Annotated in this window: 50 protein-coding genes (1 of these 50 running past the window's edge); 29 read left to right on the top strand and 21 right to left on the bottom strand. The window is 56.9% G+C overall.

Annotated features, from left to right (window positions below):
• The 5 genes from rplK to gloA all read right to left on the bottom strand — a co-directional run.
• On the bottom strand, nt 1-32 hold the start of the coding sequence (gene rplK / locus DXY38_RS05780; protein ID WP_006854086.1) for a 50S ribosomal protein L11. Its footprint begins 394 nt before the window's first position; 32 of the gene's 426 nt are visible here — the first part of the coding sequence; the start codon lies at nt 30-32; its stop codon lies beyond the left edge, outside the window.
• Nucleotides 33-140: 108 nt separating this feature from the next.
• Nucleotides 141-809 (bottom strand): transcription termination/antitermination protein NusG, encoded by a 669-nt coding sequence (gene nusG, locus DXY38_RS05775; RefSeq protein WP_115070923.1) that lies wholly within the window; start codon nt 807-809, stop codon nt 141-143.
• A 51-nt stretch (nt 810-860) separates the two neighbouring features.
• Entirely contained in the window at nt 861-1,100 is a 240-nt protein-coding gene (secE, locus tag DXY38_RS05770) for a preprotein translocase subunit SecE (RefSeq protein ID WP_115070922.1), read from the bottom strand.
• Between the two features lie 82 nt (nt 1,101-1,182).
• Nucleotides 1,183-3,990: an ATP-dependent Clp protease ATP-binding subunit gene (locus tag DXY38_RS05765; protein WP_115070827.1), complete on the bottom strand. Its 2,808-nt coding sequence runs from the start codon at nt 3,988-3,990 to the stop codon at nt 1,183-1,185.
• 15 nt (nt 3,991-4,005) lie between these two features.
• On the bottom strand, nt 4,006-4,407 hold the full coding sequence (gloA, locus tag DXY38_RS05760; protein WP_115070921.1) for a lactoylglutathione lyase: 402 nt from the start codon (nt 4,405-4,407) through the stop codon (nt 4,006-4,008).
• A 99-nt stretch (nt 4,408-4,506) separates the two neighbouring features.
• On the opposite strand from gloA, the gene eno reads away from it, so the two are divergent.
• Nucleotides 4,507-5,799, top strand: coding sequence for a phosphopyruvate hydratase (gene eno, locus DXY38_RS05755; protein WP_115070826.1), 1,293 nt, complete (start codon nt 4,507-4,509; stop codon nt 5,797-5,799).
• Nucleotides 5,800-6,124: 325 nt separating this feature from the next.
• Here the strand turns inward: eno and DXY38_RS05750 are convergent, their stop codons facing one another.
• The 4 genes from DXY38_RS05750 to argJ are packed head-to-tail and all read right to left on the bottom strand — an operon-like array spanning nt 6,125 to nt 10,039.
• Nucleotides 6,125-7,816: an AarF/ABC1/UbiB kinase family protein gene (locus tag DXY38_RS05750; RefSeq protein ID WP_170952867.1), complete on the bottom strand. Its 1,692-nt coding sequence runs from the start codon at nt 7,814-7,816 to the stop codon at nt 6,125-6,127.
• Nucleotides 7,813-8,130 carry a hypothetical protein gene (locus DXY38_RS05745; RefSeq protein WP_115070825.1) on the bottom strand — a complete coding sequence of 106 codons (318 nt, stop codon included), beginning with the start codon at nt 8,128-8,130 and terminating at the stop codon, nt 7,813-7,815. Before DXY38_RS05745 ends, DXY38_RS05750 begins: the two co-directional genes overlap by 4 nt.
• 59 nt (nt 8,131-8,189) lie before the next feature.
• The gene (locus DXY38_RS05740) at nt 8,190-8,756 is read right to left on the bottom strand and encodes a hypothetical protein (protein ID WP_115070824.1); all 567 of its coding nucleotides are present in this window, start codon (nt 8,754-8,756) and stop codon (nt 8,190-8,192) included.
• A gap of 47 nt (nt 8,757-8,803) precedes the next feature.
• Nucleotides 8,804-10,039 (bottom strand): bifunctional glutamate N-acetyltransferase/amino-acid acetyltransferase ArgJ, encoded by a 1,236-nt coding sequence (argJ, locus tag DXY38_RS05735; protein ID WP_244279024.1) that lies wholly within the window; start codon nt 10,037-10,039, stop codon nt 8,804-8,806.
• 112 nt (nt 10,040-10,151) lie between these two features.
• Here argJ and coaE point away from each other — a divergent pair, with 112 nt between their 5' ends.
• From coaE to DXY38_RS05720, 3 genes are all read left to right on the top strand, one after another.
• Nucleotides 10,152-10,787 (top strand): dephospho-CoA kinase, encoded by a 636-nt coding sequence (gene coaE / locus DXY38_RS13980; RefSeq protein WP_244279023.1) that lies wholly within the window; start codon nt 10,152-10,154, stop codon nt 10,785-10,787.
• A 177-nt stretch (nt 10,788-10,964) separates the two neighbouring features.
• Complete coding sequence (locus DXY38_RS05725; RefSeq protein WP_115070821.1) at nt 10,965-11,549, top strand: hypothetical protein; 585 nt, start codon at nt 10,965-10,967, stop codon at nt 11,547-11,549.
• Nucleotides 11,550-11,687: 138 nt separating this feature from the next.
• On the top strand, nt 11,688-12,242 hold the full coding sequence (locus DXY38_RS05720; RefSeq protein ID WP_115070820.1) for a hypothetical protein: 555 nt from the start codon (nt 11,688-11,690) through the stop codon (nt 12,240-12,242).
• A gap of 253 nt (nt 12,243-12,495) precedes the next feature.
• Here the strand turns inward: DXY38_RS05720 and DXY38_RS05715 are convergent, their stop codons facing one another.
• Entirely contained in the window at nt 12,496-12,978 is a 483-nt protein-coding gene (locus tag DXY38_RS05715; protein WP_115070819.1) for an adenylate/guanylate cyclase domain-containing protein, read from the bottom strand.
• 627 nt (nt 12,979-13,605) lie between these two features.
• Entirely contained in the window at nt 13,606-15,090 is a 1,485-nt protein-coding gene (gene gatB, locus DXY38_RS05710; protein WP_115070818.1) for an Asp-tRNA(Asn)/Glu-tRNA(Gln) amidotransferase subunit GatB, read from the bottom strand.
• A 98-nt stretch (nt 15,091-15,188) separates the two neighbouring features.
• Here gatB and thiO point away from each other — a divergent pair, with 98 nt between their 5' ends.
• Nucleotides 15,189-16,388: a glycine oxidase ThiO gene (thiO, locus tag DXY38_RS05705; RefSeq protein ID WP_115070919.1), complete on the top strand. Its 1,200-nt coding sequence runs from the start codon at nt 15,189-15,191 to the stop codon at nt 16,386-16,388.
• Here thiO and ndk read toward each other — a convergent pair.
• On the bottom strand, nt 16,364-16,822 hold the full coding sequence (ndk, locus tag DXY38_RS05700) for a nucleoside-diphosphate kinase (protein ID WP_115070817.1): 459 nt from the start codon (nt 16,820-16,822) through the stop codon (nt 16,364-16,366). The two genes, thiO and ndk, sit on opposite strands and share 25 nt — an antisense overlap.
• 103 nt (nt 16,823-16,925) lie before the next feature.
• Between ndk and speA the strand changes: the two genes are divergently transcribed.
• Nucleotides 16,926-18,872: a biosynthetic arginine decarboxylase gene (gene speA, locus DXY38_RS05695; RefSeq protein WP_371410994.1), complete on the top strand. Its 1,947-nt coding sequence runs from the start codon at nt 16,926-16,928 to the stop codon at nt 18,870-18,872.
• Nucleotides 18,873-18,895: 23 nt separating this feature from the next.
• Here the strand turns inward: speA and DXY38_RS05690 are convergent, their stop codons facing one another.
• Together DXY38_RS05690 and DXY38_RS05685 are read right to left on the bottom strand one after the other, a co-directional pair.
• Nucleotides 18,896-19,591, bottom strand: a complete 696-nt coding sequence (locus tag DXY38_RS05690; protein WP_115070816.1) for a Crp/Fnr family transcriptional regulator — start codon at nt 19,589-19,591, stop codon at nt 18,896-18,898.
• Between the two features lies 1 nt (nt 19,592).
• A complete protein-coding gene (locus tag DXY38_RS05685) occupies nt 19,593-19,916 on the bottom strand; it encodes a DUF3307 domain-containing protein (protein WP_115070815.1) in 324 nt (107 codons plus the stop codon).
• Nucleotides 19,917-19,976: 60 nt separating this feature from the next.
• Between DXY38_RS05685 and DXY38_RS05680 the strand changes: the two genes are divergently transcribed.
• The 3 genes from DXY38_RS05680 (at nt 19,977) to DXY38_RS05670 (ending at nt 24,374) form a co-directional block, all read left to right on the top strand.
• Nucleotides 19,977-20,528, top strand: a complete 552-nt coding sequence (locus DXY38_RS05680) for a cyclic nucleotide-binding domain-containing protein (RefSeq protein WP_115070814.1) — start codon at nt 19,977-19,979, stop codon at nt 20,526-20,528.
• Nucleotides 20,528-22,390: a CHASE2 domain-containing protein gene (locus tag DXY38_RS05675; protein ID WP_115070813.1), complete on the top strand. Its 1,863-nt coding sequence runs from the start codon at nt 20,528-20,530 to the stop codon at nt 22,388-22,390. Before DXY38_RS05680 ends, DXY38_RS05675 begins: the two co-directional genes overlap by 1 nt.
• A gap of 133 nt (nt 22,391-22,523) precedes the next feature.
• Nucleotides 22,524-24,374, top strand: coding sequence for a hypothetical protein (locus DXY38_RS05670; RefSeq protein ID WP_244279022.1), 1,851 nt, complete (start codon nt 22,524-22,526; stop codon nt 24,372-24,374).
• Between the two features lie 131 nt (nt 24,375-24,505).
• Here the strand turns inward: DXY38_RS05670 and alaS are convergent, their stop codons facing one another.
• Nucleotides 24,506-27,190: an alanine--tRNA ligase gene (gene alaS, locus DXY38_RS05660; protein WP_115070917.1), complete on the bottom strand. Its 2,685-nt coding sequence runs from the start codon at nt 27,188-27,190 to the stop codon at nt 24,506-24,508.
• Nucleotides 27,191-27,224: 34 nt separating this feature from the next.
• On the opposite strand from alaS, the gene DXY38_RS05655 reads away from it, so the two are divergent.
• From DXY38_RS05655 to DXY38_RS05640, 4 genes are read left to right on the top strand one after another with little or no spacing between them, the layout of a single operon-like run.
• Nucleotides 27,225-27,641, top strand: coding sequence for a hypothetical protein (locus DXY38_RS05655; RefSeq protein WP_115070812.1), 417 nt, complete (start codon nt 27,225-27,227; stop codon nt 27,639-27,641).
• A complete protein-coding gene (locus DXY38_RS05650) occupies nt 27,638-30,832 on the top strand; it encodes a DEAD/DEAH box helicase (RefSeq protein ID WP_115070811.1) in 3,195 nt (1,064 codons plus the stop codon). Before DXY38_RS05655 ends, DXY38_RS05650 begins: the two co-directional genes overlap by 4 nt.
• Nucleotides 30,829-31,722 carry an SWIM zinc finger family protein gene (locus DXY38_RS05645; RefSeq protein WP_115070810.1) on the top strand — a complete coding sequence of 298 codons (894 nt, stop codon included), beginning with the start codon at nt 30,829-30,831 and terminating at the stop codon, nt 31,720-31,722. Before DXY38_RS05650 ends, DXY38_RS05645 begins: the two co-directional genes overlap by 4 nt.
• A gap of 3 nt (nt 31,723-31,725) precedes the next feature.
• Nucleotides 31,726-32,220: an MEKHLA domain-containing protein gene (locus DXY38_RS05640; RefSeq protein ID WP_115070809.1), complete on the top strand. Its 495-nt coding sequence runs from the start codon at nt 31,726-31,728 to the stop codon at nt 32,218-32,220.
• Nucleotides 32,221-32,277: 57 nt separating this feature from the next.
• Here DXY38_RS05640 and DXY38_RS05635 read toward each other — a convergent pair whose 3' ends face one another.
• Nucleotides 32,278-33,591, bottom strand: coding sequence for an NRAMP family divalent metal transporter (locus DXY38_RS05635; RefSeq protein ID WP_115070808.1), 1,314 nt, complete (start codon nt 33,589-33,591; stop codon nt 32,278-32,280).
• A gap of 370 nt (nt 33,592-33,961) precedes the next feature.
• On the opposite strand from DXY38_RS05635, the gene DXY38_RS05630 reads away from it, so the two are divergent.
• The 10 genes from DXY38_RS05630 (at nt 33,962) to DXY38_RS13975 (ending at nt 43,968) form a co-directional block, all read left to right on the top strand.
• Nucleotides 33,962-34,426: an Hsp20/alpha crystallin family protein gene (locus DXY38_RS05630; protein ID WP_115070807.1), complete on the top strand. Its 465-nt coding sequence runs from the start codon at nt 33,962-33,964 to the stop codon at nt 34,424-34,426.
• A 206-nt stretch (nt 34,427-34,632) separates the two neighbouring features.
• Entirely contained in the window at nt 34,633-35,769 is a 1,137-nt protein-coding gene (locus DXY38_RS05625; protein WP_115070916.1) for a TRAP transporter substrate-binding protein, read from the top strand.
• Nucleotides 35,766-36,335 (top strand): TRAP transporter small permease subunit, encoded by a 570-nt coding sequence (locus DXY38_RS05620; RefSeq protein ID WP_115070806.1) that lies wholly within the window; start codon nt 35,766-35,768, stop codon nt 36,333-36,335. The genes DXY38_RS05625 and DXY38_RS05620 overlap by 4 nt, the downstream gene beginning before the upstream one ends.
• Nucleotides 36,336-36,349: 14 nt before the next feature.
• A complete protein-coding gene (locus DXY38_RS05615) occupies nt 36,350-37,723 on the top strand; it encodes a TRAP transporter large permease subunit (protein WP_170952865.1) in 1,374 nt (457 codons plus the stop codon).
• Nucleotides 37,724-37,759: 36 nt separating this feature from the next.
• Nucleotides 37,760-39,535, top strand: coding sequence for a diflavin flavoprotein (locus DXY38_RS05610; protein WP_115070804.1), 1,776 nt, complete (start codon nt 37,760-37,762; stop codon nt 39,533-39,535).
• Nucleotides 39,535-41,364 carry a diflavin flavoprotein gene (locus tag DXY38_RS05605; RefSeq protein ID WP_115070803.1) on the top strand — a complete coding sequence of 610 codons (1,830 nt, stop codon included), beginning with the start codon at nt 39,535-39,537 and terminating at the stop codon, nt 41,362-41,364. The genes DXY38_RS05610 and DXY38_RS05605 overlap by 1 nt, the downstream gene beginning before the upstream one ends.
• A gap of 65 nt (nt 41,365-41,429) precedes the next feature.
• Nucleotides 41,430-42,143 carry a rubrerythrin family protein gene (locus tag DXY38_RS14140; protein WP_115070802.1) on the top strand — a complete coding sequence of 238 codons (714 nt, stop codon included), beginning with the start codon at nt 41,430-41,432 and terminating at the stop codon, nt 42,141-42,143.
• A gap of 131 nt (nt 42,144-42,274) precedes the next feature.
• On the top strand, nt 42,275-42,799 hold the full coding sequence (locus DXY38_RS05595) for an NADPH-dependent FMN reductase (RefSeq protein ID WP_115070915.1): 525 nt from the start codon (nt 42,275-42,277) through the stop codon (nt 42,797-42,799).
• On the top strand, nt 42,796-43,542 hold the full coding sequence (locus tag DXY38_RS05590) for a pirin-like bicupin family protein (RefSeq protein ID WP_115070801.1): 747 nt from the start codon (nt 42,796-42,798) through the stop codon (nt 43,540-43,542). Before DXY38_RS05595 ends, DXY38_RS05590 begins: the two co-directional genes overlap by 4 nt.
• A 219-nt stretch (nt 43,543-43,761) precedes the next feature.
• On the top strand, nt 43,762-43,968 hold the full coding sequence (locus DXY38_RS13975; RefSeq protein WP_115070800.1) for a hypothetical protein: 207 nt from the start codon (nt 43,762-43,764) through the stop codon (nt 43,966-43,968).
• Between the two features lie 24 nt (nt 43,969-43,992).
• On the opposite strand, the gene DXY38_RS05580 is transcribed toward DXY38_RS13975, so the two are convergent.
• The 4 genes from DXY38_RS05580 to DXY38_RS05565 form a co-directional block, all read right to left on the bottom strand.
• Nucleotides 43,993-44,262, bottom strand: a complete 270-nt coding sequence (locus DXY38_RS05580) for a hypothetical protein (protein WP_006854152.1) — start codon at nt 44,260-44,262, stop codon at nt 43,993-43,995.
• 94 nt (nt 44,263-44,356) lie between these two features.
• Nucleotides 44,357-47,293, bottom strand: a complete 2,937-nt coding sequence (gene gcvP / locus DXY38_RS05575; protein ID WP_115070799.1) for an aminomethyl-transferring glycine dehydrogenase — start codon at nt 47,291-47,293, stop codon at nt 44,357-44,359.
• Between the two features lie 68 nt (nt 47,294-47,361).
• Nucleotides 47,362-47,751 (bottom strand): glycine cleavage system protein GcvH, encoded by a 390-nt coding sequence (gcvH, locus tag DXY38_RS05570; protein ID WP_115070798.1) that lies wholly within the window; start codon nt 47,749-47,751, stop codon nt 47,362-47,364.
• Nucleotides 47,752-47,771: 20 nt separating this feature from the next.
• Entirely contained in the window at nt 47,772-49,076 is a 1,305-nt protein-coding gene (locus tag DXY38_RS05565) for a methionine gamma-lyase family protein (RefSeq protein WP_244279021.1), read from the bottom strand.
• 164 nt (nt 49,077-49,240) lie between these two features.
• On the opposite strand from DXY38_RS05565, the gene DXY38_RS05560 reads away from it, so the two are divergent.
• Nucleotides 49,241-50,104, top strand: a complete 864-nt coding sequence (locus DXY38_RS05560) for a fatty acid desaturase (RefSeq protein WP_006854156.1) — start codon at nt 49,241-49,243, stop codon at nt 50,102-50,104.
• On the opposite strand, the gene DXY38_RS05555 is transcribed toward DXY38_RS05560, so the two are convergent.
• Nucleotides 50,092-50,844, bottom strand: a complete 753-nt coding sequence (locus DXY38_RS05555; RefSeq protein WP_115070797.1) for a hypothetical protein — start codon at nt 50,842-50,844, stop codon at nt 50,092-50,094. The genes DXY38_RS05560 and DXY38_RS05555 overlap by 13 nt on opposite strands.
• Nucleotides 50,845-50,895: 51 nt before the next feature.
• Between DXY38_RS05555 and DXY38_RS05550 the strand changes: the two genes are divergently transcribed.
• From DXY38_RS05550 to DXY38_RS05530, 5 genes are all read left to right on the top strand, one after another.
• Nucleotides 50,896-51,828 carry a fatty acid desaturase gene (locus tag DXY38_RS05550; RefSeq protein ID WP_115070796.1) on the top strand — a complete coding sequence of 311 codons (933 nt, stop codon included), beginning with the start codon at nt 50,896-50,898 and terminating at the stop codon, nt 51,826-51,828.
• A 42-nt stretch (nt 51,829-51,870) separates the two neighbouring features.
• The gene (gene rplI, locus DXY38_RS05545; protein ID WP_006854159.1) at nt 51,871-52,329 is read left to right on the top strand and encodes a 50S ribosomal protein L9; all 459 of its coding nucleotides are present in this window, start codon (nt 51,871-51,873) and stop codon (nt 52,327-52,329) included.
• A 62-nt stretch (nt 52,330-52,391) separates the two neighbouring features.
• Nucleotides 52,392-53,807, top strand: coding sequence for a replicative DNA helicase (gene dnaB, locus DXY38_RS05540; protein WP_115070795.1), 1,416 nt, complete (start codon nt 52,392-52,394; stop codon nt 53,805-53,807).
• Nucleotides 53,808-53,950: 143 nt separating this feature from the next.
• Nucleotides 53,951-57,520, top strand: a complete 3,570-nt coding sequence (locus tag DXY38_RS05535; protein WP_115070794.1) for an Ig-like domain-containing protein — start codon at nt 53,951-53,953, stop codon at nt 57,518-57,520.
• Between the two features lie 39 nt (nt 57,521-57,559).
• On the top strand, nt 57,560-57,671 hold a 112-nt coding region (locus tag DXY38_RS05530; protein ID WP_115070793.1), incomplete at its 3' end, for an FAD-dependent oxidoreductase.

Genomic DNA, 57,671 nt, shown 5'->3' with positions numbered 1-57,671 from the left:
AGCTTGATCACAGCTACGACTTTCTTGGCCATCGGCAAGCGGAGTTAAACATCTGCGGATCACCGACCTCGGGGGGCGGTGCGGCGAAATGGCGAACCATTTCTAAGGCCGTCCTCCGCAGGAGACGGCCGCCGAATCAATCAGTTTTGTTTGCTGATTTGAGAGAACTCAAGCTCAACGGGAGTTTCCCGACCAAAGATCGACAACAAAGCTTTGAGCTTGCTGCGTTCCCCAGACACTTCGATGACCTCGCCTTGGAAGTCTTTGAAGGGGCCCGCGGTCACAAGGATTTGATCGCCCTCTGCGAGATCGACTTTGACGACGGTCTTCTTCTCGGCTGCGCGCTTGAAAATACGATCCACCTCCTGACGACTCAGGGGACGGGGCTTGATGTGACCACGGGCTTTACCCGTGGCACGACGATCTTCAGCACCCACAAAGTTGATGACATTTGGCGTGCTTCTCACCGCCATCATCGTGTCTTCATCCAGAACCATCCGGACGAGCACATAACCGGGGAAAACCTTCTCCTCGGTGGATTGACGACTGCCGTCCTTTTTGACTTTCACCGCTGGTGTCTCGGGAATTTCGATCTCGAGGATGCGATTGCTCACCCCAAGCGTGACGGCACGCTGCTCGAGGGTGGCCTTGACCTTTTTCTCACAGCTGGAAGCCACCTGAACCGCATACCAACGGGCAACCGATGTGCGTGCAGGCATCGACTCAAGCGTGCCTTCCTCTCCCTCATTGGGTGCTGGCAGATCAAGCACCTCGGTGCTCTCCTGCTGGGTGGTATCGAGGTCAGACACGGATGCGGACAAAAAGTTGGGACAAAGGCGATCTGCTGTGAAAGCAACAGATCAAAGGAACACCTGAGAGGCAGCCCAAGCGTAGAAACGGCTGAGGGCTGAAATGGCCGCGGCCGAGAGGCTCACCATCAAGATCACAGCCACTGATTCGCTGAACAGCTGCTGACGGCTGGGCCAGACCACCAGCTTGAGCTCTTCGAAGGTGGCAGCTAAAAAACCACCCCTTCGGCCTGTTTCAGCCGGTGTTTGCGGGGAGGCTGTTTCGGTGTCCTCGGAGGTAGGGCTGGTCACGAATCTTGCGATGCCGGAACTGACGCCGGTGCCTTGGGCACGTGACGGCAAACAAGCATCCTACTGGACGCTTATCAACAGATCATTCCGCTTCGAATCGAAACGACTCTGTTGAGGTATCACTGGAATACACCCGAACCGCCTGAGCCCCGTTAAACCGCTCTTCCAGCAATTCGGTCGCCAGCGGATTTTCGATGCGACGACGCAACACCCGACGCAACGGTCTCGCGCCATATTCCGGCTCATACCCCAGGGTCGCCAATTCATGCGCCACCGCATCATCAACGCGCAGTTCGAGTCCTTGTTCCGAAAGCAAGTGGGCTAGATCGGCAAGCTGCAAGCGCACAATCCGTTCCAGATCTTCCACCCCAAGCGGACGGAAGCGAATGACTTCATCGATCCGATTCAAAAATTCTGGTCTGAAATGGTGGGCCAAGGCATCGTCCACGGCGGTCTGGAGCGCCTGAGCGGCTCCGGCCTCATCCCCCGATTGCGCTTGTCGGGCCGAATCGAGAATCGCCCGACTGGCCAGATTGCTGGTCATCACCACCACGGTGTGGCGAAAGTCAACGGTCCGGCCCTGTGAGTCGGTGAGCCGTCCATCGTCCAGCACCTGGAGCAGCACATTGAACACATCCGGATGGGCTTTCTCCACTTCATCCAGCAGCAACAGCGCATAGGGACGACGCCGAACAGCCTCGGTGAGTTGGCCACCCTCCTCGTAGCCCACATACCCCGGAGGAGCCCCAAGCAAGCGCGCTACAGCGTTGCGCTCCATGAACTCACTCATGTCGAGGCGAACAAGCGCCTCCTCCTCGTCGAACAAGAGCGCGCCAAGCGCTTTCGCGAGCTCCGTCTTGCCCACGCCTGTCGGTCCTAAAAACAAGAATGAACCCACCGGACGGCGTGGGTCTTTCATGCCAGCACGGGCACGACGAATCGCCGCCGCTACGGCCTGCACCGCCTCCGGCTGACCAATCACCCGCTCGGCCAGACGCTGTTCCAGTTCCAACAACTTTTGACGCTCACCAGCGAGAAGGCGCTGGATCGGGATCCCCGTCCAACGCGCCACCACATCAGCGATATCAGCCGCTTCCACCTGTTCTCGCAACAGCGCAGACCCCTCCTCCTGGGCCTGACTCAGCAACTGTTCAAGATCGGCGCGGCGTTGCTGGACGCGATGCAATTGGTCGTACTGAAGACGGGCAGCCTCCTCCAAATTCCCGTCCCGTTCTGCTTCGGCAATGGCATGGCGAAGGTCTTCATCTTCCTGAAGCAACTGACGCAACTCCTCGAGCTGCTCGCGTTCGGCCTGCCAACGCTCCCGGAGCTGACCAAGTCGGTCAGACGCCTCAAGACGATTGCGCTGGAGCTGAACCCGTTCCCCTTCCGGCGCGTGCTCCGCAGCGAGAACCGCCAACTCCACTCGGCGGAGATCAGCCTCGGCATCCTCCACCACCTGGGGCTTGGAGGTCACATCCATCTTCAGCTGAGCAGCGGCTTCATCGATCAAATCGATCGCCTTGTCCGGTAAACAGCGGTCACTGATGTAGCGATCCGCCAACTGTGCAGCCGCCATCACCGCTTCATCGGTGATGGTCACCCCGTGATGCAGCTCATAGCGCTCCTTCAATCCACGGAGGATCTCCACACTGAGTTCGATCGATGGCTCCTGAATCGGCACCTTCTGAAAGCGCCTGTTCAAAGCCGGATCTTTCTCCACCGTGCGGCGATAGTCCTCTGGAGTGGTGGCGGCGATACAACGCAACTCCCCGCGTGCCAGGGCTGGTTTCAACAAACTGGCCGCATCCGCACTGGATCGGTCACTGTTCACCACCGTGTGGAGCTCATCAATGAACAACACAACGGCCGCTTCCGGATCGCTCACCTCATCGAGCACGGCCCGAAGACGTTCCTCGAATTGACCACGGAATTTGGCTCCAGCGATGAGGGCACCGCCATCAAGGGCAACAAGCCGCAAGCCCTGCAGGGATTCCGGCACCTCACCAGCAACGATCCGTTGCGCCAGGAGCTCTGCAACAGCGGTCTTGCCCACTCCAGGCGCACCAATCAAGACCGGGTTGTTTTTGCCACGTCGCGACAGCACCTTGATCAAGCTGCGAATCTCGCCGTCCCTGCCGATCACTGGATCGAGCAGTCCAGCGGCCGCAGCAGCGGTGAGATCGCGGCCGTAGCTCTCCAGCGCTGTCGGCTCGCTGACCACCTCATCAGAGCGATCCATGCCATCGCCCTGGGGCGGAGGCGATGCAACCCTTTGCCCTTGTTGTGGCGGAGCTGAAGCCGGCTGCACGGGAGGCATCTGCACAGGAGGCATCTGCGCTGGAGGCATGGGTGCAGGAGAGGCTGCAGGGGGGCGCGACCTCGGGGGAGGAGGCGCAACAGCGCTTGAAGCCGTCCGATCGGGCGCTCGTGTCAGCTCTGCTTCAAGCCGATCGGCGGGCAGACCAAATTGAGCAAACAACTCCGCACCCACACGAGGGTCGCGGCCCATCGCAATCAAGAGGTGGGAGACGTCGATTAAACGGGAGCCCCAAAGGGAGCGCACCCGATCCGCCTCCTCCAGCAAGGATTCGAGATCCTCTCCAACGAACAGATCCTCGCCCCGCGCCATCGGCTGCTCAGCCAAAAAGCCCTCGAGTCGATCGAGCAGGCGATCCATCGGCAGAGGTAAAGCCCCAGCGACACGTCGATAACGCTCATCGCTGAAGAGCACTTGCAGAAGATGCTCAACATCGAGGTCCTCATGACGCCAACGACGGGCCACATCCTGCCCAGACAGCAACAGTTCCCATGCGTCATCACTGAAGCGATCAGGCTCTGAAGTAAGGCTGATCGGAGGCTCAAGGCTGGTGCGGGAGCTGGATGTCATTGGGTTGGGGCGTGATTAAGCCGCGTCTGATCGGGAGGACAGCTGAATGAGCTCCACCTTGTAACCATCTGGATCCTCCACAAACGCAATCACAGTGTTGCCATGTTTCATCGGACCTGGCTCACGGACAATCCGCCCACCTTTTTCTGCAATCGCAGTGCAAGCGGCATGTATGTCATCGAGACCAAGGGCGATGTGGCCATAGCCATCCCCAAGGGCGTATTCCTGCGTATCCCAGTTATGGGTGAGCTCAAGAACGGTGTTGTCACGCTCATCCCCATATCCCACAAACGCAAGCGTGAAACGACCGGAGGGATAGTCCTTCCGACGCAGAAGTTGCATCCCCAACACCTCGGTGTAGAAACGGATTGATTTCTCCAAATCGCCCACCCTGAGCATGGTGTGAAGCATGCGCATGCTGCTGAGTCCGCCTGTTATGCCTCCATGCTGCCAAAGCACATAGAGACGCGGCAGGGGGCGTTCCATAAGATCTGTTCAGTCTTATCACCACCGCCCGTGCTCGATTCTCTCGATCTCGTCATCGACACCATCGTGGCCAGGGAGGTCTTGGATTCCCGTGGGAACCCCACGGTGGAAGCAGAGGTCTTGCTGGAAGGCGGTGCCAGTGGCCGAGCCATTGTCCCCAGCGGAGCCAGCACCGGCGCCCATGAAGCCCATGAACTCAGGGACGGAGGCGACCGGTACATGGGGAAGGGCGTCACCAAGGCCGTCGATCACATCGAAGATCGGATTGCTCCAGCGCTCTGTGGCCTGTCGGCTCTGGATCAGGCCAGCGTGGATGCAGCCATGCTTGAACTCGACGGCAGCGACAACAAATCTGGGCTGGGTGCCAATGCGATCCTCGCGGTGAGCATGGCCACGGCTCGCGCCGCCGCCAATGGCCTCGGCCTGCCTCTGTATCGCTATCTGGGAGGCCCCATGGCAACGCTGCTGCCGGTGCCTTTGATGAATGTGATCAATGGAGGCGCCCACGCCGCCAACAACTTGGATTTCCAAGAGTTCATGCTCGTTCCGCACGGTGCTCCCAACTTCAGAGAGGCGCTGCGGATGGGTACGGAGGTGTTCCACACCCTGAAGAATCTGCTCAACGAACGAGGCATGAGCACCTCGGTGGGAGATGAGGGCGGCTTCGCTCCAGATCTGGGCAATGAGGAAGCCGGAGAAGTGCTGGTCCAGGCCATCGAAAAAGCCGGTTACAAGCCAGGCGAGCAAATTTCGCTCGCATTGGATGTAGCGAGCACCGAGTTCTACAGCGACGGGCGCTATGCCTTTAGCGGCGGCAGTTATTCCAGCGCCGAGATGGTGGACCAGCTGGAGCAACTCGTGAATCGTTTCCCGATCATTTCGATCGAGGACGGCTTAGCAGAAGACGACTGGGACGGCTGGGCCCTGCTCACCGAACGCCTCGGCAAACGCGTTCAACTCGTTGGAGATGACCTGTTTGTCACCAACACCAAACGCCTGCAGCAGGGGATCGATGCCAATACCGCCAATTCAATCCTGATCAAAGTGAATCAAATTGGCTCTTTGACCGAAACGCTTCAAGCCATCGACCTGGCCGGTCGGTCTGGTTACACCAGCGTGATCAGCCACCGCAGCGGTGAAACAGAAGACACCACCATTGCTGATTTAGCCGTAGCCACGCGCGCCGGGCAGATCAAAACTGGCTCGCTAAGCCGCAGCGAGCGGGTCGCTAAATACAACCAACTGCTGCGGATTGAGGACGAGCTGGGCAATCAAGCGGTGTATGCCGGAGCAACAGGCCAAGGGCCACGGGGTCGCGAGTAAGGATCCAGATCCCTCGTCCCCACACTGGGGACACCAGCAAAGGAGCAAAGGGTCACTGCTCATGCAGCTGACCCTAGGAACTCCACGCATCTCAACGGTGGGCCTGTCGCCAGATCAGGAATACGTGATGTAGAGGGCAAGAGCTACCACTCCAAGTACCAACGCAAACAACATATAGCGGTTTCAATTTCGCAAGGATTGAGAACTTTATTTGAAGCAATAGTGCTCAATAATTGCCACCTAGCAATCAATCAGCTCGAACAATGAGCCAATAGTTCAATCAACCCAACGCAAGGCATTCACCCTTAAAAGGAAACAGTGCCGATCAGGAAGAACGTTGTTCCGTGCCTGACAAATTCTCAATCCGTCCATCCCGGCGCAGTTTCATTTGCAGCTTTAGCCAACCCATCCCAACAGGAAGGGCCGCGCCCAATGGGAGCAATGCCCAGAGGGGACGAGAGCTGGCACCCATCAAAGCGGCTGCAACAGCAAGGCCACCAAGCAAGACCGATTGTCCGATCGAATGCTGAGCCGCCACCATTCGTCGGAACTGACGGTCTGACTCACCCATGCGGATCTGGAGTTGCAGATCCCCTTGTTCCAGGCGCTCCAGGCTTTCATCCAGACGACGGGGAAGACCCACCGCTCTTGAACTCAGAGCGCCGACCTGACGGCCAAATTCGTTCAAAAGATCGTTGGAGCCAGATCCACTGGAAGTCATGAGCGGCAGCAGATAGGGCTTGGCAATCGCTACAAGGCTAAAGCCGGGATCAAGACTTTTGCCGACCCCTTCAAAGGTGGAAAGGGCACGCATCACAAAAATAAGCTCCACTGGCAAGCGGAACGGCTGCCCGTACACCAGTTCGTAAAGGTCGCCCGATAGTTTTTCAATCACGGAGCTACTGAATGGCGGCGTGAGCGCCTCCTTCAACATCAAACGCACCAAGCGCCGAACAGGACCCACATCAACACCCGTAGCGATGACGCCAGCCGCTTGCATCTCATCCACAAGGGACGCCGCATCCCTTGCCGCAGCCGCTCTCACCATCCCCCCCAACCGCCTGCGTAGGCGTTCGGAAAGTTGCCCCATCATCCCGAAGTCGTAGTAGATCAGCGCTCCATCGGTCGCTACCGCCAAATTCCCGGGATGGGGATCGGCATGAAAAAACCCATAGAGCACCAGCTGCTGCAGGTAGCTCGCTGAGCCGATTTCCGCCACCTTGGAGGGATCAATGCCAGCGTCTAAAAGCGCCGCACGATCGTTGATTTTGATCCCTGGTAAATAGTCGAGACACAGCACGCGCCTGGTGCTGAGCTCCCAAACCACCCCAGGCACTCGGATGTTTGGATCATCGAGAAACTGCTGACGAAACCGGGCGGCGTGCTGAGCTTCAAGACGGAAATCAAGCTCTCGGAGCAACACACGCCGACATTCCTGCGCCATCGCCACCCAGTCGCGCCCTCGTCCCCATTGGGGATGACGCTGAAGCACAGCAGCCACCTGCTGCATCACCTCGAGATCCAGGCGAAACAGCCGTTCCAATCCGGGGCGCTGAATCTTCAGCACCACCTGGCGACCACTGCGAAGACTCGCCCGATGCACCTGGGCTAAGGAAGCCGCCGCGATCGGCTGCTCATCTAAATCAATGATTTCTGCGCAACGGGCACCAAGCTCCTCCTCAAGAACGGTCTGGGCACGGTCAAAGGAAAAGGAGGGAACACGGTCCTGCAGTGCCGCTAATTCAGAGACCCAACCGGCTGGCAACACATCCGGCCGAGCTGACAACAACTGACCGAGCTTGATAAACGCCGATCCAAGATGAAGAAGCTCCTGCGTCAGCCACCTTGCACGCAATTGCTGGCGGGCTGCGCGACGCTCCGGTGTGGGACCACCCGGGTAGCTAAAAGCCCTGGCGTCCCACCAGAGGAACAACAGGAGAGTAAGAACAGCTCGCCAAATACGCAGTCCGCGGAACGCTCTACGCAGCAGGGCCTTCAAGCGACTGATCAGGATCACGACCGCTCCTCCATGCGAATCCCCAGTTCAGCGACCCGAGCTCGCAGCTGGTCAATCTTGGTCTGCAAGCTCTCCTCTCCCACGGATGCAGCCGGCGAGGACTCCGCCTCGACGCCCCGTCCATCTCCTTCTCGCTCAAGCCTCTCGGCTTCCGCCTTCACTTCTTCCTGAAACAAGTCCCATTCCTGGCGAACGCGATCGGGTGCGTCTTGCACCAAAACCGCGAATCCAGCCGCGGCATCGGCCACGCCGTGACCCATCCGAGCGAGCACACGATGCATCGCCGCTCTAAGCAGAGCATCTCGGGAGGTCATGGCCTTTCGTCTCAACCTTCGAACTGTGGCAGATTCAGGCCTCGATCAGCGATGTTCGCTCAAGGAGCGGGAGGCGCCTCCACTGGCGTCACGAAAAGCTCAGGCTCAGCGCGTTCGGGTTCGACCACGACCGACTCAACCATCACTGGGACTTCCGGCTCTGCAGCGGGAGCCGGTTCGTTCAGGGTTGGGATGTCCTCAACGGGACGGGGCGTGTTCACCAAAGCTTGCTGACTGCGCTCACGCTCAATCGCTGCCGCAGCGATGCGCTCAGCCTCCTTTTTGACTTTGCGCTGCTCCAATTCCTTTGCGAGCTTGACCTTTTTCAGCTCATCGGCCTGTTTGGAGGCTTTCGCATCGATCTTGTCTTTGGCTGCAACATCAGCCTGAAGAGTCCCGTTCTCTCCATGGCGCAGCCGAAGCGCCTCCAGGCTTTCCCCTGGAAATGCCCGTGCTTTAAAAGACTGCGGTTCAGATGTCTGCAATCCAGATCGGATCAAGACAAAGCGCTGGGTGATGCCATAACCAAGCGCGAAGCACGCCCCTGCAACCAGAGGGCCGACCCAGAAGCGCGGACGGGCCTGACGCTTGGACTTCGCCGTGGGAGCTTTGGTCTCAGCGGGCATCTGTAGGTCCTCCTCAGCTCCACCATCCTCGCAGCGATGTCCAGACCTCAGGTGGTGTAGTCGGCATTAATGCGAACGTACTGATCGGAAAGGTCGCATCCCCAAGCGATTCCCTGACCAGTGCCATCACCAAGAGACAGGCGAATCTGCACCGTGTCATCGACGAGATAATGGCCACAAGCGCGTTCACTGAGATAGGCAGACGCTGCCGCCCGGTCGAATGGCAAAGGTTGTCCCTCTGACATCAATTGATGCGGTCCTATCCAAAGGGCCACGGCATCGGCTGAAAACGCCACGCCCGCACGACCCGCTGCCGCCACGATCCGTCCCCAGTTGGGATCCCTTCCGTGAACCGCCGTTTTGACCAACGACGAGCCACAAATGGTGCGCGCAATCTGTCGCGCCTCCGTCTCTAAATCGGTGCCCTCCACCTGCACTTCCATCAAACAGGTGGCGCCCTCACCATCCCGAGCAATCGAGCGAGCCAGATGCTGGGCCACCAAGGTCAGCCCCTCCTCCAAAGCCTCGAGTTGATCCTCTGGCAGTGGCTCTCCTGCCGCGAAGGCCAAGAAGGTGTCATTGGTGCTGGTGTCACCATCCACGGTGATGGAGTTAAACGAACGATTCACCGCCCGGCGCACCATGTCCTGCCACAGGTCAGAGGGCACAGCGACATCACAGCTGAGATATCCGAGCATCGTGGCCATGTTGGGGTGAATCATCCCTGACCCTTTCGCCATCCCGCCAATCCGCACCCGGCGCCCGCCCAACACAGCCTCCAAGGCGATCTCCTTCTCCACCAGATCCGTCGTGAGGATCGCCTGAGCCGCTGCACCTCCACCATCCGGAGCTAAGGCGTCCACCAAAGGATCGACAGCAGCAAGAAGGGGCTCCATCGCGATTGGCACACCGATGACACCGGTGGAGCAAATCAAGACCTGGTCATGGGAGAAGCCCAAACGATCGGCCACTGCTTGCGTAATACGAAGGCTGTCGACCAGACCCCGGTCACCCGTACAGGCATTGGCCTGTCCGGAATTGATCACCACGGCACGCACCCGACCGGACGTCACCTGCAGACGATCGGCACAAAGATCCACGCAAGCCGCGCGGACGACGGATGTGGTGAAGGTGCCAGCACAGACAGCAGACTCTGGTGCCAGCAAAAGGGAGAGGTCAGGTTTCCTGGATGGCTTGAGACCCGCGCTTAAGCCCGCCGCCTTGAAGCCAGTGGGCGCAGTGATTCCTCCAGAAACTGGAGCCCAGGTCACAGATGGCGTCATTGATCAGGGTGCAAGGCCAACCGATGCGCTCTTTCTACGCTTTTTAAGCAGGCATCGCTCAGCTCTGAAAAAGACTGCAAGGTCATACTTTCAAGGGACGAAGCCCTTTCCCTTGAGTGAAAGACAACGCTGGAAAGGACGGCAACGGCGCATCGGCCTAACCGGTGGCATCGCCAGTGGCAAAAGCAGCGTTGGCGAGTACCTCACAACTCTTGGTCTGCCGGTCCTGGATGCCGACGTCTATTCCCGCAGGGCTCTCGCCCACGGGAGCAAAGCTGCTGAAGCAGTGCTGAAAAGGTATGGAAGCCGGGTCAGCCAACCCTTCGATTCCATTGATCACGAAACTTCTGCGTCTCCAACCATCAACCGCACTGCCTTAGGGCAAATCGTGTTCAACGACCCCAAAGAACGGCTGTGGTTAGAGCAGCTCGTCCATCCCATCGTTTTACACAGCTTCGAAAAGGAGATCGCACTCCAACCACAGACCACAGCCTTAGTGCTGATGATCCCTCTGCTTTTTGAAGCAAGTCTGCAAGCGATGTGTTCAGAGATTTGGGTTGTGCACTGTGACCCAGCACAACAATTGGAGCGCTTATGCCAGCGCGATGGGCTGGAAGAGGCGACCGCTTTGGCACGGATCAGGTCGCAATGGCCCCTTAGCGAGAAATGTCAACGCGCCGATCTCGTGCTCGACAACAGCAGGGACCAAGAGGCTTGGAAGAGGCAGATCACGTCACATCTGGATTAATTCGGCTGAGAGGCTCCGTTCCAGACCCATTGCCAGAACAAGCGTTTTACGGAAACAAGTCCACCTTGTGATCAACATCACAGCTGAAAGAGATCCAAATCATCTTCGGTTGCAGCCGGCGCAGAGATGGTGAGTCCATGCCCGAAACAAAGGGCTCTCCTCACACCTCTTTCACCGATGGCTTCCCTCAAAATCATCTCCACCTCCGCTGCTTCCCTCGCCGCTGGACTCTGCCTTCTCTCCTTCTCCGGTAACGCTGCCCAAGCCAACCCTTTCAACACCTTCGGAGACGCTGGTGGATGTGATTCCATATCAGCCGGCGGATTCGATCCAGGCTTTGGTGGTGGTTTCGTATCAGGTCGCGATTGCGGAGATCACCGCGAGTGGGCCTCAAAAGAGGCACGCCGAGACCGCAGGCACTCCACACAATCCCAACTCATCGGACTCGGCGGTGGACTCATCGGTCACATCATCAACAGCAGCCAACAAAGACAGCAACAGCAACCTGTACGTCCTTCCGCTGATCTGACCCTCATCCAGCAGCAGCAAGAAATCGAGCTCCTCAAAATGAAGCTCCAGTTGCAGCAACAACAACAGAGCCCCTATCGCTCTCAAACCATCAGCAATCCCTATCCACACGCTGTTCAGCCCGTCTATCACCAAGCCGGCTACAGCCACCTCCAAACCACTACCTATCCACAGCCACACCCCGCTTATCAGCAGCCTGCTTATCAGCAGCCACTGCCTCGCTATCACTACTGATCTGCGCAGGACACTCGGAGGTTCTTGCTTAATTGCTACGGATGACCATGCTGACAAAACAAAGGCTTCGCCGTCAGGGCGGGAACTGACAATTTGGGCAATCTTGCCAACATTCCAAACACAACAAACTTTGATCTCATGACGTCAACAAAAGGCCTTCCCTACATCACGTCGAGCCTTCTCTTGGGCATCAGCCTCACTGGACTTGTTAGCCATGCGCAAGTTCCATACGAGCTTCAACAACAGCAGAATCAGCTAGAGATCGATCGCCTGAGGCAACAGCTAGACGCACAGAACAATGGAATCCCGCAAAGCGGGATGTCTCCCACCACCACACCGCGGAGCGTTAACTCAATCGATGCACGCTCTATTCAGCGAAGTGTCAATCTCGCCCGAGGTACGGCCATCAGAATCAATGGAGGGCTAAGTCAATATCGGCCTGCCAAATGCATGTACGGAGGAAGCGATCGGAACCCCTGCATCGTCCAAAGCGGGGCCCAGGGCATCGTTTTCCAAATTCCCGGAGGGACACCAGGCTGGGAGGAAGCAGGGACACTGCCAAGCCTGATGACCGTTTTACTCGTATCACCAGACGGAAGAGCTGTACTCCAAATAATCTCAAATGGAGCCCTCCAAACACAACAACCAAACGCCTATCCACCGCAACAAGGGGGCTATAGGCAAGGAATCTAAACATCGTTTTCGTCGCTGACACTCAGAACAAGAGGAAAAGAAGAAACACCGCCAGACCAAGCCTACTAATGCCATCAAAAACATATTTAACACTAAAAAAGGCGCGCAAATTGAGCCTCATTGCACCACCTTCAATCGTGATAAGACATTGCAGTACAAAGGCCAAGTAAACAAATCAACCACTTAACCCAAGAACATAATTTGACAAAATCAACCACTGGACAAGAGCAAACCGTGAAACGAGAAAACCGAGTCAGGCATCAGGCCAGCCTTTTAAAGCGTGAAAACCCAAAGCAGTTCCTTCGAAGGCATCACCGAGCAGCTCCCGAACAGGCCTGCTGATCAAAATTGGATATTCAGGGAAGATCCTCGTTAGAGACTCGATTCGAGATGCAAGGTTGACGCTAGAGCCAATGACAGTGAATTCAAGACGATTCTTCGAACCAAGATTACCGGCAAAAACCTCTCCTAAGTGAATTCCAATTCCTTGCATCAATGGAGCCTGCCCTTCAGAAATCAAACGCTTATTGAGGAGCTGGAGATTAGCCTGCATCGCTAACGCAGCTCTTGCTGCGGCAAAAACTTCTTCGCAATCCCCTCGATTCTGTGGCACACCAAATTCCGCCATCAAAGAATCACCAATAAATTTGTCCAGCAAGCCTCGTTCATCCAAAACAGGCTTCGCAATAGCCTCGAAGTAGAGGTTCAACAATCGAAATAGGGCTTCTGGAGACATCTCGCCACATCGAGAGTGGTCAAAAAAGCAGTTTTACCTGGCTTTTTCTTAGAAAAATATAAATTCCTGCAACCCAGATCGGCCTCATGCTCACAAATGCGAATGCATCACCAGGCCGAATAACCTGCAAAGAGTAATAAAGGAATGCAAGAAAAGAAACTGCCAACGCACTTCTCATCATGAGATATTTATCAAAAGCCTATTCTTTCGTGATAGAAAGAGCTTTCGCCCCAAACAAAGTGAAGGGAAGGCCAAATAATGCTCTCGCGAGGAGAGCCAAAGACCAAGAGTTCTCTCCTAAAGCATGAACAGACAACCCCACAACTGAGTAGGACAAAGCAGCTATTAGCATGCTACGAACGACAGCAAAGCGTTCACCAGCCCTGCCCACTAAAGGCAAATAAATAGACATCGACTATCCCTTACTCCGTAGGACTGAAGCAAAGACAGAGCTCAGGTTAAAGGATAATTTCAAGTAGCAAAGGCTCACAAGGCTAAAGATTCAATCAACCGAAAAACATACAACTATACTCTTAACAAATTCAAAAGACAGATCTATAAACCACAGGTCCAACCTCAAAGGTCCAACGAATCTTTCAATTATCAAGCCGTTATAAATAATAGCGATCAACCTTTGAGCTTTTGACTCAAAATCTGGTTAGCCAATTTGGGATCAGCTTTACCGCCGGTTTTCTTCATCAGCTGCCCCACAAAGAAGCCCTGCAGTTTGTTTTTTCCGCCACGGAAAGCCTCTACCTCATCAGGGTGAGCAGCCAGCAGCTCTTCCACAATCGCGGTGATGGCCGCAGGATCGCTGATCATCCCCAGTCCCCGTTCATCCACAATCGCTTTGGGGGAACCACCCTTCTCAAGAAGCTCGGGGAGAATCTCCTTCGCGATCTTGCCGCTGATCTTGCCGCCATCAATCAGCTTAACCATCTCGGCCAGCTGTTCAGGGCGGAAGGCCAAGGCATCGAAGTTCAGGCGATTGCTGTTGACGTAAGCGGCAATATCACCCGTAATCCAATTTGCTGAAAGCTTGGCGTCTGCTCCGGCAGCCACAACGGTTTCGAAATACTGTGCCATCGAACGTTCGTCGGTCAGCACGCGCGCGTCGTACTGAGACAGCCCAAGGGCATCGGCGTAACGATGGCGCTTAGCCGATGGCAGCTCAGGCAGTTCACTCCTCCAGGCTTCGCGCTGATCAATGCTCACCTCAATCGGACCAAGATCCGGATCGGGGAAATAGCGGTAATCGCTTGCTCCCTCCTTGCTTCGCATGCTCTTGGTGAGCTGTTTGCTCTCATCCCAAAGACGCGTTTCCTGAACGATCGGCTCGCCAGTCTCATAGGCCTTGATCTGCCGCTGAATCTCGTATTCGCAAGCCTTCTGAATGGCAGAAAACGAGTTCATGTTCTTGATCTCCACCTTCGTGCCAAAGGGAGCATCGGGCCCCCGACGCACGGAGATATTCACGTCACAGCGCAGGGAGCCCTCCTGCATGTTTCCATCGCTCACACCCAAATAGCGCATGATCCGGCGGATCTCAGAGGCGTATTCCGCCGCTTCCCGACCGTTGCGCAAATCGGGCTTGCTCACAATCTCCGCGAGGGCTACACCCGCTCGGTTGTAGTCCACAAGCGAATGGGTCGAGCCCGCCAGGCGATCGCTTCCTGCATGCACCAACTTGCCAGCATCCTCCTCCATATGCAGGCGCTCGATCCCGATCTTTTTCAAGTAGGTGTCTTTGCCTTTCTCAGCAACTTCCACCTCGATCCAACCCTCTTCTGCAATCGGCTCATCGAATTGGGAGATCTGGTAGTTCTTCGGCAGATCTGGATAAAAATATTGCTTGCGATCGAATTTGCTGTGTTCGGCAATGTTGAGATTCAGCGCCATCGCCGCCTTAACGGCGTACTCGAGCACCTTTTGATTCAAAACCGGAAGCGTGCCTGGCAAGCCACACACCACGGGATCGATATGGGTGTTGGGGTCATCCCCATAAGCCGTGGAAGCAGACGTGAAAATCTTGCTGTTGGTGCCCAGCTGCACGTGGGTCTCAAGACCGATCACGGCCTCCCAAGCCAGTTCCGTTGCTGCAGGTGCCGCCATCAGCTTTGAGCATCATCAAACCACCCCAATCCTATGGAAGAGGAGGAGACGCCATCCTGTTGAAAGAACTTCAGCGTGGTGAAGCTGCCGAATCAACCATGAGCAATGAGCAAGTGCTGATCCTCGGCGGCGGACTGATGGGCCTCGCCATCGCCCATCAGCTGGCCCGGCGCGGCCGTTGCGTGACCGTGCTGAGCCGACGGCGGAACGAAGCCGCCGGTTTTGTCGCCGCTGGGATGCTGGCCCCCCATGCCGAAGGATTGAGTGGCAATCTCCTGCGCCTCGGCCAACTCAGCCTGGAACGGGTTCCCCGCTGGGTGGCGCAGATTGAAGCCGACAGTGGACTTCCCTGCGGACTGCGCGCCACGGGGATTGTGGTGCCCTTTCTTGATGCAAAAGAACGAGATTGTTATCCGACGGCCGCCTTTGGCGAAGCCTTGAATCGAGAACGGCTTGAACAACTGCTACCAGGCATCGCACCGACCTGGCAGGCCGGCCTGCTTTTTGACCAAGACGGGCAAATTGACAATCGCCGTCAACTTATGCGCGCCTTAGAGAGTGCATGCGTGGACCGGGGGGTGAACTTTCAGGAAGGAGTGGAGGTTCTCGACGTCCTGCAACGAGATGGTCGCCTCCATGGTGTGCAAACCCGTGATTCCGAAGGTCAGCTGGCAACTCTGGAATGCACGACAGCCGTTCTGTGCAGCGGGGCCTGGAGTGCCCAACTTCTTCCTGAATTGCCGGTTTTTCCAGTGAAGGGGCAGATGGTGTCACTGCAAACCCCTCGCGGCGCCCTTAAACACGTCATTTTTGGCCCGGGCACCTATCTCGTCCCTCGAGAGGATGGTCTGGTGGTTGTAGGAGCCACCTCAGAGCCAGAAGCCGGCTTCAAGGAAGGGTTAACGCCTCAAGGGCAGCAACATCTCAACCAGGGGATCGCCGCGCTGCTTCCAGAAGCGGTGAACTGGCCGCCCATGGAGCGTTGGTGGGGCTTTCGTCCCTGCACACCAGACGAAGGGCCTTTACTGGGAGAAGGTCCCATCCAGGGGCTATGGCTGGCCTGCGGCCATCACCGCAATGGCGTGTTGCTCGCAGCAATCACGACCGAGTTATTGGCTGACGCCATCACTGCTCATGCCACAACTTGTGAAGCCAAGGAGCTGCTCAACGCGTTCCGCTGGGACCGGTTCAGGGACGACATGACCCAAAACAAAGCCCCCGAGAGGGCATCTCGAGGGCAAGGAGGGTTGAAACCTATGAAAAGAGAAAGCGATCAGCCTTCGGTGCGCCAGCCTTGATCGGATGGAGTCCAATCGCTCAATTCAGAGGGTTGGAACCAAAGCCCGATTTCAAACGCAGCCGTTTCTGCTGCATCAGAGCCGTGAATCACATTGCGGCCGATGTTGATGGCCAAATCGCCACGGATGGTGCCGGGCTCAGCCTCTAAAGGCTTCGTGGCACCGATCATTTTGCGCGCGCTGGTGATCACACCATCGCCCTCCCAGACCATGGCCACCACAGGGCCTGAGGTGATGAAGTCCACCAAACCAGCAAAGAAGGGGCGCTCTTTGTGCACGCCGTAGTGCTGTTCAGCCAGCTCACGGCTTGGGGTGAGCTGCTTGAGGCCCACCAACTTGAAGCCCTTGCGCTCAAAGCGACCCAGGATCTCGCCCACAAGACCGCGTTGAACGCCGTCGGGCTTGATGGCAATAAAAGAGCGTTCGGCAGCCATAAAATTGAAAAAACCGTCGTCATCGTCAACGCCAGATGCCCTAATTGGCAAGCACAAAACTGGCAATGGGGTTGAAGCTCCTTAGATTCCCCCCATCTGATCAATGTCCGTTCCCATGGTGCTCGCCGACTCCATCACCTGGACGGGGAGCGATAGCGCCCAGCTTTATGGGCTGGAACGCTGGGGTGATCCTTACTTCTCGATCAACCCACGCGGGCATGTGAGCGTGCAACCACGGGGAGACCGTGGCGGAAGTTTGGATCTGATGGAACTGGTGGCTGGTCTGCAGGACCGCAGCCTGGGCCTGCCCCTCCTGATTCGCTTCGACGACATCCTGGAAGACAGGCTGGAACGCCTGCACGCTGCATTTGAACGGGCGATTACCCGCTACGACTACGAGGGCCGCTACCAAGGCGTCTTCCCGGTGAAGTGCAACCAACAGCGTCACGTGGTGGAAGAGCTGGTGACCTGCGGGAAGCGCTGGCATTTTGGCCTAGAGGCAGGCAGCAAAGCCGAACTCCTGATCGCCCTCTCTTTGATGGATGATCCTGAGGCCCTTCTGATCTGCAACGGCTACAAAGATCAGCGCTACATCGAAACCGCAATCTTGGCCAGACGGCTTGGCCGAAGGCCCGTTGTGGTGATCGAACAACCGGACGAAGTGCAGCGCATCATCGATGCCAGCCAGGAGCTTGGAGCGGCACCGCTCATCGGCATTCGTGCGCGTCTCTCCAGCCGAAGCACAGGACGTTGGGGTAGCTCCGTGGGGGACAAGGCGAAATTTGGGCTACCCGCTCCCGAAATCATCGGCGCCGTTGAGGCCCTGCGAGACGCCAACCTGCTCAGCGAGCTGCGCCTTCTGCATTTCCATGTCGGCAGTCAAATCAACGACATCGCCGTCGTGAAAGATGCCTTGCAGGAGGCCTCTCGTCTGTACGTCGAGCTTCATGCCCTTGGCGCCCCGATGGGCTACCTGGATGTGGGCGGTGGTCTTGGGATCGACTACGACGGCAGTCGCACCGCCACGGCAGCCTCAACCAACTACTCCCTGCAGAACTACGCCAACGACGTTGTCGCAACGGTGAAAGAGGGGTGCGAACCCAAAAACGTTCCCGTGCCAACGCTCGTTAGCGAAAGCGGTCGAGCAATTGCGAGCCATTTCTCAGTGCTGGTGTTCAACGTTCTCGGTAGCGGTGGCCTGCAGCAACCGGTACCGCCGGTTGAACAGGATGAACCGCTGATCGTTCGCAACCTGCGCGAAACCTTTCAAGGCATCGAAGCCTTGCCGATCGACACCGCTGCAGACCCATCTCGCCTGCAGGAAGCCTGGAACGATGCTCTCAAATTCAAAGAGGATGCCTTGGCCGCCTTCCGGCTCGGCTACTTGAGTTTGAAAGAGCGGAGCATGGCGGAACAACTCACCTGGGCATGCGCCAGGGCCTTGCTCGACCGCCTGTCCGATCAAACAAAACTGCCCGACGACCTCAAAACCCTTCCGGCGGTCTTAGCGGAAACCTATTACGCCAATCTTTCGATCTTCCGCTCCGCACCAGACACCTGGGCCATCCAGCAACTTTTCCCACTGATGCCGCTGCATCGTCTCAACGAACAACCCACGCGGCTCGGGCATTTCGCCGATTTAACCTGCGATTCCGATGGCAAGCTGAACCGTTTCATCAACGACGGCCAGAGCAAGCCCCTGCTCGAGCTTCATCCCCTCAAGCCAAGTGAGCCCTATCTGATCGGGATGTTTCTCGGAGGCGCCTATCAAGAAGTGATGGGCAATCTGCACAACTTGTTCGGAAGCACCGATTCCGCTCATATCCGCCTAGCTCCTGGCGGCGACTACCAAGTGGACCATGTCGTTCGTGGCGACACGAACGCCGACGTGCTGGAAATGATGGAACATGACCCAGATCAGCTGCTGGAACGGTTGCGCATGGCCAGTGAGAAAGCAATCAGTAGCGGGACCTTACGTATTCATGAATCACGACGGTTGATGGATCACCTTGAAATCAGTCTGCGCCAGAGCACCTACTTACAAAATTAAATCCAAACAAATCCATCAACGCTTCAAGATGCCGGTAATAAGCCTCGGCGGACCAGCGGATCGAGATCAGCGATAGCCAGTGATCCATCCTCCGCAACAGCAACAGTTCCGCGAGTGCGCAATTTACTGAGCGTGCGAGAGGCCGTTTCTCGAGCGAGGCCAGCAATCAAGGCAATCTCCCGTTGAGCCAGGACAGGAATCGAAGCCTGCGGATCACTCGCAGTTGAACTTTTTCTTGCTAGGTAAGCCAGTGCATCTAATAACCGCGTGGTGGCATCAGCGCTCTGTAAGGCAAAACGCTGATTGAGGTCTCTAAGCCTTGATGCTTCCAACCGGGCCAGAGCAAGTGCAAACCCTGGTTGCTTTTCTAATAACGCTGAAAAAGGTGCCGCACGTAATTTCACCAATCTGAGAGACGTGAGAGCAACGACATCCGCCGAACGGGAGGCTCCATCGAGGGCCGCCATTTCTCCAAAAACATCTCCTTCTCCTAGGACTGACATCACCACTTCATCACCATCGGCGGTGTAACTGCGAACCTTGGCTAACCCAGAACGAAGCAAGAATAATGACTCACCCCAGTCTTGTTCCATCACAATCAGCTGATCCGTCTGATGAGATGACTCACGATGGCGATCAAGGAGTTGCACCAGTTGCTCCTCACCTAAAGACTTAAACAGCTGCATCTCAGACAATGAACTGACAGATAATGACGGCATCTCAAATCCTGATCAAAAACAAAACCCACGCCAATTTGCAGAGCACGTGAAGGCTCTGGTCCAAGGCGAGTGTGAAGCCAAAACGACTTTTTAACCCATCAATCATGGCGTGGAGCAGCGTCTCCATCATTCCCAGCAAGGGGACATCCGTTAGGAGAGCAACCGCAAGCCCATGGGTCGCAGCATGAGAACCCAGCCACCAACTCCAGTGGAGAGTGGAATCACGACCTGGCATTTTCTCCACTGCCATGCGGTCGCTCTGCAACACAAAATCACAGACGAAATGGCCCAGCACCAAAAGAATCAGCAAATTGAGTGAATCCATTACCGATGCGGACAACGGCCAACGCCGCTATAGCAGGAGAGGCCATTTGGTTACACCACCATGCTGGGCGTCCATCAGCGACTGAGCCAGTTGCTGGTCACTCATCTCAAAGAACTGGATGCCGAATCTCTGGTTTACGACAGCGGAGATGTCGTGATTGAAGAGCACGAGAATGCAAACGAAATCCTGCTTGTGCTCAGCGGAGAGCTAAGCGTTGAGATCAGCTCTCAACGCGAATTAGCCCGGATCAAGCCAGGTGAAATTGTCGGAGAGATGGGTCTATTCGGCAACAATCGATATTGCGCAACGGTGCGAGTGCACAGCGGCCCCGCAGAAATCATCCGTGTCAATTCCGATGCCTTGCTTCGCTTGGCCCTATTCGATGCAGACCTTGCCTTGGAGATCCTCGCGCTAAGCAGCACTCGCTGCAAACAAGGGAATCAACTGAACATGCTGCTACTGGACTCAATCCAGGCTCTCAACGAAGGCAACGAATCTCAACTCCAGAAATGCCTCACCCAACTAGAAACTCAAGCCGGTGGCTTTCAGGCCGCTGCTCAGCAGTTGGCAAGCATCAATAGGCGCCTGATCGATCCCAGCGCGACGAAGTAATGAACAAGTTTGGTTGGCTTAAAAGTCATAGCGCCATCCTGCTCTTTAGCGGATTCATTGCGCTTGCAGGCTCATTCGGACAACAAGAGCTGCGCCAGGGAGAACTGTGGTTTGCCGACTGGGCCCAAGAAATCACCGGTCCAAGAACTGTGCCCAAAAAGCTGATCATCGTGGCAATTGATGATTTCAGCCTGCAACAGGCTGCCAACGCCGACCTCAGTGATCTCAACGAACTTCAACAATTGCGTCAATGGCCATGGCCGCGTAGCACCCATGCACTGGTGCTGAGTCGCCTGATCGCAGCCGGAGCAAAGGTCATTGGTTTCGACTTGCTCTTTGATACCCCCAGCAGCCATGGCAAAGAAGACGATGCCACCTTCGCTGCCAGCCTTCGACGCCACGCAAATCAAGTGGTGTTAGGTGTGCAAGCACTGAGCAGTCAAGGGCCTGTTGCCGGGTTGTCCTTGCTGGATCTCACCCCTTCCCTAAGGAATGCGCACCCATCGATCAAACGCGGGCTTCTCAACGGCCGTCCAGATCGCGATGGCGTCCTTAGGAGAACGCCTGGAACCACGAGCATGGATTTGCGACAAAAGCTTGGTCCAGCAGTCCCACTTGGTATGGCATCAGCCCTTCTCAATACACCCCCAGAAACCCAAAACAAAGGGATTTCACTGCTAGCCCCCTATGGACCACCACGCACCATCCCTACCTTTTCAATCTGGGAACTGCTGGAACCCAAGGCATACGCCGCACTCAAGCAATCAGGAACGTTCCAAGACGCAATCGTTTTAATAGGCCCCACTGCAGCTGTGTTCCAAGACCTACATCGAAGCGTCTTCTCTGGCGCCATGGGAATGCCGGGGGTCGAGATTCATGCCACTGAAGTAGCCAATCGACTTGAAGGTCGCATCCTCCAATTCTTTCCACCCATCCCCGGTTGGAACTTGATCTTGGCCGCCCTCGCTTGTGGCCTGGGACTTGCCCTTAGTGGCATGGAACGCCCGTTACAAAGACTGGGCGTTGCAGCTATTGCAGCAGTTGGAACCTTGTTCGTGGGGGTAGTACTCGTCACCAAAGCCTGGTTGGTCCTCCCTATCGCAAGCATCGCTGTGGCCATTCTCGCCACAGGCATCATCTCCAGCGCCGATGCCACTGTGAAGCTGCAATGGCAGCGCCGACGTCTACGCAACACCTTGGGGCGCTACCTGTCTCCCGCAGTTGCAGCAGAAATCGCAGACAAGCCCAACAACGCCGAAGGTTTATTGCAAAGTCGGCTTGTGGATGTTGTCGTGCTGATGAGCGACATCCGTGGCTTCACAGCATTTACGCAATCCATGACCGCGAAAGGCGAAGTGCACAAACTCGTGGACAGACTCAATGCCTATTTCAGTGAGGTTGTTGAAGCAGTCCACACGCAGCAAGGCACTGTCGACAAATTCATCGGCGATGCCACGCTCGCCGTTTTTGGAGCTCCCGTACAACGCAGTGGAGCCATAAATGCAGAAGCAGGAATCAAAACCGCCATTGCTATTCAAGAACGTCTCGAAGCTTTAAATCAGGCCTGGATTTCGGAGGGTCAAGAGCCCTGGGCCCAGGTGATCGTTCTTAGCTATGGATGGGTCGTCAGTGGCAACATCGGAAGCAACAGCCGAATGGATTACACGGTCATCGGTGATGCAGTGAATACAGCAAGCCGACTCGAACAAATCGCGAAGCAATGCAAACGCACGATCGTGATGAGCGAAGCAGTAGCAGAACTGATCGGTGATCAATGGCCTCTTGATGATCTCGGTGAATTTCCGATCAGAGGGCAGAAACCACAAAGGGTGTTCGCCCTACAAACCGCCACTCCGCAGTAACAGTTCAGCCTTTATCACTCCTATGTGATGTCCAGTGAAATAGGCGTAGATGAAATTGAGACAAAGCCTGCTGGGTGTGCTGGCAATCTCTTCATTGACGGTGCCCGCTATTGCTGCACCATTTCAATCCGCCATGATCAGGCGAATCGTTGACGGGAAGGAGGTATTCATTGATAAGAAGCAAGCGAGTATTAAGCAAACAGCTGATAGCGGTCAAGAACTAAGTACTGGCAACAGCCGTGCTGAGCTTTTGTTTGATCGCCGTGCCCTGGGATTTCTAGGAAACAACAGCTTGATCAAGCTTGGCGAGGAGTGTTTCCGCCTCGACCAAGGCCAAGTTCTGATTAATGGACCGCAAAGTGCTTGCCTTGGCAGCAAGGTGCTGGGTATCCGTGGAACGACATACGTATTAAACGCTCTCAATGAAGGGGGATACCGCCTTTCAGTCTTAAGCGGCGCAGCCAGCATCTCCGAAGAAGGAAACACAGCGTCAGATCAAATAGAGCCCAATATTCTCGAGCAATATCCACGCCTCAACCCTGTTATCGGCTTTGGCTCGAGCGCATGGGGAAGCAATGCAGGCGGCAACACGCTCGGACAAGCCGCGGGGCTCATCCTGGGTGATGCATCATTTTTCATCCCGCTCAGCCAGAGAGAGGGCAGCAAACTTTTCTACAATTACTCAACAGCCAGTAGCAATTTCGACAGCTCATGGGGAGCAAGTACTGAGTTTGGCTACAAGTGGTTTGATCCCAATAACCGCAGCATCAGCTCATTACTAGTTGGTTATGACGGCTGGGAAACTCCAGGGTGTTTCCACTCACAATTAGCCGTTGGCGGCCAATGGCAAAAAGGCCGATGGCAATTTGGAGCCACGGGTGGAATTCCCGTAGACAGCTGCGATAACAATCTTGGATTTGCCATCGGCCAGATCGGAATCCCTGTGATGGATCTCGGTCAACAGTCAGTGCTGCTGTCCTTATCTCCCTACGTGATGCATGGCATCGGCAACACCTACGGCGGGGGAAGGGTCGGACTCAACGTCCCGGTAGGAGAAAACGTAAGCCTCTCGGCCTATGGGCAGTACGACGAACTACTCGACACCGTGATTGGCGGACAGGTCAGCTACCGATTCGGTACCAACGGAGGGTTCATCAACGATCCAAATCTCCAGAGACAGGCACATGCCACCCCTGTCCCATGGCAGACGAGTGAATTCAACAGCGGACGTCCTGTGCAATTGGCCGTAGGGGGTGATATGTCCGTGCTCGGTCAATCCATTTCTGCACCCGCCAATGCACCATCAAATCAGCTGACACAAGCCAAATCAGGCATCGAGATCCAAGCAGGAGAAGAAGCTGTATTGGATGCTAATGGGGGTCTCATCAGCCGCAATGTGATGTCACAAGAGCGATTTTCACAACTCGTTCAGGACACTATGGGAGGACAGATCCTTCTCCCAGAAAGCCACGTCATCAGCCTCGTTTATCAACAACTTTATGGATTACCCAATCAAGAACTTCTTTCCATTCTCGGATCTGATTGGCTCATTGCATCACGGCAACCCTACCCTCGCCTGAGGGGGGCTAACAACCTAGTTGTTCCTGACAACAAGTTACCCAAAAAAGAAGAGGAAGAAGTTGTTGTAGAGGAAGAGGAAGAAGAGGAAGAAGAAGAGAAAACGGAAGAGAAAGATGAACAAACAGAACCTGAACCTGAGCCAGAACCTGAGCCAGAACCTGAACCTGAGCCTGAACCTGAACCTGAACCTGAGCCTGAGCCTGAGCCTGAGCCCATCGTTCTGAATTACGTGTGCAGATCCTTCAGTGGAAACCCAGCCATGGCTTATTACACCGGAGGTTTTATGGGCGGATCTCTGTCACAAGCAGTACGCTTCCAAACGACATCAAGAGCTTCGGCAACATGTAGTGGGCGAGGAGCCGGATCAGACGGAATGGAGGCCACAACTCCCGATTTCATTTGATCAATTAAGAGCTAAAACCACAAACTTAAGGCCATCTATTAGGCAACATTTGGCTTGACATTCCATTATCCTGACTCTGAAGAAATACTTATCGGTATCGGCCTGAAACTCATAATATTTTTAACCCTATTTCAATCATCAAGGCAAGAAATGAGCTTCTCATTGGCCGCCTCAAGCGCCGCATTGAGAGCAGAACCATCGCGTCCACCGGCCTGAGCAAGATTCGGGCGACCTCCGCCGCCGCCACCACAAATTTTGGCAATCGAGCCAATGAATTTCCCCGCCTGCTGACCACTCGCGATGACGGCTTTGCCAAAAGCTGCCACCAAAATCACTTTTCCTTGGTCGCTCGGGTCAGGCAAACCTCCCAGCACAACAGCAGAGGCATCGCCCAACTGGTCGAGCAATCCCAAAGCGGCACCTTGCAATCCATCACCATCCACACCATCAAGGCGAGCCACCAACAGCTGATAGTCACCAACCGCTACAGCTTGGGTAGCCATGGCCGCTGACTTCGCGACAGCTAATTCAGCCCGGGCCGCAGTCAACGCCTTTTGGCTGCTCTTCAGCTCCTCCTGCAATGCCGACACGCGCTCAACGATCTCGCCGGGTTGTGCCTTAAAGCGATCACCAAGCTGCTTCACCACGGCCTCACGCTCATTGAGATAGGCCAGCACGGAAGCACCCGCCAACGCTTCAATTCTGCGGATCCCAGCCGCAACACCACTCTCACTCACGATCTTGAACAAACCAATCTCGGCCGTGTTGCTCACGTGTGTGCCACCACAAAGCTCCATCGACACGCCCGGAACATCAACCACGCGAACCACATCGGCATACTTCTCGCCGAACATCGCCACGGCACCAGCCGCCTTCGCTTGATCAATGGCCATCTCATTGACTTCAAGACCGTGAGCATCGCTGATCCAGCCATTGATCAAGGTCTCGATCTGCTCAAGTTCGCCAGGTTTCACGGCCCTTGAGCAGTGGAAATCAAAGCGCAGTCGCTCAAAATCAACGAGCGATCCTGCCTGCCCTATTCCCGGATCCACCACCTGCTTCAAGGCTGCTTGCAGCAGATGTGTCGCCGTGTGATTCGCCTGGGCGCGACGGCGACAGGCGCGATCCACTTGACCATGCACCAGATCACCCACTTCGAGGCGGCCACGCTGAACCCTGCCGCTGTGGACGAACACCCCACGGTTACGGCTAACGCCCTCAATCACGACAATCAAGCCGTTGCCATCCCGGCCATCACTCACCAAAAGGCCGCGATCACCCACCTGACCACCGCCTTCTCCATAAAAAGGGGTGCGGTCCAACACCACCTGCACCGCATCACCATCCGAGGCGGCTGTAGCGGCTTCGCCATTAACCAATAAGGCCTGCACGCTGCTGTTGGTCGGCGTTAGCAGTTCATATCCCTCAAATGCTGTGGCATTGAGATCAGCTGCCACTTGATCGATCGCATCCTGGAGCGTGAGATCGATACTGACCGCCGCGGCCTTCGCCCGCTGACGCTGTTGCTCCATCGCCTGCTCGAATCCAGCCAGGTCAACATCGAGGCCTTGCTCTTCAGCAATTTCCTGGGTGAGCTCCAGAGGGAAGCCATAGGTGTCGTAGAGCTCAAATGCTTGGGCACCACTGATCTGTTTGGGCTTGCTCTCCAGAACATCTGCCAACAACTTCTCCCCACGCTCCAGGGTTTCCAAAAAGCGCGACTCCTCCCTCTGAAGCTCGGCCAAGATCACCCCCTGGCGCTCAAGCACCGAGGGGTGGGCGTCCTGGAGAAGGGCGATCGAAGCTTCTCCCATCGTGACAAGAAAAGGCTTGTGAATGCCCAGCAAACGGCCGTGCCGCACCACCCGGCGCAAGAGACGGCGCAAGATATAGCCGCGGCCGAGGTTGCTCGCCGTAACGCCATCACAAATCAGCTGCGTGATCGCCCGGCTGTGATCTCCGATCACCTTGAGCGACGTTTTTCCCTTGTCGTCGATCTGGTGGTAGTCGACCCCAGCCAGATCGGCCGCAGCCTGGATCAACGGAAAGATCAGATCGGTTTCGTAGTTATTGGGCACCTTCTGCAGAATCTGAGCCATCCGCTCCAGGCCCAGACCGGTGTCGATGTTCCTGTTCGCAAGCGGCGTGAGGGTGCCCTCAGCGTCGCGGTTGTATTGCATGAACACCAAGTTGTAGAACTCGATGAAGCGGTCGTCGTCCTCGAGATCGATTCCTTCGTCACCAAGTTCGGGCTTGAAGTCGTAATAGATCTCCGAGCAAGGGCCACAGGGCCCGGTCGGGCCAGAGGCCCAAAAGTTGTCGGCTTCATCCATGCGGATGATCCGCTTGGGGTTCACCCCCACCACATCGCGCCAAATCTGTTCCGCCTCATCGTCTTCACGGAAGACACTCACCACCAAATGCTTCGGATCGATACCAAAGACATCCGTACTCAGCTCCCAGGCCCACTCAATCGCCTGCTGCTTGAAGTAATCGCCAAACGAAAAGTTGCCGAGCATCTCAAAAAACGTGTGATGCCGCGCCGTACGGCCCACGTTCTCAATGTCGTTGGTGCGAATGCACTTTTGGCTACTGGTGGCTCGCGGAGCTGGTCGCTTCTGCTGCCCAAGGAAGACCGGCTTAAACGGCAACATCCCCGCAATGGTGAGCAACACCGTTGGATCCTCAGGAATCAAGGAGGCACTTGCCATCACCTTGTGGCCCCGCGCCTCGTAGAAGCTCAGGAATGCCGCCCGAATCTCAGCACCAGTGCGGGGGGTGGCAGCAGCGGATCGCGACGAACGTGCAACAGCCATGGCGGATTCCGCGTAAACAGCAGATAGAACGGTCATGATCGCCCCTGAGCCGCCGCGCCCCGTCGTCGCACCGTCTCCTTCCACCGACAGCCGCGATCGACTGCGCCGCCTCTCCCTGGGCTGGGCCTGCCTTGCTGGGCTAACGGCCGGGCTTTTTAGCCTTCCATTTGGACTTGAAATGGCCGTGCGATCCGGTGGCTGCGGATTGTTTTATGGCCTTCTGGCCTTCCACCTAGAACGCGTTGACTCCAACGACTCCCACTTACGGGCCGGGCTCGTTGGAGCCGTCTGTGGGTTACGAAGCCTGGGAATGTCGTTACCTTCCCCCTTGGCAGGGGCCGATGCCCTGGCAATATTGGCATTGGATCTCCTCATTGGGTGGTTGCCGTTGGTCGGCAGCGCACTCGTGCTTTACGGAACCCAACGCATGTTTTCTGCGTCGCGGCCATGAGCCTGCTGCACGCCACCTGGCTTCCGGCCATTCGTACTCCTAGCAGCTCTGGACGAGCTGCCCTTTTGGTGTGGGCTGACACCTGGCGCGTTGCCGAGCCTGCTGGCCCAACGACGACCCCTGCGCTTCATCCCTTCACCCTCAGCCCAGACGATCTCCGTGCCTTGCTGACGGAACGGGATCTCTTGCCCGACGGCATCATTGATGCCACGGCATGCCTCACCCTGCCGAGCCGCAGCGTGAAGCCCCGAAAGAAGCGCGGAACAGAGACCAGCAGCACTGAAGAACCGGGCTGGACAGGCCTCCCCTTGCAAGCTGGAGAACCCATCCCCAAACAAACAGAGTGGTGGCCTTGGCAGGTGCAGGGCCTGGCGATTGAGCCGATGGCCGCCACCGCCTGGCTCTCCAGTCTTCCTCTTTCCGGACGACATCCGGATCTGGCTGATGAGTTGCGCTGGTGGAGTCACATGCAGCGTTGGTCCCTCAGCCTCGTCGCCCGCAGCCGCTGGCTGCCGCAGGTGGAGCTGAGCAAGGGCGAGGGCTATCCCCATCGCGCCCGCTGGGTGCCACTCCTGAACCGGGAAGAAGACCGGCGCCGTCTTGAGGACCTGGCCTCAGGACTCCCTCTCGTTGCCACCTGTGCCTTGCCTTGGCGAGAACCAACCGGCAAACGCAGCAACCGAATCACCAGGCTCAGACCAGAAGCCATGCGCGCCGCGAATCCAGTGGCTTGCTGCCGGCCGCGCAGCGGACGACTCCGGGTTGCCACGCTGTTGGCCGACCTGATGGACGCGCAACTGCGCAAGGGCTTCACCCCTGACCATGACGGATTGGATCCCCTGCTCCGCGCCTGGGAGGAGGCCTTGAGCTCAGAGACGGGGGTGATTCAACTCAATGATGAGGAGACTGAACGCTTAGCCACCGCCAGCAATCATTGGCGTGAAGGGGTGGCTGGAAATGTGGCAGCAGCCCGTGCCTGCTTGGAACTGGCAACACCAGCGGACGATGAGGAGCTCTGGCCACTGCGCTTCTTTCTGCAAGCGGAAGCTGACCCAACCCTCAAGCTGCCCGCGGGGGCGGCCTGGGCGGCAGGCCCCAGCGGTCTCCAGCTTGGGGAAGTCAAGGTGGATCACCCCAGCGAAGTCTTGCTCGAGGGCATGGGCCGAGCGCTGACCGTGTTCCAGCCCATTGAGCGCGGATTGGATAGCGCCACACCAGAGAGCATGCAGCTCACACCCGCTGAAGCGTTTGTTTTGGTGCGCACAGCAGCCAGGCAACTGCGGGATGTGGGTGTTGGCGTTGACCTACCACCAAGCCTCTCGGGAGGGTTGGCCAGCCGGCTTGGCCTCGCCATCCAGGCAGAGCTCTCGGAGCGCTCGCGAGGCTTCACGCTCGGTGAAAATCTCGACTGGAGTTGGGAGCTGATGATCGGCGGGGTGACGCTGACCTTGCGCGAGCTTGAGCGACTGGCGGGAAAGCGCAGCCCTCTGGTGCGTCACAAAGGGGCTTGGATCGAACTACGCCCCAATGACCTCAAAAATGCTGAGCGCTTCTGCGCCGCCAATCCAGACCTAAGCCTCGACGACGCGCTTCGGCTCACAGCCACCGAAGGCGACACGATGATGCGCCTGCCGGTGCATCAATTTGATGCCGGTCCGCGGCTACAAGCCGTGCTGGAGCAATACCACCAGCAAAAAGCGCCAGACCCCCTCCCCGCCCCCGAAGGATTTTCAGGTCAACTCAGGCCCTACCAAGAGCGAGGGCTCGGCTGGCTTGCCTTCCTGCATCGTTTCGACCAAGGCGCCTGCTTGGCCGATGACATGGGCCTCGGCAAAACCATCCAACTGCTGGCCTTTCTGCAACACCTCAAGGCAGAAAACGAACTCAAGCGATCGGTGCTTTTGATTGCACCCACATCCGTGCTCACCAACTGGAAGCGGGAGGCAACAGCGTTCACACCTGAGCTCAAGGTGCATGAGCACTACGGTCCAAAACGCCCCAGCACCCCAGCAGCCCTGAAGAAGGCACTGAAGGATGTCGATCTCGTGCTCACCAGCTACGGCCTGTTGCAACGCGACAGCGAACTGCTGGAAAGCCACGATTGGCAGGGTCTAGTGATCGATGAAGCGCAGGCGATTAAGAACCCTTCCGCGAAACAAAGCCAAGCCGCCCGTGACCTGGCCCGTCCGAAAAAGAACAGCCGCTTCCGGATCGCTCTCACCGGTACACCTGTCGAAAACCGGGTCAGTGAGCTCTGGGCCCTGATGGACTTTCTCAACCCACGGGTGCTGGGAGAAGAGGAATTCTTCCGACATCGCTACCGCATGCCGATTGAGCGTTATGGAGACCTGTCATCGCTGCGCGACCTCAAAGCCCGGGTGGGACCGTTCATCCTCAGACGCCTGAAAACCGACAAAGCGATCATCTCGGATCTGCCCGAGAAGGTGGAATTGAGCGAATGGGTGGGTCTGAGCAAAGAGCAGAAGTCGCTGTATGCGAAAACCGTTGAAGACACCTTGGATGCCATTGCCCGCGCCCCTCGCGGCAAACGTCATGGTCAGGTGTTGGGGCTGCTCACCAAGCTCAAGCAGATCTGTAACCACCCGGCCCTTGCCCTCAAGGAACAGGGCGCCAGCGAGGATTTCCTCAAGCGGTCGGTGAAGCTCCAGCGCCTCGAAGAAATTCTTGACGAGGTGGTTGAAGCAGGGGATCGAGCCTTGCTGTTTACCCAGTTCGCGGAATGGGGCAAGTTGCTCCAGGATTATTTGCAGCGACGCTGGCGCAGTGAAGTGCCCTTCCTCAGCGGCAGCACCAGCAAAACGGAACGGCAAGCCATGGTTGATCGCTTCCAAGAGGATCCGCGCGGGCCGCAGCTTTTCCTGCTGTCACTCAAAGCTGGCGGCGTCGGCCTCAACCTCACGCGCGCCAGCCACGTCTTTCACATCGACCGCTGGTGGAACCCCGCCGTTGAAAATCAAGCCACAGACCGGGCGTATCGCATCGGACAAACGAACCGGGTGATGGTGCATAAGTTCATTACCAGCGGCTCCGTCGAAGAGAAAATTGACCGAATGATCCGCGAGAAATCAAGGCTGGCTGAAGACATCATTGGCTCCGGCGAAGACTGGCTTGGAGGCCTTGAGATGGGACAACTCAAAGAGCTCGTGAGCCTGGAGGACACCTCAACATGAGCATCACCCCACCAGGCGGCATCAACACATCGATGAGTGACGACGGTCTCTCCCAGCAACCCTGGTGGGTTGAGCAATGGATGGAGCTGATCAATTCCTACCGCTTCAAGAAGCGCTTGGAACGGGCTTGGGCCTACGCCCGTGAAGGGCATGTGACCTCCATTCGTTTTGAAGGCAGGCGGGTGCATGCCCGCGTTCAGGGCACCGACGAAGATCCCTACAAGGTGAAGCTCTGGCTCGACGTTCTCAAAGATGAGGATTGGCGCTATGTGCTCGAAGCGCTCACGATGAAAGCCCGCTGGTCCGCTCAACTCTTGGCCGGGATCATGCCAGCCGACATCGAACGGGCCTTTGCTGCCAGTGGTCGGCGTCTGTTCCCCTTCAAGCTTCAGGAAGTGCGGAGCGAATGCAGCTGCCCTGATAAAGCCAACCCTTGTAAACACATCAGCGCCGTTTATTTCTTGATGGGTGAACGGTTCAGCGAAGATCCGTTTGTGTTGTTTCAGCTGCGTGGTCGCACGCGAGCCAAGCTGCTGGAAGACCTGGCCGCCCATCGCCTTCAGGCACTCCAAACGATTGCTGAGAGCACCAACAACGCAGAAGAAGAACCGCTTGCGCTCGACGCGAGCAGCAGCGAACTCAATCCTCCCCATCCTGCGGTTCTGGATCCAACGCTCTGGTGGCGCTACGACGCTGGCCTCGACGGAGACCTGGTGGTGATCACCCCGGCCATGGAAGGGGACACGGGACTGGACGCGGCGGGAGAACTGCCTCTGGCAGAAGAGCCCCGCTTCCCGGAGGCCCGCCCCCGTTTCTTGCAGCACCTGCGCGACCAGGGCCAAGCCATGGCGCAACAGGCCATGTTGGAGGCGATGGCAGCGGGGAAATAGGCCATGACGGGCATGATTCCAAGCACCAGCGCTCCCTGGTTGAGACCCGAGACCCAGGCGTTAAGCCAGCGCTTGCTGATCTCCTATCAACGGGCTTTTGCGCAACATCTCCTGGTGTGTGATCAGGACGTCCAGTTCCAGCGCACAGCAGCGCAAGAGCTGTTCGCGAGTCCCATGGCCGTCCTAGCCCATGACCACAGGGCTGACCCGTTGCTGACCTATGCCAACAGCACAGCTCTGCGGCTCTGGGGGCACCGTTGGCAGACCATGGTGGGCATGCCCTCCCGGCTGACGGCTGAAGAGAGTGCGCGACGCGAGCGTGCAAGCGCCCTTCAGCAAGCCCATCAACGCGCTGGCTTCAGAGGCTATTGCGGGATCCGAATCAATTATGAGGGCCGGCGTTTCATGATTCAAAACGCTCAGATTTGGCCCCTATGGGATGACAACAATGACGTCTGCGGTCAGGCCGCTGCTTTTTCCAGCTGGTGGTGGCTTTAACCACTGAAATGCTCAGACTGAAATGAGCAGGCTGAAGTGAGCAGGGTGACTACTTGTTCAGGCACCCCAACCAAACGCCGACCAACCGATAAACAGCAAGCTGAAGCCTGTCAAAAAGGCCAATCCAAACCAAGTGAGCCCTTTCATGGCGGGACCATCGCGGTGCTCCACAGCCACCAAGTCACTGTTCATCGTGTCCATCGCCATCCAGGCAAACAAGGGAGCTGTCAAAAAGCTTCCGGTCATCGCACCGAAGACGAAATCTTTCACTCCAATCCCCCCACTGAAGGCAAACAGCAAGGCCACCAAAGCAGCGAAGAGATGCAGCACCAGCCACACAGACAGCCGACGCTGCTGAGGAGCCGAGGCCAAATCGCCGCGATCGGACCCCTGCAGCAACCCTTGGATCGCTGAAATACTGCGCGGGTACGCATCCAAACAGGTGAGCGTGGTACTAAACATCGCTGCAAAGGCTGCCGGCACAATCACCCAAGCAGCCCAGCCACCCATCGCTTCGGTGTAGAGACGAATGAGGTTCTGAGCAAAAGACACCCCACTACCGGCGAACATTCCCTCACCGGTGCCATACATCGTGTAGGCCCCCAAAATCACAAAGAAGACGGCCGTCACCACCGTGACCGCATAGCCAAGGTTGAAATCAAATTCAGCCTCCTTCAAAGACGCCGAATGCTGGCTGTCTTGAGCGCGGGAGAACATCCACAACGACGGCCAAACACACATCTCCACCGGACCAGGCATCCAACCCATCAAGGGGATCAGAAAGGCCAGGTTTGCGGCTGTCCAGGGAGACGGAATCGTGCCCACCCAGGTGGCTGCCACATCCCCAACAGAACCGCGCAACAACAGGGTTGCCGCGGCCACGCCGGAAAGAATGGTCAACAGAACAACCAGAACTTTCGAAAGACGATCCAGCGCCCGGTAATGCCCCAGCAAAAGGATCAAGCCACTTACAGCCAGCACGGCGATGGCCAAGCCGAACGTATTGAAATTCGCCAAAAGCGGCACATTGGTCAGCAAGAGCCCAGCCACAAAGCTGACTGCCGCAATCGTGAGCGTTCCTGTCACCAAACTGACCAGGAGATACAGCGGAAGATAGAAGCGATTACGGCGCTGAAACCCCTCCAACAACGTCAATCCAGTCACCGCGGTAAAGCGCGTGCCCACGCGCAGGAATGGATACTTCACCAAATTGGTGAGCAGGATCAGGCCCAACAACGCGAAGCCAAACCGAGCTCCAGCCGTCGTCGACGACATCAAGTGAGACCCGCCAATACAAGCCCCCGCCATCAAAATCCCCGGCCCCAAACTCCGCCTAAGACCGGCTGCCGAACGGGAGGCGGAGGTAGCCATACAAAGACGCGTGGTTGGTGGCCATCCTCCTACCAAGCCCCACGCCATCGACCGTCCTGTTGATCGCTCGATGATCAAGCAAGCCGGAAAGCCTCCCTTGTTTCATCAACAAGGCCTCAATGTTCTTTTTTGGCGATAGGAATTCAGGAGTTCACACGCAAGATCCTTCCTTGTTCAGAAAGAGGCGGTTGGATCCAGGTCCATCAGAGTTCGGCTCTCACGACTTCTCAGTAGCAGCAACCGAACCTGGTGGTCTAGGCCGTACCAAAACGGACGGTTCTTACGCTCCCAGCTGAGATCAATTCAGCGCAGATTGGCGTTGCGGGAAACACAAACTTCCTGAAATTCACAGCCAATTTGAGATTTACCCATGATCACCCTTCGCACATCACCCTTCGATTTACTGGATCGCCTTGAGCAGCAAGTTTCACAAGCTGAGCGCGTTCCTGCCGCCGAAGTCATCGAAACCAACGCCAGTTACACCGTGCGGCTGGAACTACCAGGCGTCGACCGTGAGTCCATTGATGTCAAAGCCACGGATCGTTCGCTGGTGATCAGCGCTGAACGACCACCAACCATTCCGGCGGCAGCCAACCCAACCCCTGCAGAAGCAAACGCTGAAGCAAATGCAGACGCAAACGCAAACGCAGATGCAGAAGCAGACGCGCAGCAATTGCTGAGTGAGTTCCGAACCGGAACATGGAGTCGCAGTTTTCGTTTCGCCAAGCCGCTCGATCGCGACCAATTAGAAGCCTCCTATCGCGACGGCATTCTTGAGATCAGGGCCGCAAAAAGCGACAACCGCACCACCGTGTCGGTGAAGGTGGAAAGCTGAAACACCCTGGTAACCACCAGGTGAAGACCACGCGTTCAACGGAAAAGAGGTACAGGGCTCCTCGCCAAGGCGGGGGGCCTTTTTTGCAGACCACTGGCAGACCACTGACAGACAAAAAATCAGACGAAACAGAGGGAAAAGAACTGCTCGATAAGATCCATGGCTGTGCCGTCGCTGAATCGACGGGCTCCCTGAGGATGCAAGCCATGCAACGACGGCAGCTGCTTCGCAGCAGTGGTCAGGCGGCAACGGCAGCTGCAGCGGCTGCAGCTTTGAGTGCCTGCACCATCCGCCGAGCGGAAGAGACGCGCGCAAGCGGCCTTCCTCAAGTGCGCTGGCGCATGGCCACCAGCTGGCCTGTCTCCCTCGACACCATCTATGGGGGGGCCGTCACCATCTGCCAACGCGTCGAGGCGATGAGTGGTGGAGCCTTCCGAATTGAACCTTTTGCAGCGGGCGAAATCGTCCCCGGCCTGGAAGTGCTGGATGCCGTTCAAGCCCGTTCGGTGGAATGCGGCCACACCGCCAGTTACTACTACATCGGCAAAAACCCAGCCTTTGCCTTTGGAACGGCCGTACCGTTTGGCTTGTCTGCCCAACAGCAAAACACCTGGCTTTATTACGGCGGCGGCAACGAGGACATGAATGCCCTATTTGCGGATTTCGGAGCGATCAGTTTCCCGGCCGGGAACACGGGCGGACAACTGGGAGGGTGGTTTAAAAAACCGGTCCAAAATCTTGCATCTCTCCAGGGCTTGAAGATGCGTATCCCCGGGCTAGGGGGAAAGGTGATGGCCAAATTGGGCGTGAATGTCCAGGTGCTTCCTGGTGGAGAGATTTACCTGGCTCTCGAGCGGGGCACGATCGATGCCGCCGAATTCACCGGCCCCTATGACGATGAAAAGCTTGGCTTGGCAAAAGCCGCAAAGCACTATTACTACCCTGGTTGGTGGGAGCCGGGTCCAACGCTGATGGCGCTGGTTAACCGCAAAGCCTGGTCCGACCTCCCCAAGGAGTATCAAGCCATGTTCAGCACGGCCTGCTACGAAGCCAACTTGGGGATGTTGAGCGATTACGAATGGCGAAACAGCGAAGCCTTGCAACGCATCACCCGCCAAGGCATCAAGCTCGAGCGCTACAGCGACGACATTCTCAAAGCCGCCCGCAGCGCTAGCTCGGAGATCTTCCAGGAGCTCGCCGATGCCGATGCAGGGTTTAAAGCGCTGCTCGAGCGCTGGCGCCTGTTCCGCCGAGACACCAGAAGCTGGAACACCATCAATGAATTGCCGCTCGCTGAATTTGATGACAGCAGCGAGGGCGATCAACCAGGAGAGCAGCGATGAACGGTCGCTTGGCAGGTCTGGCGCGCATGCTCGACGGAATCAATGCTGCTGCCGCCTGGGTTGCGCGCTGGTCGGTCTTGCTGATGCTCGCGATCGGCTTCTGGAATGTGGTGGGCCGCTATGTGGGATCAGCGATCGGGATCAACCTGAGCAGCAACGGGCTGATCGAAGCCCAGTGGTACTTATTCGATCTCATTTTCTTGCTCGGACTGGGCTGGACGCTGCAAAAAAACGGCCACGTTCGCGTTGATGTGCTGCAAAGCCGCTGGAGCGCCCGCCGCCGAGATCGTCAAGAACTCCGTTCTTTGCTCCTGTTATTGCTGCCATTTGCCTTTGGGGTGATGGCCCTCTCGATGGCACCAGCGCTGCGCGCTTGGAGCATTGGAGAGATGTCTCCCGATCCTGGTGGGTTACCTCGCACCTGGCTGAAGTCGCTGATCCCAGTGGGGTTTCTATTGCTGGGTCTCCAGGGAGTGGCGGAATCCTTGCGGCTGCGCTGGAAGCTGATGCACGGGGATGAGCCATCTGATAACCAGCACCCCGCTCAGGGAGAAAAGGACCTGTGATTGAAATTGAATCCATGGGTTGGGTGCTGAGTTTCGACCCCTCAGCGGTCCTCGCACCCGGCATGTTTCTGGCCCTGATCGTGGCCCTGCTCAGTGGATTCCCTGTGGCCTTCTGCCTGGGGGGCATCGGTGTGATCTTCGCGTTGCTCGGGATGCTCAGCGGCGAAATCGAACCTCAATTCGTCACGGCGCTCCCCCAACGAATTCTGGGAATCATGGGCAACTTCACGTTGCTGGCAATCCCGGCCTTCGTGTTTATGGGATCGATGCTGGAAAGTTCAGGCATCGCTGAACGCTTGCTCGAGAGCATGGGTCGCCTGCTGGGACGCGTCCGCGGCGGACTGGCCCTCGCCGTCGTGCTCGTTGGCTCACTGCTTGCCGCCACCACCGGGGTGGTCGCTGCAACGGTCACCACCATGGGCATGATTTCCCTGCCGGCCATGTTGAAGGCTGGCTATGACAAAACTCTGGCCACGGGCGTGATCGTGGCTTCGGGCACCCTGGGCCAGATCATCCCTCCAAGCATCGTGCTGGTCGTGCTCGGCGATCAGTTGGGAATCTCCGTTGGAGACCTCTTCATGGGCGCCTTGCTTCCTGGCCTGCTGATGGCTGCGGTGTTTGCGATCTATGTGCTGATCATCAGTGCGATCAAGCCCGAACTCGCACCCCAGCTCCCTGAATCGGAGCTGGGCACCACCCAGCCGCTGCAGCTGGTGCAATCGATGCTGCCGCCCTTGTCCTTGATCCTGATCGTGCTGGGGAGCATCTTTTTCGGCATCGCCACCCCAACGGAAGCGGGCGTGATTGGTGCGGTAGGCGCCATCCTTCTGGCCGCTCTCAATGGAGGCTTCAGCCGCAAGCAACTCTCCAACGTGTGCGAAAGCACGATGAGAACCACAGCCATGGTGATGGCGATCCTGCTGGGATCCACCGCCTTCAGTCTTGTCTTCCGAGGAGTCGGCGGCGATCAACTCATTGCTGATGTGCTCCTCAACCTCCCGGGAGGTCGGGTTGGATTCCTGGTGTTCAGCATGCTGATCATCTTTTTGCTCGGCTTCTTCATCGATTTCTTTGAAATCGCCTTCATTGCAGTGCCGTTGCTTTTACCAGCAGCGCGGCAGCTGCTGGGCCCCGATGCTCTGATCTGGTTTGGCGTGATGATCGGGGCCAATCTGCAAACGTCCTTTCTCACGCCACCCTTCGGATTCGCTCTCTTCTATCTCCGCGGCGTCGCCCCCCAGGACGTGAGAACCCAGGATATCTATCGGGGGGCGTTGCCTTTCGTTGGCTTGCAGGTGGCGGTTTTGGCTTTGATCATCGCCGTGCCGGGCCTGGTGGACTGGTTACCGCGTCTTGCCGCTGCGATGACACCCATGCCGCTGACCTGATCTTCTCCGTAGAGTTCAGGTCAGCGAGTAACTGCCATGGCCACCTCCAGCTTGAAGCCATCAGTGACTGCAGCAAGCACCAGTCCGAGGCTCTCCCTTCAATCGGAAGTGATTGCTGCTGACAGCAGCACGATTCGATCCCTCGACTGGGAGCGAAGCCGTTTCGATATTGAATTTGGCCTCCGCAACGGCACCACCTACAACGCCTTTTTGGTGCGAGGGGAACGCACCGCCTTAATCGATACGAGTCACGCCAAATTTCGCGACACCTGGCTGCCCCTCTTAAAGGAACAAATCGATCCAACCCAGATCGATCACCTGATCGTGAGCCATACCGAGCCAGACCACTCAGGGCTGATTGGAGACCTGATTGAGCTGAACCCTGAGATCGAAATTGTTGGATCCAAGGTGGCGATTCAATTCCTCAAAGATCAGGTCCACAGGCCCTTCCGCTCCCGAGCCGTGAAAAGCGGAGAAGAGCTCGATCTCGGCACCAATCCTGAGAGCGGGGTACACCATCGCTTTGAGTTTTTAAGCGCACCCAACCTCCACTGGCCGGACACGATTTTTTCGTTTGATCACGGCAGCGGAATTCTCTACACCTGCGATGCCTTTGGGCTGCACTACTGCTCCGAGGACGTCTTTGACAGCGATCCTGGCGCCATTGCCCCGGATTTCCGCTTCTACTACGACTGCTTAATGGGGCCCAATGCCCGCAGTGTGCTTCAAGCGCTCAAGCGCATGGATGGTCTGCCAGAGATCAACACCATCGCAGTAGGTCATGGCCCCTTGCTTCGCCATCACCTCAGCCACTGGATCAACGATTACCGCGAATGGAGCGGACAACGCAACAAGGGCGAAAGTTATGCGGCTGTTTGTTATTTGAGTCAATACGGCTTCTGTGATCGCCTCAGTCAGGCGATCGCCCACGGCATCGGCAAGACCGAGGCTCAGGTCCAGCTTGTCGACCTGCGCGCCACCGATGCCCAAGAGCTCACAGCCCTGATCAGCGAAGCCAAGGCCGTGGTGGTTCCCACCTGGCCAGCGCAAGCAGATGCTGAACTGCAAAGCAGCATTGGAACGTTGTTGGCTGCCTTGCATGGCAAGCAACTTGTAGGGGTCTACGACGCCTTTGGTGGCGATGACGAGCCCATCGATTCCGTGGCCGGTCAACTACGCAGCCAGGGACAAAAGGAGGCCTTCCCCCCTCTCCGCATTCGCCAGCTTCCACAAGGTGGTGACTACCAGCGCTGCGAAGAATCAGGCACTGACCTCGGCCAGCTGTTGACACGCGACAAAACGATCGCAGCCATGAAAAGTTTGGACGGGGATCTCGATAAAGCGTTAGGCCGTCTCAGCGGAGGGCTTTATGTGGTCACGGCCAGCCAGGGCGACGGTGACAGCTTGCGCCGCAGCGCGATGGTGGCGAGTTGGGTGAGTCAGGCCAGCTTCACCCCACCAGGCATCACCGTGGCCGTGGCCAAAGACAGGGCGATCGAGGCTCTGATGCAGGTGGGGGATCAATTTGTGCTGAATATTCTCCGAGAGGACAACCATCAACAACTTCTCAGACATTTTCTTAAACGCTTCCCACCGGGCGCCGACCGTTTCGCAGGCATCAATGTGCTGGAGGAGGAGGCTGAGGGCGGCCCCGTTCTCGGAGATGCCCTGGCCTACCTCGGCTGTCGTGTCGAACAACGCCTGGAAGGTCCCGATCACTGGGTGATCTATGCCGTGGTGGAGCAGGGGAACGTAGCTGATGCCAATGCCATCACCGCCGTCCATCACCGCAAAGTAGGAAATCACTACTGATGGCGACCTCCAACCTCGAGGCCCCTTCGGCCGTGACCCGGCAAGTGATCCAATTGCCGATCGATGAAGGACTCACCTGCCTGCGGGGGCTGAGTCCCCAACGGCTCCGGTTCGAATTGGAATATGCGCTGGAACGGGGCAGCACCGCCAATAGTTTTCTGTTCGATGCGGGCACGGATGGCGAGGGCCAGCATCAGACCGCCCTCCTGGTGCATCCTCCTGGCAAGGCTTATGGGAAGGCCTTCCTTCTGGCTCTCGCCGATCGGCTTCCCGCCCAAACCAAGGCGCTGAAGGTTGTGGTGGGCCACGTCAACCCCAACAGGGTGGCCCTACTCCGTGAACTGGCGGGCCTTTATCCCGAGCTCGAACTGATTGCTTCCAACGCTGGAGCCAAGCTTTTAAGGGAACTCTGGTCACAACGCAAACCTGCCGCCCCGGGGCAGGAGAACGACCAGCCAGCCATCCCCGACCTGCCCGCCATCCAGGTGATCCGCCAAGAGCAAACGCTGCCTCTCAGCCATCTCCACCAGCTACAGCTCGTTCCCGCTCCCACCCCCCGATGGCCAGGGGGGCTGTTGGCGTTTGAAGAGTCCCTCGGACTGTTGATGAGCGGCAAGCTGTTTTCGGCGCACATCTGCACCGAGCAATGGGCTGAGTCCGGTCGCAGTGCAACGGAAGAAGAGCGGCGTCACTTTTACGACTGCTTGATGGCACCGATGGCCGGCCAGGTGGACTTCCTGGTGGAACGCCTCGAAGAGCTTGATATCACCACGGTGGCACCGGGCCACGGTCCAGCCATCGATACAAGCTGGCGCAGCTTGTTCAATGACTACCGGCGCTGGGGAGACAGCCAACAGCAAGCCAGCTTGTCGGTTGCATTGCTGTTTGCCAGCGCTTACGGAAACACCGCTGCCATTGCGGATGCCTTAGCGCAAGGTGTGGGCCGCACGGGGATTCGAATCACCAGTCTCAACTGTGAATTCACCCCTCCCGACGAGCTGATCAACACGATCAAACAAGCCGATGGCATTTTGATCGGCTCCCCAACGCTCGGCGGCCATGCGCCAACCCCGATCGTCTCCGCCTTGGGAACGCTCCTTGCCGAAGGAGATCGCAGTAAACCCGTGGGGGTGTTTGGCAGCTTTGGCTGGAGCGGTGAAGCGATCGACCTCCTCGAAAACAAGCTTCGCGACGGCGGATTTCACTTTGCGTTCGACCCCATCCGGGTGAAGTTCAGCCCCGACGCAGCGATGATTCGAACCCTCGAAGAAACCGGCACCCGGTTCGGTCGCGAGTTGCATCGAGAGCAACGCAAACAGCAACGCCGCAGCGGAGGCGGGCTGAGCGAAAGCCGCAGTGACCCTGCCGTTCTGGCCCTGGGTCGGGTCGTGGGATCTCTCTGCGTTCTCACCGCTCGAAAGGGTGAACTCTCCGGCGCCATGATTGCGAGCTGGGTCACCCAAGCCAGCTTCACGCCACCGGGATTCACCGTGGCAGTTGCGAAGGATCGAGCGGTTGAGGCCCTCCTGCACATCGGCGATTGCTTTGCTTTGAACGTGCTCGCTGAAAGGCGCGAGAGCGGACCCATGAAGCAATTCCTGCAACCGTTTGAACCTGGAGCCGATCGCTTTGCCGGCTTAGAACTGAAGGCCAGCCCAAGTGAACAGCCCTTGCTGCCAGACGCCCTAGCGTGGATGGAGGCCACAGTGAAGCAACGCATGGAATGCGGGGATCACTGGCTGATTTACGCCGAGGTCTCCCATGGCGGCGTGCTCGATTCCGATAGCACCACCGCGGTGCATCAGCGACGCAGTGGTGCTAATTACTAGCTCCAACGACTAGCGCTAACTCATAACGAGTATGAGTTAGTATTCAAGGATCGACCAATGAACTGATGGATCTCTCCAAGCCGTCCACCCAGGCCAACCTCGAAGCGGCCTTTGGCGGCGAAAGCATGGCCAATCGCAAGTATTTGTTCTTTGCTGATGTCGCCAAGAAGCTCGGCCGCAGCGATCTCGCCAAGCTTTTCCGCGACACCGCCGCCCAAGAGACAGAACACGCGTTTGCTCACTTCCGCCTGCTGCATCCGGAACTTGTCTTTGACGACCCCAGTGCACTTAGCGATGACGACAAACAAGCGTTGCTGACGCGCTGCCTTGAGCTTGCCATCGAAGGCGAAACCTACGAATACACCACGATGTATCCGGAGTTTGCTGCGCAAGCCCGCAACGATCGCGATCATGGGGCCGCGGCTGAGTTCGTCGAACAAACCAGCGAATCCAAAGAACACGCAGGCATCTTTAAAACAGCGGCCAAGAACTTCGGGCTGCTCACTCCCATCGAACAGCACCATGCCGAGTCTTATGGCGTTGCCCTTGAAGCCCTTCAAGGCAAGGGCTCGGCGGGACAGGCCGATGACCCCGTACCCGGCAAATGGATCTGCACAGTGTGCTCGATGATTTATGACCCCTCAGAGGGCGATCCCGACTCCGGAATTGCGCCCGGCACACCCTTCGAAGCGATTCCAGATGATTGGTCCTGCCCCATTTGCGGAGTGCGCAAAGCCAGCTTCGTGCCCTACCGGGAAGCGGAATTAAAGGCCGCCTGACGCTCGCCTCAGGCGTGCAGAACATCCAGCACTGGCAGCCCTCAAGCTCAGGGACCGCTCTGCGAGGGCCGCCATGATTTCAAAGAAGAGGTAACAGCCAAGATGCAGCGTGAAGGGTGGAAATTCTGGGCATGAACAAACCAAACACGAGCGATGTCTTGGTGATCACCGCCAGCAACGGCGAAAACCTCAAGCTGGCGCAACGTTTCGTAGAGACAGCAGGGACCCTGGGCCAATCAGCCGACCTGCTTGATCTCACGACCATCGACCTGCCCTTGTTCACCCCCAGGGCGCAATCCAAAGCCACGCCGGAGGCGGTTCCCCCCCTCGAGGCGTTGCTGATGGCCTCTCCCCGTTGGGTGATTTGCGCACCCGAATACAACGGCTCGATTCCGCCCTGCCTCACCAATGCCATTGCCTGGTTGTCGGTTCAAGGTGACGACTTTCGGGCGCTCTTCAACGGTCGGCCGATCGCCATCGCCACGTTCTCAGGAGGCGGGGGCATGGAACTGCTTCTGTCTCTTCGCATCCAACTCACGCACCTCGGGGCCGAAGTTGTGGGTCGTCAATTGCTCAGCAATCACTCCAAACCAGCCAAGGACGACAGCATCCAGGACCTGCTGCAACGCCTAGGACAAAAGCAACCGATTCAATGAGTCCGCCCAAGATCACAAACCATCCAGCCCTGGTCTTCCGTCCCGCCCAAGAACGCTTTCACAGTGTTTTGGACTGGCTCGATTCATGGCATAGCTTTTCCTTTGCTGATCATCACGATCCCGACTGGATGGGATACGGACCTCTACGCGTCATCAATGACGACACGATTTCTGCAGGTCGGGGGTTTGGCATGCATCCCCATCGCGACATGGAGATCATCACGGTGATGATCGAGGGCGAGCTCCAACATCAGGATTCAGCCGGAAACAGCGGTGTCATTCAGGCTGGAGATGTGCAGCGGATGAGCGCCGGAACTGGAATCAGGCACAGCGAAATCAATAAAAGCGAACAAAGCTGCCGGTTGCTGCAGATCTGGATCGAACCCAGCCAGCAAGGACTCGCGCCTGCCTATGAGCAACGCAGGATTGCCCTGACCGATCAGACATGGATCCCAGTGCTGGATCCCCACAACCGAGAAGCCATGGCGATTGCGCGCCCGATTCAGCTCTGGCGCCTACGTCTTGCCCAAGGCAAAAGCATTGAACTGCCAGACCTCGCCTATCCCCAGGCATGGCTTCAGATGATCAATGGGGCGATCTCGATCTCCGGAGCAAACGCTGCATCCCTATCGAACCTTGGCCGAGGCGATGGATTTGGTTTTTATCCAGCGCAAGCAGGCATCAACCAAATCCATTCCTCAAGCAATCAAACCGACTTACTCCTATTTGGGCTGAACCAATAGATCACTTACAGATACACCAAACTCAAAATATTTGTTGTATCAATGCCATCAAAACGACTCTCAGGACACGTTTTGGCAGGCCAGGCGCTGACCCAATGAGCCAAAAACAGTCAAATACTGACAATTGAAAAAGAAATCTAAAGAGAATCAGCTGCTAGCGCTTAATTTTACTTTTTTGCCCTGAAATGGTTTCGTTATCACCCAACAACCCCAGCTTCCATGGGATTTCTTGGCGAACCACAATTCGCAGTGCGCTACCGCGGATTCCTTTTAATGCAACAACCAAATAAAAGTTGGTTGGTTCGACCAGAACGAAGCCCGATGCAACTTCTCCCGTTTAGGACAGGTATCTGTTCGCTTGAGTATGCAAAATCTCTCGTCGACTGGAAACTCGAAGCAGGATCGAACTTAATAGAAGTTGCTTAGGAAGTTGCTTCGTTCAATAACTGTTTAAGCCGCTTGCGGAGGCGTGGGTGATCCATTGGGCTGCAAGGGCAACACCAACGTTGCCCAACGTTCTGGACGCTCTGGGCGAACTCGGCGAGAACGACGGACTCCAAAAGGAACACGCACCACATTGGTGCCCTCAATAACAAGGGTATGACCTCTGCCTAATGCTGCTTGCAAGCACTCGGGCAGATCAGGCAACTGAAGAGACTCGCCTGATGCCGTGGGAGTGACAGCTCCTTGACCGTGAATGTTGGAAATGTCGCTGCTCATGTTGTCTCCTGAGACGGAGCAATTGCCGATCAGTGTGCAAACAGGTCAGCATGCGTGAATGAAATCGAAAGTTTTATTTCCGATTTCAATGAACTTACCGCATTGCAACGGGTTCGGCCATCTCTTCAACGCTCGGACAGGTGCAAATTAAATTTCGATCGCCAAAAGCGTTATCAATGCGTGCCACGGAAGGCCAAAACTTGTTGCTGGCTTGCTCGGGAAGCGGAAACGCAGCCTGCTGGCGGCTGTAAGGACGGTCCCAGCTCTCGGCTGTGACTGCAGCCAGCGTGTGCGGTGCACGGCGCAGGGGGTTGTTCTCCCGATCCATGGATCCGTCTTCGATCGCAGCGGCTTCAACGCGAATGGCAATCATCGCGTCGCAGAACCGATCCAGCTCTTCCAAACTCTCGCTTTCCGTAGGTTCCACCATCACCGTGCCCGCCACAGGCCAACTCACCGTTGGGGCATGAAAGCCAAAGTCCATCAAGCGTTTCGCCAGATCATCCACTTCCAACCCAGCGGTTCGCTTGAGGCCCCGCAAATCCAGGATGCATTCATGGGCGACCAGCCCACTCTCCCCTCGAAACAACACGGGGTAGTGCGCATCCAAGCGACTCGCCAAATAGTTAGCGGAGAGAAGGGCAATGGCCGTGGCCTGACGCAGCCCAAAAGGACCCATCAAGCGCAAATACATCCAGCTGATGGGCAAGATGCCAGCACTTCCCCATGGGGCCGCGGACACAGCCTGGATTGCCTGCTCTCCACCACAGGCCATGAGCGGATGGCCGGGTAGGAACGGCAGCAGATGCGACGCCACCCCAATCGGACCAACCCCTGGGCCACCACCACCGTGAGGGATGCAGAAGGTCTTGTGCAAATTCAGGTGGCAAACATCAGCCCCAAAAGAGCCAGGCCTGCAAAGCCCAACCTGCGCATTCAAATTGGCCCCATCGAGATAGACCTGCCCTCCGTGCTCATGCACGAGCGCACAAATTTCGCGAATACGAACCTCGAACACGCCGTGCGTTGAGGGATAGGTGACCATCAAGGCCGCGAGGGATGCGCTGTGTTGCTCCGCTTTGGAGCGCAGATCCTCCACATCCACATTGCCCTCGTCATCGCAAGCCACCGGCACCACACGCATGCCCGCCATCACGGCGCTAGCTGGGTTCGTGCCATGGGCACTCGTGGGAATCAAGCAAACATTTCTGGAGGCTTCGCCGCGGGAGCGATGCCAGGCACGAATCACCAGCAGCCCCGCATATTCGCCCTGCGATCCGGCATTGGGCTGGAGCGACACACCAGCGAAACCGGTGAGTGCCGCCAACCAAGTCGCGAGGTCCTGAACCATGCGCTGGGAACCCTGCTGCTGATCTAGCGGTGCAAAGGGATGCATCGCGGCGAATTCTCGCCAACTCACAGGAACAAGTTCTGAAGCCGCATTGAGCTTCATGGTGCAGCTCCCCAGGGGGATCATTCCGTGCACCAAAGAAAGATCCCTGCTGACCAAGCGCTGGATATAGCGCATCAGTTCGGTTTCACTGTGGTAGCGGTGAAACACCGACTGTTGAAGCCAGGGCGCTCGGCGACAGGGAACGCCACTCAACGATGCGTCGCTGCTCCGCTCATCCAGATTCGCTGGGATAGGAGCCTCTACCGCTTGCGCCAACACCGCAATCAGACGATGGATCTCGTCTGAATCGGAGAGTTCATCCAGGCTGACTCCAAAGCCCTGAGCCGTCTCGACGGAAGCTCCATCCGGCAAGACCCGCAAATTGATGCCTTCGCGTGCTGCCAGGCGATGGACCTGGGGTGCCATCGATCCGTAGACATCAAAACTGTCAAAGCGAGGCGACGCCTCAAGCGAATAGCCCAACTGACGCACCGCCTCCTCAAGCTGAAGCCGCAGGGCCACAAGCTTGTGAGCCATCGCCTCCAGCCCTTCCGGGCCGTGATGAATGGCATAAAACGACGCCATCACAGCCAGCAGCACTTGGGCCGTACAAATGTTGCTCGTGGCTTTGTCGCGTCGAATGTGCTGCTCACGGGTCTGCAAGGCCAACCGAAACGCTGGCTGGCCATCCGCATCGCGAGACTGGCCCACAATCCGACCGGGCACCTGGCGGCGAAACGCATCGCGGGTGGCAAAAAACGCGGCATGGGGGCCGCCTCCACCCATCGGCACACCAAAACGCTGGGTGCTGCCAACAGCGATGTCGGCACCAAGCTCACCAACCGGTGCCAGCAACACCTGGGCAAGAGGGTCCACGGCCACGGTGACAAGGGCACCGCTGTCATGGGCTGCGGCGATACAAGCGGACGGATCCCAAAGACGCCCACAACGGCCTGGGAGTTGAAGCAACACCCCAAAAACGTCGTCACCCCAGCGGAACGCCTCGGGCTCCACCACCTCCAGCTCCACCCCAATCGGTAGGGCCCTGGTTTGCAAAACGGCCAAGGTCTGGGGCAACACAGCGGCGTCCACCAGAAAGCGCTTGGCTTCCGGCCGGCGACAGGCGGCCAAGCTCAGGCCCATCGCTTCTGCAGCGGCCGTGCCTTCATCGAGCAGCGAGGCGTTGGCGATCGGTAAGCCCGTGAGCTCGCTGATCAGGGTTTGGAAGTTGAACAGCGCTTCCAGGCGACCCTGGGCGATCTCCGCTTGATAAGGGGTATAAGCCGTGTACCAGGAGGGGTTTTCCAACACCTGACGTTGAATCACCGCTGGCGTGACGGTGTCGTAGTAGCCAAGGCCAATCAGCGATCGGCGAACCTGATTGGCATCCGCCAAGCCACGCAGCTCCGCCAATGCACTGGCTTCCGTGCACCCACGGGGAAGGGTCTCAACAGGAGGCAGGGAATCAAAAATATTGGCCGGTACAACGGCTCGTAAAAAAGTATCGAGATCACTAAATCCCAGCTCCTTCAACATCCGCTGTTGCGCTTGCTCACCAGGGCCGATGTGCCGACTTACGAACGGAGACAGTGGCTCAGCCACCGACGCGTCAGACACACGCTGTTCAAGCAAGGTCAAAAGGCCGGTTGCGATGACCGCGACTGTAAGGAAGTCCCCGCCGCATTGACGGCCTGATCAAGCTTCGGTTACTCAGCCGCCACCTTGGCGCTGTAGGTGGCTGAATCCATCAACTCCTCCATCTGGGAAGGCTCTGATGGGCGAATGACCAAAAGCCAACCCTCCCCATGTGGATCGTTCTGAAGCTCCTCAGGATTGCCCAGCACCGCTTCATTGCGCTGAACCACTTCGCCCGTGATCGGCGTGTACATCTCTTCAACGGCCTTCACCGATTCCACGGTTCCAAAGCTGGTTCCACGGCTGAGCTCAGACCCCACCTCAGGCAGATCCACAAACACGATGTCGCCGAGCTGATCCACGGCATAGGCGCTCAGCCCAACCCGCACGAGCTCCGCTTCTTGACGAACGTATTCATGGCTGTCGGCGAACCGAAACTGGTCGGGGAAGTCGAAGGCCATCGGGCCACGAGATGCGGTTGTTAGTCAGTCTGCGCCAGATCAACCCAACCTGCCGTCAACAACGCGGCAAGGGCCCTGATCAGAGCCAGCTCTACATGGGCGCGATGGGTTCCCCCCTGCACATAAAGATTGAAAGGTTCTCGCAGGGGAGCATCTGCAGAAAATTCACTGGTGCTGCCATCGATGAAGGTGCCGCCAGCCATCACCAAGTCACTGGCGTAACCAGGCATCGGCGCAGGCACCGGGTCGAGATAGGAGCCCACGGGTGAGATTCCCTGGAAAGCCCGACAAATCAATTTCAAGGCGTCTGGGTCTCCGATCTGCACCGCCTGAATGAGATCACTGCGAGGCTCCCCTGCAGAGGGCTGCACGGAATAGCCAAGATCAGCAAACACAGCCGCCACCAAATCAGCCCCAATCAAGGCTTCCGCCACCATCTGCGGAGCGAGAAATAAGCCCTGCAACAGCAGGCGATGCAGGTCAAAACCACTGCCGCCCTCGCTGCCAATTCCTGGAGCGGTCAGCCTGCAGCACGCCTGTTCCACCAGGGAGGCCCGCCCTGCCACATAGCCGCCAGCGGGAGCGATCGTGCCCCCGAGATTCTTAATCAGCGAACCGGCCACCAGATCGGCACCGACCTCCGGTGGCTCCCGCTCCTCCACCAACTCTCCATAACAGTTATCAACGAAACACACGCAATCGGGCTGGCGGGCATGAATGCGCTCACAGAGGCGGCCGATCGTGTCGATCGAGAGCGATGGGCGCCAGCTATATCCGCAGCTGCGCTGAATCAACACCAGCCGGCGGGGTGTTTCTAGAGCCGCATCCAAGGCCACCTCATCGACCGCTCCAGAGTCGAGCAGGGGAAGTTCGTCGTAGTGCACGCCAAAGTCCCGCAGAGACCCCTGCCCCTCTCCCCTTAAACCGATCACCTCTTCAAGAGTGTCGTAGGGGCGACCGGTGATCGAAAGCATCCGCTCTCCAGGGCGCAACACCCCAAACAGAGCAGCCGCAATGGCATGGGTGCCACTCACAAATTGAAGTCTCACCGCCGCGGCTTCGGCGCCAAGCACCCTGGCAAAGACACGATCGAGCACCTCTCGTCCCTGATCGCCATGGCCATAGCCGCTCACAGACGCGAAATGCTGCGTCCCAACGCGCTCAGCAGCGAAGGCATTCAACACCTTTTCCAAGCGAACCGACACGCCTGCCGTGCGCTGCTCTGCCATGGGCTTGAGCCGATCTCGCGCTTGGCGAATGCGCGCTTCCGCCCACGCTTCAGCGGCCTTTGCCGCCATCACGTCATTCGCAGGATTTGAACCCATCACTTCTTATTCGCACTTTTTGTGCTGAGTTCTTTTACATTCGCATCTTCCAACCGACTCAAAATTCGCCGACTTCTGGTCGTCTGAATCCCTAGATCCGGTGCAAGGAGACTCTTTTGGTCACATCCACCCAGGCTGACGCCAACACCAAACGCGAGCTGCGCATGCGCGCAGCCGTGATGGCGCCGCGTCAGACGCTCCCCTCACAACAACGCCGCCTCAAAGGTGGGACCACCAGCTTCATGGTGGTCATCCACGTGCTGGCAACGGTGGCCTTACTGCCACGCTTTTGGAGCTGGCAGGGTCTGGTTGCCTTCGGCGTTCTGTACTGGATGACCGTGCTTGGCGTCACCCTGGGCCTGCATCGGCTTGTGGCGCACCGCAGCTTTGAAGTGCCTGGTTGGCTGGAACGGGTTCTCGTGGTGATGGGCACCCTGGCCTGCCAGAGCGGACCGATCGATTGGGTGGCGTTGCATCGCCACCATCACCGCTTTTCCGATCAGCCCAATGATCATCACGATGCGGGGCGGGGCCTGTGGTGGAGCCACAGCGAATGGATGCTCCATGACATCCCGGCTTTAAAAGAGAAGCATCGCTATGCGGGCGATCTGCTGAGTGATCGTTTCTATGTCTGGCTTGACCGCTGGTTCCTCTTGCTCCAAATCCCCCTGGGGTTAGCTCTGTATTGGTATGGAGAGGCTGCAGGCGTGCACGGTGGTGGCGTCGGCCTCGTTCTCTGGGCCATTCCTTTGCGTCTTGCCGTTGTGTATCACGTGACTTGGCTGGTGAATTCCGCCACGCACGCGTTTGGCTACCGGAACTTCAACAGCCCTGATCTGTCACGCAACTGCTGGTGGGTGGCGGTGCTCTCCTTTGGAGAGGGCTGGCATAACAACCACCATGCCTATCCAGATAGCGCCCGCCACGGCTTGCGCTGGTTCGAGTTCGACATCACCTGGATGCACATCCGACTGCTGCGCAAACTCGGACTCACCCGCAAAGTGCGACAGGCCCGCTACTCCGGCTGATCGTCGCGGGTTGACTGGCTGGGGAGACGGCGTCGCAATTCCTCCAGGAATGCGGCTGGCGTCTTCCCGTTTTGACCATCCAGAGCGAGGTAGGTGGCGTGGAGATCGAGAAACTCCCCATCAAGCTCCTCGGCTGAGTAATCACGCAATCCCGCCATAACGGCGGCGAAGCGTTCACGGCGTTGGCTTTTTCCGACTGGATAGGCGCTCATCAACTGATCGCGACACTGACGCCATGACTGCCCTCTGCAGAGAGAATCTGCAAGCGCTGCACTTAAGGCGGCCGCCTCCACAGGATCAATGCGCCAATCAAAACCCGGTGGCAACGGGGCAAGGCCTACGAAGATCTCCAACAACTCCCCTGCTCCGAGCGGCGTGCCGTTGGCGCTGACAACAGGCACAGCGCTCACCTTGAGCACCTTGAGCAGATCGGGATGCACCTCAGCGAGATGCTCTTGGATCGGATCCAAGCCTGCGTTGAGGATCGCGTTGGCTTGCCCAAGGGCCAGGAACACCTCGGGGCCAGGAGAGGCGAGCTTGCCGTTGCGCAGGTTCGAAATTTGGGAGTTGTGAACACGGCCGAGATCGAGAGCATCCGCGAGGGCGGGCAACACCTTGTGAGACCAGCCATTGCGCTCATGCCAGACATGGATCAAGTGCGCCATCGCCCGACGGCCCTCATCGAGCCGATCCCGGTAACCCTTGGTCACATGATCAGAAACGACTTCCTCCTTTGTCACTTGATACGGATCCTTATTAGGTGTAGCTTATGGACATCAAGCGGATTAGGCATGGTTTCAAGCACGATCAGAACTCCTTCGCCGCCCAGTCGGCCGGCAGCTTCGCACCTGGCAGCGGCTCAAGCAAGGCTTCTTTATCGTCCACGCAAGGGTGAACCGGCAAACAGCCCTAAAAATCACCAGCATTCCGTCACGATTGGATTCATGATCGTGATTCACGCCCTCGCGGTTGTGGCCCTCCTGCCTGGCTTCTGGAGCTGGCCTGCGGTCACCAGCCTGCTGGTGCTGTACTGGGTCACAGCCTGCCTCGGCGTCACCCTTGGCTATCACCGCCTTTTAACGCACCGATCCTTCCGCCTACCCACTTGGCTAGAACGATTTTTTGCCACCTGCGGTGCCCTGAGCTGCCAACACGGCCCCATCGATTGGGTGGGGCTGCACCGGCATCACCACAAGTTTTCTGATACGGATGCAGATCATCACAACAGCCATCGCGGCTTTTGGTGGAGCCACATGGGCTGGATGTTTCACCCGATCGAAGCCATGCCTGCGGTGCCTCGTCTCACCGGCGATCTCGCAAGCGATCCCTATTACCGCTGGCTGAATGCCCACTTCCTCTGGCTCCAGCTCCCCCTTGGTTTGCTGTTGTTCTGGATCGGCACCGCCACAGGTGCCGGCGGTTGGGCCCTGGTGTTGTGGGGCATTCCCTTGCGCTTGGTGGTCGTCTATCACGTCACCTGGCTGGTGAACTCCGCCACCCATTGCTGGGGCAACGTTGTCTTCGACAGCGGTGACGCATCACGCAACAACAAATGGGTGGCGGCACTGACCTTCGGCGAAGGCTGGCACAACAATCACCACGCTTTCCCCCATTCCGCACGCCATGGCATGCAACCGGGTCAGATCGATCTCACTTGGGAACACATCCGCCTGATGCGCGCCTTAGGGCTCGCAACCAAGGTGCGCCTACCGGTCGCGTCGTAAACTTCGCAATCGCTTCTCATCGTCAACCTCTTCTAAATCGCCATGGCCAAGCGCGTACAAGTCGTACTCAATGAGGACATCCTCAGCCTGGGCCGTAATGGCGATCTGGTTGATGTAGCACCCGGATACGCCCGCAACTTCCTGCTTCCCTTTGGGAAAGCTGTTCCCGTCACCCCCGCAGTGATGAAGCAGGTGGAGCACCGCAGGGCCAAGGAGGCCGAGCGCCAAGCCACCCTCAAGCAGGATGCTGTGGCGTTCCGCACCGCTCTCGACACGATCGGACGGTTCACTGTGAAGAAGCAAACCGGCGGAGACGACGTGCTGTTTGGCACCGTGACCAACGGCGATGTTGCCGAAGCGATCGAAGCAGCTACCAAGAAAGAAGTGGATCGCCGCGATATCACTGTTCCCGATATCCACCGCACAGGCTCCTACAAGGTGCAGGTGAAGCTGCACAGCGAAGTCACAGCAGAAATCAACCTCGAAGTCGTCAGTTATTGATTTCTGGCATCGCCGTCACGGCCAGCCAGAGTGTGGTCACTTAACGGCGCCAGTTCACTGCCATGGTGAGTGTCTCCCAACCCGATCACAGCGCGAGTGAAGGTGGGGGACAGCGGGGCTACGGCAAGGGCCGTCCACGCGATGAGCCCAATTTCGAAGCCCTCCCCGATTCGCTTCCCCCGCAAAACCTGGAGGCTGAAGAAGCTGTTTTAGGGGGAATCCTGCTCGACCCCGATGCCATCGGCCGCGTCGCCGACGTGCTCCAACCCGAGGCGTTCTATCTAGGAGCCCACCGGGAGATCTTCCGCACCGCGGTGATGCTCCATAGCCAGGGCAAACCCACCGATCTCACGGCGATGACCGCCTGGCTGGCCGATACGGGATCGCTCGACAAGGTTGGTGGTAGCGGCCGTTTGGTGGAGCTGGTGGAACGGGTGGCATCCACCGCCTCGATCGAACAGGTGGCCCGGCTGGTGATGGATAAGTTCCTACGCCGGCAGCTGATCCGCTCCGGCAATGAGGTGATTCAGCTGGGCTTTGACCAAAGCCTGCCGATGGAGCAGGTGCTGGATCAGGCCGAACAGAAAATTTTTGCGATCAGCCAAGAGAAGCCTTCTAAAGGACTGACTCCAACGGCAGAGATCCTCACCAGCACCTTCAACGAGATCGAAAGCCGATCGCTGGGCACCTCGGTGGCGGGCATTCCGGTGAACTTCTACGACCTGGATGCGATGACCCAAGGCCTGCAACGCAGTGACCTGATCATCGTGGCCGGCCGCCCAGCGATGGGCAAAACCTCGATCGTGCTCAACCTGGCCAAAAACGTGGCGCAATTGCACAACCTTCCGGTGTGCATCTTCAGCTTGGAGATGAGCAAAGAACAGCTCACCTACCGGCTGCTCTCAATGGAGGTTGGCATCGAAGCAGGCCGCCTGCGCACCGGCCGGCTGCAACAGGAGGAATGGCCCTTGCTGGGCCAAGGAATCAACACCCTGGGGCAATTACCGATGTACATCGATGACAAACCCAACTCAGGGGTGCTCGAAATGCGTTCGCTCTGCCGGCGGCTGATGGCCGAACAAGGCAAGGAACTAGGGCTGGTGGTGATTGATTATCTGCAACTGATGGAAGGATCAACCCCCGACAACCGGGTCCAAGAAATCTCGCGAATCACCAGAGGGCTCAAGGGCATGGCCCGCGAACTCAACGTGCCAGTGATCGCCCTCTCTCAGCTCAGCCGCGGGGTGGAATCGCGCACCAACAAACGCCCCATGCTCAGTGACCTGAGGGAATCAGGCTCCATTGAGCAAGACGCCGACCTGGTGCTGATGATCTATCGCGATGAGTACTACAACCCGGAAACTCCCGACCGGGGAATCACCGAAGTGATCGTGACCAAGCACCGCAACGGCCCCGTTGGCACCGTGAAACTGCTGTTCGAGCCCCAGTTCACTCGCTTCCGCAACCTGGCGGCGTAATCCAATCGAGCCGCTCTGAAAGAAGGATTTCAGCTCATCGGCTGGTTTGATCCGAATCGTGCAAGGAATAGACGTCATCCCCCGTTTGGGGGATACAGATCAGGCCACCACTTCTGAGAATTAGCTGAGTAGCCAATGAGAACTTGCCCGCAACCTCCGCACTGGTAGATCGCAGCCTTGCCCTGGCGGGAGGAAGCCAACACGCGTTCTGCGCAAGGCAGCGCACAGCAAGCAGCCTCGAGTCACGGGGAAATAACGAAACACATCACCGACGAAAACAAGCGAACCGTCTCGTCGCGACCAATCACAACATCAAAGATGTTGAATGGCTCCAAAGCCTGAATGAAGAGATCGCCTGGATCCAAGGTGATCCAGTGCACGCAATATCGCAACAATTAAATCAGAACAGACAGGCAGGCAAAGCGACAAATGAGCTGCACATTGTTGCCCATGCAAGCAATGGTGAGATCAAGATCGGCAACACATTCCTCACGAAGAAGTATTTAGAGGATTCGGCCCATCCTCTCCAAACCTGGGGACTTCAATCGATCTATCTGTGGAGCTGCGAAGCAGGACGAAACACAGAACTCATCGAAACACTCGGCAAACTGACAGGCGCTGAAGTTTTCTCGAGCAACTCGGCAATCAACAGAAATCAGCACACACTCCGAAACAGTGAAGGGAACAGAGTTTCTCTTAGAACCCTAATCAGCCAAAAAGAACTTCAAGAATGGAATGGCAAGCTATCAAGCCCAGAAAACAATGAAAGCAACCGTCTCCAAAACAGCGAGGCTGTCTCCGATGAAAATATCAATGCAAATCAATTAGGGGGCTCTGAAGATACAAACCAAGAATCAGCTCCAAACGCAGCATCAACAGAAAATGTAACCAGTCAAGACACTTCCATCCAAGCAAAGAGCATCAGCTCTCTTAAACAGACAAACGAAGGCAGATCAGGCATCGATTCATCACCTGAATCGCCATCAATCATCAACGAAACACCTATTAATAATGCAGATTCAAGCAATAGCGTTCAAACGACAAGTGAAAACTCTGGATCAGATTTAAGCCTGACGGGCAACGCTGAAACAGCAAGAAGAGAGGCTCAACAAGCCGAAGCAAAAACACCAATCACAGTGGGCACCCTGGAGGAGTTATGGCACCCCCAACTCCAGAAGTGGGCAGCCGAGGGTGCGCTCTCGAATGCAGCTAGCGAAGCGTTACACCTTGATTCCAGCCACCAGTCAGACCAGCTCGACGCCTTAATCGCACGCCTTACCGCAGGCGAGACAAGTGACATCCCCCCGATTGAACTTGTGCAGCAGGAAGATATGGGCGGCGCCATGGGCGCCTATGCAACCTCTAACCAAACAATTTATATCAACAATGAATGGGTTCAAACAGCCAGCAACGTTGAAGCCATCAAGGTTCTGACCGAAGAATACGGGCATCACCTTGACGCACTCCTCAACGACACCGATACAGCAGGAGACGAAGGTCAATACTTTGCAAATTTGTTAATCGATACACACACCATATCAAACAAAAATAATTACATTCGAGCCAATGATCATGGACAGATTTACCTCAACGGAGAAGCAATTAAGGTTGAATTCTCAAACACGATACTTGACACCAATCAACAACGCCTAAGCTTCGTACTCAACCAATGGCTACAACCAACAGCAGGAGATGAAATTATTTATCAAAATGTTATCTCTATTGGCGGCCAAGCAGTTGACGCTGTTTACAGAGTAACAGAACTATCTTCAAATATAAGCATACAAGATTTTGACAGTGAAACCATAGATCAACATTATATTTCTCATTTCTTTTACTCAAGCCAAGCTGGCCATGATTACGTCAAAGCAGAGATAAGTTTTTACAAAAACGGGACATATTCTGGGGGTAGCGGAGATGCAGTCACCCTCGAGAATGTAGTCATCAACTCATATGACATTGACGAACGCCAATACCAGAAATTTAAAGGGATCACTTCTTATGATCTGGCGACCAATAGCGGCCTCACTGTCACCAGCAACTCAGACGGAGTTGTAACTTTTTCCGACGAGACTGGCCTCACTACATCTAACACAGAAGATGAAACTCGGGTACGCGTTTACTACGACTCGATCGACACTTTCGAGATCGAAATGGGTACTTATTATAACGGATCTACTGGTTTACTATATTGGCTTGACTTTTCATTAGGAATTGACTGGGAAGATCCAAGTTCGATAATAAATACGCCAATTGATAACACTCCTCCCACCATTGCCATCTCCTCCGACGTCTCCTCGCTAAAGGCTGGCGAGACCGCTGCTATCTCCTTCACTCTCTCCGAGTCATCAACCAACTTCATCGAATCGGATATCACTCGGTCTGGCGGCACGCTCTCTAATTTCTCCGGCTCCGGCACCTCCTATTCCGCCACCTTTACGCCAGCCACCGACAGCACTACAAACGGCGTCATCCGTGTCGCTAACGACAAATTTTCTGATGCTGCTAGCAACAACAACCAAGACGAATCCGACGCCAATAACACCGTCACTCTCACCGTTGACACCACTGCGCCTTCTCCGCCACCAACACCGTCTCCTTCGCCATCACCGTCTCCTTCGCCATCACCGTCTCCAACCCCTGAGACGTCTCCTTCACCAACACCAGATACCACTTCAGAGAAAGGCGACGTTTATCTCCTCCTCGATACCTCGACGTCCATGCTCCACAGCGAAGGGAAAGATCACAGAAAATTCCAATGCCTGCTAGCACTAGAAGCCTTCGCGAAAGACGCTGAACGCGCTGGATATCAGTTTCAACGCCGCGACACCAACAGCACCATCACATCGACACAATTACTCCAAACTCTGGCCAATCAAACCATCACAGAAGCAATTCAAGAACTCGATAACTACAACATCATTGACAACCCAAATGATGCAAAAAATGCTGACGATATCAACATCCATTTAATCACTTACAACTATCACGTTCAACACAACACCTTCACTCTCTCACGCACCAATCCCAACAGCGGCATCGACACGATGCAAACCATCCTGTCTCTCAAAATGGCAGGAGAGCAGATCGGAAATGCATTAAAAGACAACTCAAAATGGAAAGAGCTGGGCCTCCCCAACCCCAATCGCGACGACCTCTTTCAGGGCGATCCAGACAGACCTTCCAACCTCTACGCCGGCACCGAATTGCTCGGCGCCTTGGAAGGCCTCGACTATCTCCTCACCAACAAAGCCAACGACCCCAACCGGCGCGATCAATCCACCGCCATCTCCCTCATTCTCGATGGCAGGCCAGAACGACGCAGCTGGTGGGACACCAGAACCAATTCCGCCTCTGACTCCCTCACGGGCCTGCCCATTCCGCTTCCCGAAAGCCTCGGCAAAGAAGACATCACCACCTCAGGCCTCCTCTACGACACCGAAGGCAATCCGCACTTTTTCAAAAACAACCAAGGCCAATGGCAGTGGAAAGAGATGCAAACCGATCTCAATGCAGCCCTTGATCGCCTCGCTGATTACTCCGCAGATCCCACCAAAATTCAGGTCAACGCCTACGGCCTGAACAACACCGGCAGCACCTCCCTCGCCGCCACCTATCAAGACCTCTTCTCCAACCAAACCTTCAACAACACCTCTGGAGGCTGGACTTATTCCCACGACATCATCCAATCCCTGCAAGACATCTACTTCTGAACCAGCTGCGGCGCTTCTCCAGCACCGGATAATGAAGGCATGAGCGCTAGCCCTCCCCCCACCGAATGCTTCGACGTGATCGTCGTAGGGGGTGGTCATGCCGGTTGTGAAGCAGCAATCACAGCAGCGCGGCTTGGCCTGAACACCGCCC

The sequence above is a fragment of the Synechococcus sp. UW179B genome, assembly GCF_900474245.1.
Lineage (GTDB): Bacteria > Cyanobacteriota > Cyanobacteriia > PCC-6307 > Cyanobiaceae > Synechococcus_C.
This window is presented reverse-complemented; position numbering and strand designations above follow the sequence as displayed.

Excerpts from the sequence above, each read along its gene's own strand:
- DXY38_RS05765 (WP_115070827.1), bottom strand. The coding sequence starts at position 3,990 with ATGACATCCAGCTCCCGCACCAGCCTTGAGCCTCCGATCAGCCTTACT.
- gloA (WP_115070921.1), bottom strand. The coding sequence starts at position 4,407 with ATGCGCATGCTTCACACCATGCTCAGGGTGGGCGATTTGGAGAAATCA.
- DXY38_RS05745 (WP_115070825.1), bottom strand. The coding sequence starts at position 8,130 with ATGACCTCCCGAGATGCTCTGCTTAGAGCGGCGATGCATCGTGTGCTC.
- DXY38_RS05740 (WP_115070824.1), bottom strand. The coding sequence starts at position 8,756 with ATGCCCGCTGAGACCAAAGCTCCCACGGCGAAGTCCAAGCGTCAGGCC.
- argJ (WP_244279024.1), bottom strand. The coding sequence starts at position 10,039 with ATGACGCCATCTGTGACCTGGGCTCCAGTTTCTGGAGGAATCACTGCG.
- DXY38_RS05725 (WP_115070821.1), top strand. The coding sequence starts at position 10,965 with ATGGCTTCCCTCAAAATCATCTCCACCTCCGCTGCTTCCCTCGCCGCT.
- DXY38_RS05720 (WP_115070820.1), top strand. The coding sequence starts at position 11,688 with ATGACGTCAACAAAAGGCCTTCCCTACATCACGTCGAGCCTTCTCTTG.
- DXY38_RS05715 (WP_115070819.1), bottom strand. The coding sequence starts at position 12,978 with ATGTCTCCAGAAGCCCTATTTCGATTGTTGAACCTCTACTTCGAGGCT.
- gatB (WP_115070818.1), bottom strand. The coding sequence starts at position 15,090 with ATGGCGGCACCTGCAGCAACGGAACTGGCTTGGGAGGCCGTGATCGGT.
- thiO (WP_115070919.1), top strand. The coding sequence starts at position 15,189 with ATGAGCAATGAGCAAGTGCTGATCCTCGGCGGCGGACTGATGGGCCTC.
- ndk (WP_115070817.1), bottom strand. The coding sequence starts at position 16,822 with ATGGCTGCCGAACGCTCTTTTATTGCCATCAAGCCCGACGGCGTTCAA.
- speA (WP_371410994.1), top strand. The coding sequence starts at position 16,926 with ATGTCCGTTCCCATGGTGCTCGCCGACTCCATCACCTGGACGGGGAGC.
- DXY38_RS05690 (WP_115070816.1), bottom strand. The coding sequence starts at position 19,591 with ATGCCGTCATTATCTGTCAGTTCATTGTCTGAGATGCAGCTGTTTAAG.
- DXY38_RS05685 (WP_115070815.1), bottom strand. The coding sequence starts at position 19,916 with ATGGATTCACTCAATTTGCTGATTCTTTTGGTGCTGGGCCATTTCGTC.
- DXY38_RS05680 (WP_115070814.1), top strand. The coding sequence starts at position 19,977 with ATGCTGGGCGTCCATCAGCGACTGAGCCAGTTGCTGGTCACTCATCTC.
- DXY38_RS05675 (WP_115070813.1), top strand. The coding sequence starts at position 20,528 with ATGAACAAGTTTGGTTGGCTTAAAAGTCATAGCGCCATCCTGCTCTTT.
- DXY38_RS05670 (WP_244279022.1), top strand. The coding sequence starts at position 22,524 with ATGATCAGGCGAATCGTTGACGGGAAGGAGGTATTCATTGATAAGAAG.
- alaS (WP_115070917.1), bottom strand. The coding sequence starts at position 27,190 with ATGGCTGTTGCACGTTCGTCGCGATCCGCTGCTGCCACCCCCCGCACT.
- DXY38_RS05655 (WP_115070812.1), top strand. The coding sequence starts at position 27,225 with ATGATCGCCCCTGAGCCGCCGCGCCCCGTCGTCGCACCGTCTCCTTCC.
- DXY38_RS05650 (WP_115070811.1), top strand. The coding sequence starts at position 27,638 with ATGAGCCTGCTGCACGCCACCTGGCTTCCGGCCATTCGTACTCCTAGC.
- DXY38_RS05645 (WP_115070810.1), top strand. The coding sequence starts at position 30,829 with ATGAGCATCACCCCACCAGGCGGCATCAACACATCGATGAGTGACGAC.
- DXY38_RS05640 (WP_115070809.1), top strand. The coding sequence starts at position 31,726 with ATGACGGGCATGATTCCAAGCACCAGCGCTCCCTGGTTGAGACCCGAG.
- DXY38_RS05635 (WP_115070808.1), bottom strand. The coding sequence starts at position 33,591 with ATGGCTACCTCCGCCTCCCGTTCGGCAGCCGGTCTTAGGCGGAGTTTG.
- DXY38_RS05630 (WP_115070807.1), top strand. The coding sequence starts at position 33,962 with ATGATCACCCTTCGCACATCACCCTTCGATTTACTGGATCGCCTTGAG.
- DXY38_RS05625 (WP_115070916.1), top strand. The coding sequence starts at position 34,633 with ATGCAACGACGGCAGCTGCTTCGCAGCAGTGGTCAGGCGGCAACGGCA.
- DXY38_RS05620 (WP_115070806.1), top strand. The coding sequence starts at position 35,766 with ATGAACGGTCGCTTGGCAGGTCTGGCGCGCATGCTCGACGGAATCAAT.
- DXY38_RS05615 (WP_170952865.1), top strand. The coding sequence starts at position 36,350 with ATGGGTTGGGTGCTGAGTTTCGACCCCTCAGCGGTCCTCGCACCCGGC.
- DXY38_RS05610 (WP_115070804.1), top strand. The coding sequence starts at position 37,760 with ATGGCCACCTCCAGCTTGAAGCCATCAGTGACTGCAGCAAGCACCAGT.
- DXY38_RS05605 (WP_115070803.1), top strand. The coding sequence starts at position 39,535 with ATGGCGACCTCCAACCTCGAGGCCCCTTCGGCCGTGACCCGGCAAGTG.
- DXY38_RS14140 (WP_115070802.1), top strand. The coding sequence starts at position 41,430 with ATGGATCTCTCCAAGCCGTCCACCCAGGCCAACCTCGAAGCGGCCTTT.
- DXY38_RS05595 (WP_115070915.1), top strand. The coding sequence starts at position 42,275 with ATGAACAAACCAAACACGAGCGATGTCTTGGTGATCACCGCCAGCAAC.
- DXY38_RS05590 (WP_115070801.1), top strand. The coding sequence starts at position 42,796 with ATGAGTCCGCCCAAGATCACAAACCATCCAGCCCTGGTCTTCCGTCCC.
- DXY38_RS13975 (WP_115070800.1), top strand. The coding sequence starts at position 43,762 with ATGGGATTTCTTGGCGAACCACAATTCGCAGTGCGCTACCGCGGATTC.
- DXY38_RS05580 (WP_006854152.1), bottom strand. The coding sequence starts at position 44,262 with ATGAGCAGCGACATTTCCAACATTCACGGTCAAGGAGCTGTCACTCCC.
- gcvH (WP_115070798.1), bottom strand. The coding sequence starts at position 47,751 with ATGGCCTTCGACTTCCCCGACCAGTTTCGGTTCGCCGACAGCCATGAA.
- DXY38_RS05565 (WP_244279021.1), bottom strand. The coding sequence starts at position 49,076 with ATGGGTTCAAATCCTGCGAATGACGTGATGGCGGCAAAGGCCGCTGAA.
- DXY38_RS05560 (WP_006854156.1), top strand. The coding sequence starts at position 49,241 with ATGCGCGCAGCCGTGATGGCGCCGCGTCAGACGCTCCCCTCACAACAA.
- DXY38_RS05550 (WP_115070796.1), top strand. The coding sequence starts at position 50,896 with ATGGTTTCAAGCACGATCAGAACTCCTTCGCCGCCCAGTCGGCCGGCA.
- rplI (WP_006854159.1), top strand. The coding sequence starts at position 51,871 with ATGGCCAAGCGCGTACAAGTCGTACTCAATGAGGACATCCTCAGCCTG.
- dnaB (WP_115070795.1), top strand. The coding sequence starts at position 52,392 with ATGGTGAGTGTCTCCCAACCCGATCACAGCGCGAGTGAAGGTGGGGGA.